At 67.3% G+C, this 57,671-nt stretch carries 45 protein-coding genes and 2 tRNA genes (1 of these 47 running past the window's edge); 9 read left to right on the top strand and 38 right to left on the bottom strand.

The features are described from left to right. The 4 genes in view from ACG00X_RS21350 to ACG00X_RS21335 are tightly spaced (at most 24 nt apart) and all read right to left on the bottom strand, a layout consistent with a single transcriptional unit that may run on beyond the window. Positions 1-2,709, bottom strand: the 5' portion of a protein-coding gene (locus tag ACG00X_RS21350; RefSeq protein WP_394491327.1) for an Eco57I restriction-modification methylase domain-containing protein. Its footprint begins 2,271 nt before the window's first position; only the first 2,709 of its 4,980 coding nucleotides appear in the window; its start codon is at positions 2,707-2,709; the stop codon falls past the left edge of the window. Between the two features lie 4 nt (positions 2,710-2,713). Continuing rightward, positions 2,714-5,563, bottom strand: coding sequence for a helicase-related protein (locus ACG00X_RS21345; protein ID WP_394491325.1), 2,850 nt, complete (start codon positions 5,561-5,563; stop codon positions 2,714-2,716). Between the two features lie 6 nt (positions 5,564-5,569). Beyond that, positions 5,570-10,903 (bottom strand): DEAD/DEAH box helicase, encoded by a 5,334-nt coding sequence (locus ACG00X_RS21340; protein WP_394491323.1) that lies wholly within the window; start codon positions 10,901-10,903, stop codon positions 5,570-5,572. Between the two features lie 24 nt (positions 10,904-10,927). After that, a complete protein-coding gene (locus ACG00X_RS21335) occupies positions 10,928-11,104 on the bottom strand; it encodes a type II toxin -antitoxin system TacA 1-like antitoxin (protein WP_288472977.1) in 177 nt (58 codons plus the stop codon). Positions 11,105-11,239: 135 nt separating this feature from the next. Here ACG00X_RS21335 and ACG00X_RS21330 point away from each other — a divergent pair, with 135 nt between their 5' ends. After that, the gene (locus tag ACG00X_RS21330) at positions 11,240-11,953 is read left to right on the top strand and encodes a hypothetical protein (protein ID WP_394491320.1); all 714 of its coding nucleotides are present in this window, start codon (positions 11,240-11,242) and stop codon (positions 11,951-11,953) included. A gap of 510 nt (positions 11,954-12,463) precedes the next feature. Here the strand turns inward: ACG00X_RS21330 and repC are convergent. The 4 genes from repC to ACG00X_RS21310 all read right to left on the bottom strand — a co-directional run bounded on the left by repC (position 12,464) and on the right by ACG00X_RS21310 (position 15,250). Beyond that, positions 12,464-13,546 carry a replication protein C, IncQ-type gene (gene repC / locus ACG00X_RS21325; RefSeq protein WP_394491318.1) on the bottom strand — a complete coding sequence of 361 codons (1,083 nt, stop codon included), beginning with the start codon at positions 13,544-13,546 and terminating at the stop codon, positions 12,464-12,466. Next, entirely contained in the window at positions 13,543-14,427 is an 885-nt protein-coding gene (locus tag ACG00X_RS21320; protein WP_394491316.1) for an AAA family ATPase, read from the bottom strand. The genes repC and ACG00X_RS21320 overlap by 4 nt, the downstream gene beginning before the upstream one ends. Continuing rightward, the gene (locus tag ACG00X_RS21315; RefSeq protein ID WP_394491314.1) at positions 14,420-14,626 is read right to left on the bottom strand and encodes a helix-turn-helix transcriptional regulator; all 207 of its coding nucleotides are present in this window, start codon (positions 14,624-14,626) and stop codon (positions 14,420-14,422) included. Before ACG00X_RS21315 ends, ACG00X_RS21320 begins: the two co-directional genes overlap by 8 nt. 174 nt (positions 14,627-14,800) lie before the next feature. Continuing rightward, positions 14,801-15,250 carry a hypothetical protein gene (locus ACG00X_RS21310; protein WP_394491312.1) on the bottom strand — a complete coding sequence of 150 codons (450 nt, stop codon included), beginning with the start codon at positions 15,248-15,250 and terminating at the stop codon, positions 14,801-14,803. 326 nt (positions 15,251-15,576) lie between these two features. Between ACG00X_RS21310 and ACG00X_RS21305 the strand changes: the two genes are divergently transcribed. Both ACG00X_RS21305 and ACG00X_RS21300 read left to right on the top strand, forming a co-directional pair. Further along, positions 15,577-16,434, top strand: coding sequence for a DNA-binding protein (locus ACG00X_RS21305; RefSeq protein ID WP_394491310.1), 858 nt, complete (start codon positions 15,577-15,579; stop codon positions 16,432-16,434). Positions 16,435-16,529: 95 nt separating this feature from the next. Then, on the top strand, positions 16,530-17,255 hold the full coding sequence (locus ACG00X_RS21300; RefSeq protein WP_394491308.1) for a single stranded DNA-binding domain-containing protein: 726 nt from the start codon (positions 16,530-16,532) through the stop codon (positions 17,253-17,255). 173 nt (positions 17,256-17,428) lie between these two features. Here ACG00X_RS21300 and ACG00X_RS21295 read toward each other — a convergent pair whose 3' ends face one another. The 8 genes from ACG00X_RS21295 to uvrC form a co-directional block, all read right to left on the bottom strand. Then, positions 17,429-19,195, bottom strand: a complete 1,767-nt coding sequence (locus ACG00X_RS21295) for a DUF6538 domain-containing protein (RefSeq protein WP_394491306.1) — start codon at positions 19,193-19,195, stop codon at positions 17,429-17,431. A 114-nt stretch (positions 19,196-19,309) separates the two neighbouring features. Continuing rightward, positions 19,310-19,385, bottom strand: a tRNA-His gene (locus ACG00X_RS21290). Between the two features lie 28 nt (positions 19,386-19,413). Further along, complete coding sequence (locus ACG00X_RS21285; RefSeq protein ID WP_394491304.1) at positions 19,414-21,330, bottom strand: peptidylprolyl isomerase; 1,917 nt, start codon at positions 21,328-21,330, stop codon at positions 19,414-19,416. A 110-nt stretch (positions 21,331-21,440) separates the two neighbouring features. Then, positions 21,441-21,516 (bottom strand) — tRNA-Val (locus tag ACG00X_RS21280). 40 nt (positions 21,517-21,556) lie between these two features. Next, positions 21,557-21,841, bottom strand: a complete 285-nt coding sequence (locus ACG00X_RS21275; protein ID WP_394491355.1) for an HU family DNA-binding protein — start codon at positions 21,839-21,841, stop codon at positions 21,557-21,559. 200 nt (positions 21,842-22,041) lie between these two features. After that, complete coding sequence (pgsA, locus tag ACG00X_RS21270) at positions 22,042-22,608, bottom strand: CDP-diacylglycerol--glycerol-3-phosphate 3-phosphatidyltransferase (RefSeq protein WP_394491302.1); 567 nt, start codon at positions 22,606-22,608, stop codon at positions 22,042-22,044. 67 nt (positions 22,609-22,675) lie between these two features. Beyond that, a complete protein-coding gene (locus ACG00X_RS21265) occupies positions 22,676-23,215 on the bottom strand; it encodes a hypothetical protein (protein ID WP_394491300.1) in 540 nt (179 codons plus the stop codon). Positions 23,216-23,237: 22 nt separating this feature from the next. Beyond that, positions 23,238-25,226, bottom strand: coding sequence for an excinuclease ABC subunit UvrC (gene uvrC / locus ACG00X_RS21260; RefSeq protein ID WP_394491297.1), 1,989 nt, complete (start codon positions 25,224-25,226; stop codon positions 23,238-23,240). 32 nt (positions 25,227-25,258) lie between these two features. On the opposite strand from uvrC, the gene earP reads away from it, so the two are divergent. Beyond that, a complete protein-coding gene (gene earP, locus ACG00X_RS21255; protein ID WP_394491295.1) occupies positions 25,259-26,290 on the top strand; it encodes an elongation factor P maturation arginine rhamnosyltransferase EarP in 1,032 nt (343 codons plus the stop codon). Between the two features lie 96 nt (positions 26,291-26,386). Continuing rightward, complete coding sequence (efp, locus tag ACG00X_RS21250; protein WP_394491292.1) at positions 26,387-26,941, top strand: elongation factor P; 555 nt, start codon at positions 26,387-26,389, stop codon at positions 26,939-26,941. An 81-nt stretch (positions 26,942-27,022) separates the two neighbouring features. Here the strand turns inward: efp and ACG00X_RS21245 are convergent, their stop codons facing one another. The 8 genes from ACG00X_RS21245 to mltG all read right to left on the bottom strand — a co-directional run bounded on the left by ACG00X_RS21245 (position 27,023) and on the right by mltG (position 33,964). Beyond that, the gene (locus ACG00X_RS21245; RefSeq protein ID WP_394491290.1) at positions 27,023-28,909 is read right to left on the bottom strand and encodes an AI-2E family transporter; all 1,887 of its coding nucleotides are present in this window, start codon (positions 28,907-28,909) and stop codon (positions 27,023-27,025) included. Between the two features lie 168 nt (positions 28,910-29,077). Further along, positions 29,078-29,311, bottom strand: coding sequence for a hypothetical protein (locus tag ACG00X_RS21240; RefSeq protein ID WP_394491288.1), 234 nt, complete (start codon positions 29,309-29,311; stop codon positions 29,078-29,080). A 123-nt stretch (positions 29,312-29,434) separates the two neighbouring features. Next, entirely contained in the window at positions 29,435-30,088 is a 654-nt protein-coding gene (locus ACG00X_RS21235; RefSeq protein WP_394491286.1) for an ankyrin repeat domain-containing protein, read from the bottom strand. Further along, on the bottom strand, positions 30,085-30,870 hold the full coding sequence (locus tag ACG00X_RS21230; RefSeq protein ID WP_394491284.1) for a TatD family hydrolase: 786 nt from the start codon (positions 30,868-30,870) through the stop codon (positions 30,085-30,087). Before ACG00X_RS21230 ends, ACG00X_RS21235 begins: the two co-directional genes overlap by 4 nt. Continuing rightward, entirely contained in the window at positions 30,870-31,298 is a 429-nt protein-coding gene (locus tag ACG00X_RS21225) for a PilZ domain-containing protein (protein ID WP_394491282.1), read from the bottom strand. Before ACG00X_RS21225 ends, ACG00X_RS21230 begins: the two co-directional genes overlap by 1 nt. A gap of 61 nt (positions 31,299-31,359) precedes the next feature. Beyond that, entirely contained in the window at positions 31,360-32,364 is a 1,005-nt protein-coding gene (locus ACG00X_RS21220; RefSeq protein WP_394491279.1) for a DNA polymerase III subunit delta', read from the bottom strand. After that, positions 32,358-32,975 (bottom strand): dTMP kinase, encoded by a 618-nt coding sequence (gene tmk, locus ACG00X_RS21215; protein WP_394491277.1) that lies wholly within the window; start codon positions 32,973-32,975, stop codon positions 32,358-32,360. The genes ACG00X_RS21220 and tmk overlap by 7 nt, the downstream gene beginning before the upstream one ends. Further along, complete coding sequence (gene mltG, locus ACG00X_RS21210; protein WP_394491275.1) at positions 32,972-33,964, bottom strand: endolytic transglycosylase MltG; 993 nt, start codon at positions 33,962-33,964, stop codon at positions 32,972-32,974. Before mltG ends, tmk begins: the two co-directional genes overlap by 4 nt. A 47-nt stretch (positions 33,965-34,011) precedes the next feature. Between mltG and ygfZ the strand changes: the two genes are divergently transcribed. Continuing rightward, complete coding sequence (gene ygfZ / locus ACG00X_RS21205) at positions 34,012-34,902, top strand: CAF17-like 4Fe-4S cluster assembly/insertion protein YgfZ (RefSeq protein WP_394491273.1); 891 nt, start codon at positions 34,012-34,014, stop codon at positions 34,900-34,902. A gap of 161 nt (positions 34,903-35,063) precedes the next feature. Then, positions 35,064-35,312 (top strand): DUF4936 family protein, encoded by a 249-nt coding sequence (locus ACG00X_RS21200; RefSeq protein WP_394491271.1) that lies wholly within the window; start codon positions 35,064-35,066, stop codon positions 35,310-35,312. A gap of 31 nt (positions 35,313-35,343) precedes the next feature. Here ACG00X_RS21200 and ACG00X_RS21195 read toward each other — a convergent pair whose 3' ends face one another. The 3 genes from ACG00X_RS21195 to ACG00X_RS21185 all read right to left on the bottom strand — a co-directional run bounded on the left by ACG00X_RS21195 (position 35,344) and on the right by ACG00X_RS21185 (position 37,708). Then, positions 35,344-35,886 carry a hypothetical protein gene (locus ACG00X_RS21195; RefSeq protein WP_394491269.1) on the bottom strand — a complete coding sequence of 181 codons (543 nt, stop codon included), beginning with the start codon at positions 35,884-35,886 and terminating at the stop codon, positions 35,344-35,346. Beyond that, entirely contained in the window at positions 35,883-36,740 is an 858-nt protein-coding gene (locus tag ACG00X_RS21190) for a YbgC/FadM family acyl-CoA thioesterase (RefSeq protein WP_394491267.1), read from the bottom strand. Before ACG00X_RS21190 ends, ACG00X_RS21195 begins: the two co-directional genes overlap by 4 nt. A 71-nt stretch (positions 36,741-36,811) precedes the next feature. Then, complete coding sequence (locus tag ACG00X_RS21185; RefSeq protein WP_419964738.1) at positions 36,812-37,708, bottom strand: alpha/beta hydrolase; 897 nt, start codon at positions 37,706-37,708, stop codon at positions 36,812-36,814. A gap of 197 nt (positions 37,709-37,905) precedes the next feature. Between ACG00X_RS21185 and ACG00X_RS21180 the strand changes: the two genes are divergently transcribed. Both ACG00X_RS21180 and ACG00X_RS21175 read left to right on the top strand, forming a co-directional pair. After that, a complete protein-coding gene (locus ACG00X_RS21180) occupies positions 37,906-39,045 on the top strand; it encodes an iron-containing alcohol dehydrogenase (protein WP_394491262.1) in 1,140 nt (379 codons plus the stop codon). 171 nt (positions 39,046-39,216) lie between these two features. Next, the gene (locus ACG00X_RS21175) at positions 39,217-40,767 is read left to right on the top strand and encodes a methyl-accepting chemotaxis protein (protein WP_394491260.1); all 1,551 of its coding nucleotides are present in this window, start codon (positions 39,217-39,219) and stop codon (positions 40,765-40,767) included. Between the two features lie 167 nt (positions 40,768-40,934). Here ACG00X_RS21175 and ACG00X_RS21170 read toward each other — a convergent pair whose 3' ends face one another. The 11 genes from ACG00X_RS21170 to ACG00X_RS21120 all read right to left on the bottom strand — a co-directional run. Continuing rightward, positions 40,935-43,112, bottom strand: coding sequence for a LamG-like jellyroll fold domain-containing protein (locus ACG00X_RS21170; RefSeq protein ID WP_394491258.1), 2,178 nt, complete (start codon positions 43,110-43,112; stop codon positions 40,935-40,937). Positions 43,113-43,255: 143 nt separating this feature from the next. Further along, a complete protein-coding gene (locus ACG00X_RS21165; RefSeq protein ID WP_394491256.1) occupies positions 43,256-44,950 on the bottom strand; it encodes a glycoside hydrolase in 1,695 nt (564 codons plus the stop codon). Positions 44,951-44,987: 37 nt separating this feature from the next. After that, positions 44,988-45,374: a hypothetical protein gene (locus ACG00X_RS21160; RefSeq protein ID WP_394491253.1), complete on the bottom strand. Its 387-nt coding sequence runs from the start codon at positions 45,372-45,374 to the stop codon at positions 44,988-44,990. 107 nt (positions 45,375-45,481) lie between these two features. After that, on the bottom strand, positions 45,482-46,195 hold the full coding sequence (locus tag ACG00X_RS21155; protein WP_394491251.1) for a CE1 family esterase: 714 nt from the start codon (positions 46,193-46,195) through the stop codon (positions 45,482-45,484). A gap of 290 nt (positions 46,196-46,485) precedes the next feature. Continuing rightward, on the bottom strand, positions 46,486-48,108 hold the full coding sequence (locus tag ACG00X_RS21150; protein ID WP_394491249.1) for a non-reducing end alpha-L-arabinofuranosidase family hydrolase: 1,623 nt from the start codon (positions 48,106-48,108) through the stop codon (positions 46,486-46,488). Then, entirely contained in the window at positions 48,039-49,346 is a 1,308-nt protein-coding gene (locus ACG00X_RS21145) for an endo-1,4-beta-xylanase (protein WP_394491247.1), read from the bottom strand. The genes ACG00X_RS21150 and ACG00X_RS21145 overlap by 70 nt, the downstream gene beginning before the upstream one ends. 18 nt (positions 49,347-49,364) lie before the next feature. After that, positions 49,365-51,488, bottom strand: a complete 2,124-nt coding sequence (locus tag ACG00X_RS21140) for a cellulose binding domain-containing protein (RefSeq protein ID WP_394491245.1) — start codon at positions 51,486-51,488, stop codon at positions 49,365-49,367. A 568-nt stretch (positions 51,489-52,056) separates the two neighbouring features. Beyond that, positions 52,057-53,709 carry a pectate lyase gene (pelA, locus tag ACG00X_RS21135; RefSeq protein ID WP_394491243.1) on the bottom strand — a complete coding sequence of 551 codons (1,653 nt, stop codon included), beginning with the start codon at positions 53,707-53,709 and terminating at the stop codon, positions 52,057-52,059. Positions 53,710-53,837: 128 nt separating this feature from the next. Beyond that, positions 53,838-55,163 (bottom strand): cellulose binding domain-containing protein, encoded by a 1,326-nt coding sequence (locus tag ACG00X_RS21130; RefSeq protein ID WP_394491241.1) that lies wholly within the window; start codon positions 55,161-55,163, stop codon positions 53,838-53,840. Positions 55,164-55,230: 67 nt separating this feature from the next. Next, positions 55,231-56,418 (bottom strand): hypothetical protein, encoded by a 1,188-nt coding sequence (locus ACG00X_RS21125; protein WP_394491239.1) that lies wholly within the window; start codon positions 56,416-56,418, stop codon positions 55,231-55,233. 537 nt (positions 56,419-56,955) lie between these two features. Continuing rightward, on the bottom strand, positions 56,956-57,671 hold a 716-nt coding region (locus ACG00X_RS21120), incomplete at its 5' end, for a DUF6055 domain-containing protein (RefSeq protein WP_394491237.1).

Raw genomic sequence — 57,671 nt, 5'->3', positions numbered from 1 at the left:
CTGCAGAAAGGTTTCCGCAAACAGAGCGTAGGTGTTGACGTCGCCCACGCCAGTGAGCGGGTAGCGTCGGCTGTCGTGCGCGTAGAGGCTGGCCGCCTCGGCACCGCGCCGCGAGGCGATGAAACTTCCATACAACGCCATCTCGGCCCGGTTGGGCGGCGTCAGTCCCTCAGCGCGCTCCAGGTCCGGATTCACGCGATGCAGCAGCACGCCCTCACGCAGCCACTCGATGCGCTGGGCGCGCTCGGCCTTGTTCTTGGCCATGGCCACCAGCGGGCTTCGCGTGGCAAAGAACTCCTCCTCCTGCAGCTTGATGCGCTCCCAGGGTGGGTTACCCAGCATCACGCTGAAGCCGCCCTTCGCCGCCACCTGCGGGAAGGCCAGCCACCAGTGGAAGACGCTGTGCTGGCGGCACAGGGCCTGGGCGGCATCCTCCACCTCGGCCTTGGGTGCCTGGCCGCTCAGCACGCCCCACAAGTAGCCCGATAGCGGGACCGTGTCGCCAGCCCCGGCCAGCTTGGGCGCCAGAAAGGCGGCCACGTACGTATCGGCGAGCCTCGCGAAGCTGCTGCGCTGCCCTTCGGCTTGCGCTGTGGTCCAAGCTTGGCGCTTGGCGGCAAGGTGCTCGGGCGTGTCGTCGTCAAGGGTCTCGACGCTGACGGCCTGTGCGGCGAGGCCGGCCTGGGTCAGCAGGTCGCCGCCGGCAATCTGGCGCCAGCTCTTCAGGTCGGCCTTGTTCTGCTTCTTCAAGGCGCTGGCCACGGCCTTGTCGTCGCCCGAGAGCGCGGTGTAGGCCTCATCAGGGATGCCGTCCTCCAGCACCTTGGGGTCCAGCACGCCCAGCAGCGCATCGCCCACGCGCAGGTGGTGGTCGACGAAGCTCAGCGGCCGGTCGGGCGAGTAGGCCTCCAGCCACAGCGCCGTCTTGGCCAGCTGGATGGCCATGGGGTTTTTGTCCACGCCGAAGATGCAGCGGCCTACCACGTCGCGCAGCGCATGGCGGTAGTCCGATGGCGTCGGGGCCCCACCTTCTCGCTCAGCAGCCGCACGGTGCAGCGCGACCTCGTCGGCCAGGCGCCGCGCAGCCGACAGCAGGAAGTGGCCGCTGCCGCAGGCGGGGTCGCACACGGTCAGTGCGAGCAGCGCCTCCACCGGACGCTGGGGGTTGGCCTTCACCGTCTGCGCGATGACGGGCTCCAGCGCGCTCTTGATGAGCTCCTGCACCAGGCTGTCGGGCGTGTAGTAGCTGCCGGTGAGCTTGCGGGTGTTGCCCTTGGTGCTGGCATCGGTCTCGTCGTCACCGACGAAGGCCAGACGAGCAGTGGTGGGCGATGCCAGGCCCTGCAGGTCGGGCACCAGCTCCAGCAGGCTCTCGTAGACGCTGCCCAGCTCCTCGGGGCCCATGTCGCGGTAGTTGACACGGGAGAGGCCGCCATCGGCTCGGAACCAGCCGAGCTGGAACACGGCGGCGAGCAGGTGGCGGTTGTCGAGCTGAGCGGCATCCAGGCGCGGGCACTGGTCGACATCGAACAGGCCACCCAGGGCGGGAAGCCCCAGAGCTGGCTGACCGTGGGCCAACGCGCCAAAGGTGATGGTCAGCGCCTGCCAAAGGTCGGCATGGCGGTCGTGCTGGCTGCGGCGCACGGCGCGGTCGCGCAACCAGGTGAGCGAGTAGCCGGCCAGGTAGCGAGCCTTGGCCTCGTCACTGGCATCGGGAACGAAGACCAGGCGCTCGCCGGTGGCCCGGTCGCGCCGGTCTTCCACGGTGGCCAGGAAGATGAAGCGGTAGACCAGGCGCAGCAGTTCCTCGAAGAAGGCTTGGCGGTCGTAGCCGTCCTGGGTGCTCTGCAGCGCGGCGCGCAAGGCGCCGTTGGCCGGGTGCGAGAGGAAGCCGGTGCCCAGGGCCCGCAGCGCCTCGGCCACCTGGTAGCGCAGCTTGCCGCGCACGGTGACACCGGCCTGCTGGCCTGCGGCGCGCCAGCGCTCCCACGGGCAGTCGGTGGGCGGCGTGTCGGCCGTACCGAAGCGCGAGGCATGAGCCAGCAACCAGAAAGCGCTGAAGTCGGCCAGCAGCTCTTCGGTGAACAGGGCTTCGAGGTCAACCTCGATGTAGGCCGGGCGCGTGAGGCTGGCGTTGTCGCGCAGGATGCGCAGGGTCAGACCGTTGCTGACGATGGCCCACAGCGAGCTGTCACTGGCGTTGAGCGCTTCCTGCGCCAGCATGAAGGGGCTTCGGCGGCGGGTCTTGCCGGTGTCGGGGTTGGTCTCGCCAAAGCGTTCGGCGGCGCCGTCCAGCGGTTGGTCGAATCCGGCAAAGACCAGCGGCACGCGGCCACCATTGCCGGCGTGGCCGATGGCGTACTGGTGACCAGCATGCTGAATGGCCGGGCAGCGTGCGGCGTCATGGAAGTGCAGCACATCGCGCAGCAGCGGCAGCAGCCATTCGCGCACGGTGACCTCATGCGCCAGCACATCCTGCCGGCGGCGCAGTGCCTGGAAGTCTTGCCAGAGGGTGAGCGCAATCTTGAAGTCGCGGGCCATTTCGTCGCGCAACTTCAGGCCCTTGGCGATGCGGTACTGCGGCTCGGTCTGCTCGCTGGCCTTCGGGTCGGCCAGGAGGGTCAAGCGCGTCAGTTCCTCAGCGGGGAGCAGGCCGCCTTCGATGCGGATGGCGCGGTAGGCGAGCTGGTGGAGAGGCTTCTTCGCCATGGCGTCAGGCTCCCATGGCGTTGGTGGCGGCTGCATCGGGCAGGAGCACGTACAGGCCCATCACGTCGACGGGCAGGCTGGCGGTGACCTGGTAGCTGCCGCGACCTTCGGCGGCCTCGCGCACGCGGCGGTGGTCGGCCAACAGCGCTTGGGCACGTGCCTTGGCCATGGCTTCCAGCTGCGGCTGCCAGCCGGGCAAGGCGTCGAGGGCCGTCTGCAGTTGGCGGTCGCGCAGCGGCGCGGGCATGTTGCGGGTGGCTTCGGCGCCCAGCAGTTGGCGGGTCATGTCGGGGGCGAGTTCGGCAAAGGGCTCGGAGCCGCTGGCGGCAACGGCGACGGCTTCCTCGCACATCAGCAAGCGCGTCTGGCTGCCATGTGTGACGGTGAGCTGATGGCGGATGCGCAGCAGCAGCACCGTGGTCTTGAGCGACACACCCCGCACGAAGGCGGCGCCGGCGCGTGCGACGGCGGCGTCATCCACGGCGGCGTTGGCGTCGTCCAATGCCTGCTCCAGAAGCGTATCGGCCAGCACCGACACCAGCGGATGCGTGCGGTGAACGAAGCTGGCGCCCTGGGCGGCGGGCTGGTGGAAGTCGATGCGCAGGGTGTAGGCAAGGCCTTCAGCTGCGAGGCGCTCGCGCACCGCAGCCGGCAGGTGCTCGGTCAGCAGCTTGAAGTGCTGCTTCACCGGTTGCAGCGGTGCACCAAGCTGAGATGCGGCACGGCTGACGAAACGTTCAACTTCCGCTTCGCCACCCAGCACGGCGGCAGACTTGCGCCACTCGGGCAGTACGTCTTCGGGCTTCAGGCGGCGCTGGGCAAAGATGCTGCGGTTCTGCTTGGCCTTCTCCTTGGCGCTCTGCCAGGCTAGGTCGATTTCCTTGGCCGGCTCGCCGAACAGGTCCAGCTGCGATTGGGCGTTGAGATGGCCTCTGCGGAGCAGCACTGCATTCATCAGCGCCTGCGTGAGCTTGCCCTCGTTGTCGGGCATGGGCACCAGCACGCCCAGCTCCTTTCGGATGCTCTCGGCCTTGCGCAGGATGACCTGCAGGACGGCGCCGTCGACAGGGTTGTCCTCACCGTACAACATGGTGCTGCGAACCTCGCGTGCCTTCTGCCCAAAACGGTCCACGCGGCCTTCGCGCTGTTCGTGTCGGGTCGGGTTCCAACTAAGGTCGTAGTGGACGACAGCGGTGAACAGGCCCTGCAGGTTGATACCCTCGGACAGGCAGTCCGTGGCGACCAGGACTCGGGATTCGCTCTCACCCAGTTGGTCGACCGCGGCCTCCCGCTCGTCGGGCGTCAGTTCGCCGGTCACGGCCTTGACGGTGGCGGACTTGAACTTCTCCTGCAGGGCCGCAGCCAGGTAGTGCGCGGTGGCGATGTAGCGGCAGAAGACGACGGGCTGGAAGCCGTCCTTCATTAGCAGCCCGACGTGCTCCTGCAGCTTGGCGAGCTTGGGGTCATTCTGCTGGCCGGCCAGCGCCGCAGCGCTGGTCATCAGCGCTTGCAGCCGCTGGCTGTCTTCGGTCTGAGCGCCGGGCTCGATGTCATCGGTGGATAGCGCATCGTCGGTACCGTCCAGCACGCGGTCGCTGGCCTGAGCCTCGAACTCCTCCAGCGACGTGGCTGCGGCGCCTTCGGCCTCACCGAGTGCGCCTTGCAGCCGGGTTCGCAGTGCGTTGACGGCCGCCGCGGGGGATGACGAGATGCAGCGCAGCAAGGCCAGCGCGGCCCACCAGTTCATGCGCTGCTCGCGCAGGCCTTGGCCTTCAGAGCGCTCGACCAGCTCGCGGGCGTAGGCGAGCACGTCGTTGAAGAGCTGACCCCAAGCACCAGTGAGCTTGTAGGTGATTTCGGCGGACTTGCGGTCCGGGAACATCGAGGTGTCTTGCCACTCAGCGATGTCGGGCCGGCGGCGCTGGACGAAGTGCCGCGAAAGGTCTTCGCGCAGGTCGCTTCGTTGGCCGGCGGGCAGGTCCTTCAGCTGGGTGAAGTCTGCCCGCAGCAGGCCCAGCAAGTTGAAGAAGGCCTCTTCGTCGCCGCTGTGCGGCGTGGCGGTGAGCATCACCAAGTGACGCGCTGGGTCGGCTGCCAGGCCCTTGAGCAGTTGGTAGCGCTGCTGACGGCCCTGGCCGGCTTGGGTGCAGGTATGGGCCTCGTCGACGATGACGAACTCGGGGCAGAAGCGCTGGAAGGCTTCACGACGGCGCTCGGACTTGATGTAGTCCAGGCTGACTACCGTGTAGGGATGGGCGTGGAACACCGAAGTGCCGGGCAGCAGGTCCCGCTCCAGGCGGTCGGCGGTGTTGGAGCGCACCACCACGGCGGGGATGTGAAAGCGCTCGGCCAACTCGCGTTGCCACTGCTCGCATAGGTGCGGCGGGCACAGCACGGTCATGCGGTGGACCTCGCCACGGTCGAGCAGCTCGCGTGCGATGAGCGCACCTTCGATGGTCTTGCCGATACCGACGTCGTCCGCAATCAGCAGGCGCACCGTCGGCTGCTTCAACGCCATCAACAGCGGCACCAGCTGGTAGGCACGTGGCTCGACGGCAATGTTGCCGAAGCTGCGGAATGGGCCAGCGCCGCTGCGCAGCTTGAGCTGCAGTGCATCCAGGAGCAACTGGCTCGCCGAGTGGTTACGCGCCTGGGCCGCCGAGGGCCAGGGGAACGTGGCCGGCTGGACCGGCTGGCGTTCCAGGGGCAAGTAGATGAGCGTCTCGTCGCGCTCACCGCCGCCCAGGGGGCGCAGGCGCAGGGTCTGCGTGTCGGACTCGGGCAGGACTATCCACTCGCGGCCACGGGCCGCAACCAGGCTGCCCGGTAGGAATTCCGGCGTCGGAGCATTCATGTCGTATCAGGCCTTGCCTGGACCAAATAGGTCGGCGTTGTTCTTAAAAATGTCGGGCCAGCGAGCCTGCTCCTTGGGGAAGCGCACCACCAGATAGCCCAGTTCGTCGAGGACTCGGTCGATGGTGGCGTCCGCAGCCCGCTGGGTGTCGGTCTCGTGATGAGGTCCGTCGATGAAGACAGCGAGATTCAGGTCGTCGTAGAAGAAGTCGGCACAGGCGTTGGCGCCGCTGACCGTGTGCTGCCCGCGGTCAGGCTTGCGGTAGCCGTGCGCATTGACGTGGTCCAGCCAGGCCTGCTCCAGCGTGCTGCCTGCGGTGCGGGCGAGCTCGGCGTCGTGCTCTTGCGGCCCGCGACCTTGCGTGCCCTGGTGAGCCCGGGCAGCCGCCAGGCGGCAGAGGATGTCGAGCAGCAGCCCGCCGGCATCCTTGTCCTTGCGGTCGATGAGCGTGTGGTCAGGCTGGTTGTAGTACGAGAGCAGGCAGCGGTAGCAGCCGGCCTCACACAAGGGCTTGCCATCGTGGTCGAGCTCTTCGGTCAAGGTCTTGCGGGCCCACGGCTGGCCGGCTGGAGGCGGCAGGAAGTGCAGCACCTCCAAGGCCTTGGCAGCCACCGCAGCCAAAGCGTCGGGCTCGGTGGCCAGACGCGTCAGCACGCCAGCGCCACCCTCGGCCGCCTCGAACAGCAGAATGGACTGGCGGTTGTCGCGCGTGGGCAAGGGCTCGGCCATCAGCTCGCTCTCTTCGAGCTGGTAGACCGCCTCGATGCCGCGTTTGAGCGCGTACTGCAGCGTGGTCAGCGTTTCAGCCGCGAGTTCGCCCAGGCGGTAGTGCGGGCGCACGATGAGGATGTTCCGGCGGTCCTCGACGTAAGGAACGATTCGCTGCGGCGGTGTTTTGTCCGGCGGGGCCTCGCCCTCGGCCTCTTTCTCGCCGTTGCCGTCGTCGACGCCACCAACCCAGTGGCCTGTGACCGGGTTCATCATGAACCCCTGGATGGCCTTCTCTTTTCGGCGGCGCCAGCCGAAGTTCATGCGCCAGACCGTTGCGGCCGGGCCGTACTGCATCTCGAGCAGCGGGCCTTCGTCATCCTCGACGACCGTCGTGACCATTTGCAGCTTGCCTTCGGCCTCGGCGAACTGCAACGTGGTCTGCATCTCGTAGCCCTGGCGTACCCGCTCTTCCTCGTTGGCGGTGATGCGCTCGGCGCGCTTGGTGGAGACGTTCTCGATGCGGTACAGGTTCTTGATTTCCTGAGCACAGGACAGTGACGCCCCGCAGGAAATGCAGCGGTCCGAGTCGCGCTGTGAGCGGAAGTGGCCGTAGCCGCACGCGGGGCACAGGCGGGCGATTTCAGTGGGCAGGCGAGCGCCTTCGCTGACCTGGTCTGACCCGGTGATGGTCAGCAAAGCCTTGGTCACGCGGTACTGGCTGCCCTCGTGATAGATGAGGCTGTAGGGGCCAAACTCACCGAGCGCCAGGAAGCGCGGCCGTGACAGGAAGCTCTCACGGCCAATGGAGCCACGCCGAGCCGGCAGGTAGGCCAGCAACGGCAGGCGCGGGAAGTTGTAGCCCGGCAGGAAGCCTTGGCTGGCGAGGTAACGGTAGGTGTAAAAGTCGCTGTTGAAGGCGCTGTCGCCTGCCAGCAGCAGGTCACGCTGCTTGCGGGCTTCGTTGTGACGCTGCTGGGCCTCACGACGCTCGCGTTCGCTGGCGGCGGGGTTGTTCTCGATTTTGAAGTTCAGCTCGATGGCCTGTGCCGTGGCGCGGTACAGGTCGCGCCAGCGCTGCAGGGCACCGTCGAACTCTTGGTACGCCCGTTGGAACACCGCTTCGGCCCACTTGTCTGTGTACCAAGGCGCGTTCGTGGGCGTCAGCTCGTTCGTCAACATGCCCAGCACCTTCAGGCCACGCTGATGCGCGCGCTTCTTCGCTTCCGGCTTGTCCAGGTCCGACGCCATCTCTTCGGTCACCGGCAGCACTTCAGGCTGATTCATGTCCAGCAGGTCGCGCACGCTGTTGCCCAAACGCTTGCCGGTCTCGGCAAGCCAGATGGCGTGCATGTGGCTCTTGACCAACTCCAGGTTGGCCAGGTCCAGCGTCGGGGCGTTCACCTGTCCGTGCACCATGCGGACAGGGTCGCGGAAGTAGTACTGGTCGTGCGGGCTCTGCGAGGCGCAGTAGGTAATGACCAACGCCGGCTGGCCAGCACGCCCCGCACGACCACTGCGTTGAGCGTAGTTGGCCGGCGTAGGTGGCACGTTGCGCATGTAGACGGTGTTCAGCGACGAGATGTCGACGCCGAGCTCCATCGTCGGGGAGCAGAACAGCACCGGCAGCCACTCGAGTTCGACGCCGTTCTTGCCGCGCCACTCGGCACGGTCCTTGTCGGTGAAACGGAAGCGAGCTTCGCGCTCCATCCGGTCTTCCTGCTCGACCTGGGCCGTGTGCTCGCGGGCTTCGAACTCGAAGAGTTGGTGCACGGGGCTGTCGAGCAGGCCGGCGATGTTCAGGTACAGGCTGCGGAAGAAGGCGTTGTCTTCGGCCTGACGCTTGCTCTCGCCAGAGCCGAGCTCCCACTGCAACGCGGTGCCGTTCAGCTGCCACCCCAGCACACCGAAATCCGTCTCCTCGTGCTTGACCATGCCGTAGGACTCGGCGGCCTGCAGCAGCGCCTGGATGACATCCGGATAGGTCTGGTCGTTGATGTGCTTGTAATAGGGGTTGCCACCGCCCCAGGTGCTGCCCTGGCGTAGCAGCTTGCCCAGGCGGGAGCGGCTGGAGCCAATGACCAGGAAGTCTTCGACCACCACCCGACGACCGCGACGGTCAGACTCTTCGCGCGGTCGCGAAGTGGCGAACCAACGGGACGGCACTGGGCGTTCGTCTTCGGTGAAGCCCCAGGGCTCGCACAGGTTGGCGTAACTCTGGGTGCGAAGCTGCTCGAGTTCTGTGCGGTCGAGGTAGCGCGTGGCGATGCACAGGCCCTGGCGCATGAAGTCGAACAGCTCGCGCAACACCTTCGCGCGCTCGGCGGGGCTGGCCGCCTGGAGCACCTGCGGGGCCTGGGCCCATTCGGCGGCGTCGGCGGCGAGGTCGTCGATGTCTTGGTAGCCGATGCGAATCAGCCCGAGCTGTTCGAGGTTGGGGTTGTTGAATCGCCAGCCACGGCGCAAGTCAAAGTAGCTGCGGTAGCCCAGGATGCCGCGCATGGCCTCCTGGACCTGCCGTCGGGTGTTGCCCTTGACCTCCGGCTGCTGCATGTACTCGGCACGCACGGCGGGGTCATCGCGGTGGAACCCGAGTGATTCGAAGACCGCGTTGGCGACCTCACGCTCGGACAGTGCCTTGCCGCCGGCCTTGCGCACCGCCGACAGCAGTGCCGACCGGGTCAGCAGCACCTGCAGGAAGTCGTTGAAGTGCCCGGCTTGCAGCGCGGCGTCCTGCCGGTTGTCGGAGAAGCCAAGCACTTTTTTGGCATCGGACGACAACTCCTGGTCCTGCTCGTACAGGTAGCGCAGGGCCGACAACGTCAGCATCGTCGTCGCCGAGCTGCGACCCTCGCCAGAAAGCGACGTCAGGCGCAGGGCGTCCTTGCCGGACGTCGTGTGCGACACGCCACAGGCCAGGCAGAAGCGGAAGGCGCCCGGAATGAACCAGCTTGGCAGGCCGCTGTCGGTGCTGACAACGCCATCAGGTCGCACCTTCAACGACTGGGGAAGGAACTTTCGTTGGCCAGACTTAATGCGCCACTCGCCATCGGCCCGTTCCTCGAGCCAGGACTCCGGATAGCGTTCCAGTGATTCGGGGTCCCAAAGGCCTCGACCATCCGGCATCAGGAAGCCGAACTTGACCTGCTCGTCGTCGTGCTGCCGTTCTTCGATGCTGCGAACGTTAAACGTCCGGCCCTCGTGGCCGTCTGTATCCCAAACCGGGATGTACTCCTGGCCGCAGTCGCGGCAGAAGTGCACGTGGTAGTAGCGGCGCTGCCGCTCGTCATCGCCCGAGACGAACTGCTGACCGTCGAGCGTGATGGCACGATGTCCCGGCGCTTCCAAGGTTGTGAAGACCTTGCCACCGCCAGCGATGAACTGGTGGAGCTTGAACGCGAACAGGCTCTTGCCGGCGGCATCGGTGACGGCGTAGGCCCGCAACATGAACTGCTGCAGGTAGGCCAGGCAAGTCTCGATAGGCTCGCCGGAGGCATCGTGCAGCAGCTTGGCGGCGTCGGCCAGGGTGCGAGGACGTGCGCGCCGTGGCTTGTCGTCTTCGTAGGTCAGGCCCAGCGTCAATTCGACCCAGACCGACATCGGGTGGGCAGCCAGGGCCTCAAAGCCAAGGTCGGCGGGAACGCCGGACCGGATGGCGGGGCCGAGGCTGCTGCGGATGGATTCGAGCGTCTGGCTTTCGGGCGTCGTGCGCCGCAGGGTCTCGGTGATGACGTTGCGGTCGGCGATGGCGGTGCCGAACAGCCGGCGAGCCACTCGTGCGACGACGGCGTTGCGTTCCATCTGGCTGCCCTCGGACGCCATGGTGGCCGAGGTGCCGATGCAGATGAGCTCGTCGGCCAGCGCTTCGCGCACGCGGCGCACCAGCAGCGCGACGTCGGCGCCCTGGCGACCACGGTAGGTATGAAGCTCGTCCAGCACCAGGAAGCGCAAGCCCTTGGCGTTGCGCATCACCGCCTTGTCGATGTCGTTCTGCCGGGTCATCAGCAGCTCGAGCATCATGAAGTTGGTCAGCAGGATGTCCGGCGGATTGGCCGCCATGGCTTGCCGCTCTTCGTCCGATTCCTGCCCGGTATAACGGCCGAAGCTCACAGCGCGGGTCGCTGGGTCAGAGCCCAGGAACTTCTTCAGCTCCTCCAGCTGGGAGTTGGCTAGCGCGTTCATCGGGTAGATGACGATGGCGCGCGTGCGCGGCGTGGGGTCGGCCTTCTTGGCCTTGAGGCAGGCGTCGACGACGGGGATGAAATAGCTGAGGGACTTGCCGGAGCCCGTGCCGGTGGTGAGGACGTAGCTCTCACCGGCCAAAGCCAAGCTGATGGCCTCGGCCTGGTGCTTGTGCAACGGCAGTGTCACCCCGGCCGAACTGGCCGACTTGCCAAGACGGAAGATGTCCGAGCACTCGGGGCTCAGCTGGCCGGCTTGGACCAGCTCATCGACCGTGCCCCCCGAACGGTAGTTCGGGTTGATTTGGATGAGCGGCTCTGGCCAGTAGCGCTGGCTGTCGTACTCGCGGTCGACGAAGGCCCGAATGTCATCGGACCGGATGCGTGTGAAGCTGCGGGTGAACTGCTCGTACTCGCCGACGAGGTGTTCTCGGAATTCAAAGACGTCCACTGTTCTCCTCCCTGTGTTGGTCGCTCAGCGGCTCTGTGGCTGCTTTAGCTGGACCTGGATGTCCTGTTCATCGCAGTGTTTGCGGACCAGCACCTCAATGAAGTTGGCCAGGGTCCGGTGTTCTCGGTCCGCCGCCAATCGAATCAGCTCCTTCAACTCCGGCGAGACCCGGAGGTTGAGGGTTTCTGTCTTTCGTTCCATGGAAGCGTCCACGCGGTTGAGTACCGCAAATGTAACGCAGATGCGCGCCATCTCGTTTCATGGACATCCTCTGTTCGTGGGGCGGCATTTCGGTCGCTACACGTCGCTCCACAGGACAACTTTTTTGGAGCGCTTATGCGACAAGGCACTGGCCATTCAGCGGCCCATCCGCAATTTCTCAACGAGCTGTACGGCAACTGCCATCGCGCTCGTCCGGCGGCCCTGCTTTCCCCCGAGGACGTGGCCCCCACGGCAGCGGAGCAGTACCCGAGCCTACGCGCCCGAGGGTGGGCGCTGCACGCGGTGTTGAGTGACGAGGACATCGAGCTGATGGCCAGCCAGAGCGGGCCGCAGCCGATGCGGTTCATGGTCATAGAGCTCGACCGTGGACTGCCGATGTGCGTGCTCGTCACGCAGATTGGTGACGTCCAGTGGCGTTGGGTCGTCCCGATGTGGGAGCTTGGCGCGATGGATTGGCTGCGCGAGGCCATCGAGCAGGACCGATTGCTCATGCTGGTCGAGTCCCCGATGTCCACCACCGGACTGACGTTCTTGGCTGGTGGTGGCCTGTTCGGTCGGCCGAAGGACCTGATGAAAAGCGCGACTCCCAAGGCTGTATCAGCCGAGGAGGCGGTGTTCGGCATGGTCCTGGGTGGAATGAAGTTGATGGCTCCGCACGCCGTCATGCCGCCCGTCGGCCAAAGACAGCCGACACACATCCGTGTGATGGTCTCGGCCAGGGGTGTGAATGCGGTGCTGCTGATGGAGACCTATCAGCGCGCCATGCATACGCGACCCGCCGGAGCGTCTTCCGCTGGCACAGAGGTCATCCACTCTCCGCTGCCGTAGCCGCGCAGCGGCGTACTTCGGGCGGGACAGCATCGGCTGTCCCGCCCATTTCTTCAGCGCATCAAACTTGGCAACGCCGGTCTTGCCGTGCGGCAAGATTTCAGTGAGAGGCGATTGCCCAGCCACTGCAAGGGCGTTTCGGGGACACCAACGTGTGTCCCTTGCACGGTTTCCAGTCGCGAAACTGGCGCTGTCACTTCAGTCCTCGGCCAGGTAGGCCATCTGAGTGCCCATGCACAAAGCCGCGCAGCGGCAGATTCGGTGAAGGGCGCAGCCATCGGGTTGCCCGCTGTCTCTGTGCATGGATGGCGGTAACCAGGGTAACGACGGTCATCCTGGCAAGGGCCATCGGTCGGCGTCTTGCCGCGCGGCAAGATGGGGGTGCCGACCATTTCCAGGGGCAGCGGGTTGGTGGTTAAGGCAGCCGCCCTCGCCAGGGCTCGAAGCACTCCGGCAAAGGCAGGGAGCGGGCCATTGGCCGCGCCCTGCCAGGGCCCACACTTCTGTCTATTACAAGGTAGTACGAGCCTCGTCATTTCGCGGCAAACCGTTGTCGGTGCTCAGCTTTTGCCAGAACGGCTGCTCGCCATATGACGAGGAATGCAGCGCGAAAAGACTGGGCCTCGTCATTTCGCGTGCGGCTGGCGTCGGTGCGCGCAGCTCCGTGGGCTCCGCGCCGGCAGTCGGCATGCCATTCGACGCGCAGGCGCTCGACTTCATCCGGGTCACCTCCGCTACGGTCGACGCCAGCTCAACCTTCCAGTTTTCCAAGCGGCCGATGGCGGCCACTGCCGACCTGACGTCGCTGAGGCGGCGGTTGCGCCTTCTCGCCGGAACCGGGGTCCCGCCTGACGGCCACAGCCTTTCCACCAAGGTCTCGTACCCGATGGACATCGACTTACCCTGACCGAGGCAAGTCGACAGAAACGCGTGCACCAGCATCGCTGTGTGCGACGGCAGGCTCAACCGCTCCGACAAGAGCACCTGTGCATACCCCGGCGACAGCAAGGCTGCGGCGAGGCGGTGGTTCAGGGCCACATGAACGCGCTGGTTGTCGCCGACCAGCCAACTGACCAAGCGGCACGAGCGCAACTTGTGCGTGACGCCGTCACGTTCCCAGACTGTGACCTCGCAGAGGCGCGTCAGGGACTCGCGACGAGCGTCGTTCGCGGAGCCGCCCACGCTCGCAGCGCCGCAACGGCGGTGCAGTTCGCTCCATGAGCACGCCAGCCTCAGCGTGGGCGGCAGGTCCTGAGCTGCCTCGGTCTCGGCCTGGACGTGCAGGGATGCCCACAGCAGAGAGCCTACTTCGCTGCGGTCGGCCTGGTCCAGACGGTGTTCCGAAGGGCGCCGCCGATGCTGCTCCTGAGCCAGCTCCAGCAGAGCCAGCAGCAGCGTTTGCTCTGGCACCCCCAGTGCTTCTCGGGCGCTGAAGCGAAGGCTCAATTCACCGTACTGATAGGTTTCGTTCAATACGGGCCGTGGCGACCCGTCCTTGGCCAGCGGTCGAAACAGCTGGCAGAGACCGAACGGGTGCGACAGTCGCACCACCCTCGGCGGCACCGAGGCATTCTTCATTGCGGCGCGGGTCATGCCGCCTCCTCGAAGAGCATCAGCACGCCATGTGGACCGCGCGTCAGCACCATGGTGTCGGTCGTGGCGACGTAGTTGGCCTTCGGGATGTCCAGGAGTACGTGGCGGTGCAGTTGCTCCTTGGCGATGCCGAACTGCTTGGCGGTTGCGCGCGTGGGCCGACTGAGGTTGAGTTGCCAACGTACGGCGTTCGGCAGCGCTGTCGAGCCTCGCGCGGCATCTGCCGAGCCCCCATAGTCCTGCAGCGCCGCAGCACGGTTGGTGTGGTGGACCAGCAGCCACGCCGCGTGCGTCGAGTAGGCATAGCTCGCGATATGACGAGCCAGACTCTTCATGGCGGTGGCATCGTTCTCGTCGGCGTTGTGGAAGTCGCGGATGGGGTCGAGGATGACCAGACGGGCGCCTTCGCACGCGCGTCGCAGCATCTCGCCGGCTGGCGTCTTCTCCCAGCAGTCACCCAGCAGGTTCACCTGGTCCCCGCCAGCCAGAGCATGGATGACCAGGTTCTGGCTCAGTAGGTCGGCCGCGTGGTGAGGGTCAATGTCGGTGGCAGCCAACTGGACGCTGGCGATGGCGTGCAGGCGGTGCCAGACCACGTGCGCCGATTCCTCGGCCAGCACCAGGACCACCCGCGCAGGCTCAGCGCTGCGGGGACCAGCGCCGCCTACAAGGCCGCCCAGCAAAGGCGTGCCGGTGGCCATGGCAATCGCCATCTGAAGGGCCAACATGGTTTTGCTGACCGCACCGGGGCCGACAACCAACCCCACCGTTTCAGCCAGCAGCCCGGGCAACACGTGGTCCAGTGGTGGCGGCGGATGGCGCAGCATGTGAGCGATGTTCAGCGGGCTGGAGAACGGATTCTTCAGAGCCTGCTCAGACATGGCGGGCTCCTTCGACACGCTGGGCCAGCCACGCGTGAACGTCCGTTGCACGCCAGCGCAGTAGCCGGGTGCCGGTGATGACCAGCCGCGGCGGGACGGCGGCGGGGTTGCGGTGAAGGTCCTTGCGGATGGTCTCCGGGCTGCGGCCAAGAAGGCTTGCGAGGTCCCTAAGGTCGAGGACGGGTTTGGTTTCGGGCATTGAATGCTCCACGCCGGTGTGCAGAGCACGTGACGACCGGCTGCGCCCGTTCGTGCCCGCTGGAGCATCGGTTCGGCCCCAGCTGGCACGTCTAGCCTCGACTTTTATTGCCTTCAGAAAGGAAAGGGGCGAGCCGCAGCCCGCCCCTCAATCACCCGGTACGTCAGGTCCGGTTCAATCCACTTCTGCCAGGTCCCTGTGACCACGTACGGCCTCCGCGCACGATTCGTCGTGAATGGTGGCTGCACGCTGTAGCCATCGAACCAACTCGGGGAGTTGGCGGGCGCCGAGCAGGTCACGGCCGGAGCACTCGAGGTACATCGCGACGAGCGACTGCTTGGCCTCCAGGCTCAGCTGCGACATGTCGGCCGGAAGCACATGCCTGGCGACCGGGTCGTCGAGCATTTGGGCCATGGCACGGTTCACAGCGTCCTCCAGCGGCTCGCGCGGGTGCACGAAGTCGCTCATGGGAATTCGGCCGGCAATCATCTTGACGACCACGGGAGGGACGCCAAGATAGCGGGCGCAGTTGACGGCGAACTCGTCACTGATTTGCCGCACCAGGCGGACGCCGCTACGGAGCTGGTTGATGTACCCGTAGGTCACCCCCAACTCGTCGGCCATCCTCTATGGTCCCGCAGCGGGGTAACGCGGGTAACACCCTGCCTGCCACGGGAAGTGCCGAGAGGCCAGCCGCCGCCTGCCCCAGTGGCACATCTCGACCTTCCACCGTCGGCAGCATCGCTCTGCCGAGGAAGCTCCGGGGCACGCTTCAACGGGGGCTGTCGGGTCAACTCTCGACCAACGAGCTCCAGACTCGCAGCTGGACCATCGCGCTGTCCCTGGCCAATCGATTCCGGGTCATCCGCACGCTCGATGTTGCCGTCGCCTGTTACCCCGAGCGGCCGTTCAAGACGGCCTTGGGGGCTGCCCAGCGCGCGGTCCGAGGGATGGTCAAGGCCAACCTGCTGAGGCGCTACAAGACGGCACGGTTCCAGACGACCTATGGCCTCACCGCCCGAGGCGCAGCCTGGCTGGCCGAGCGCGGTATCGAGGCCCAGGCTTCGGTTCGGCGGGTGAGCGACATGACAAACCCGGAGCACCTGCTCTGGGCTCAGTGTCTGGTGCTTTGCGCCGAGCAGCGTGGTCTGCAGGCGCTGACCGAGCGCGAGTTGCTCGCCAAGCTCAATGAGGGGGCCAATCCGGGCTCGCCAATGCGCGGGGGCCTGCTCGTGGCGACCGCTACCGTGCGTGGCAAAGCACGCCGGATTTCGTTGCGCCCTGATGCTGTGGTACTGGAAGCAGAGGGGCTGACCGCCATCGAGGTCGACTGCAGCGCCCGCGGCTCACAACGGGCGGCATCGCTATGCGCTGAGGTGCTCAGCATCGGTCGCACGACCACGGTCGGCGCCGTCCTGCGTCGAGTGGTCGTCTACTGCCGAACACCTCGCATCCGCAATAGGGTCAGTGCGACGCTTTCAGCACTCAAGCGCGACCAGGACGCCCTCAGCCTGGACGACGGCCGCTGTCGGCTCAAGGTCGGCGAGCAGCCCGACGAGTACGAAGTCTGGAAGGCCAAGGAGGTTCCCATGGGGCCTACGCACAAGGCGTTGCGCGAGGTACTGGTCGGGCGCGTCATTGTGCAGGACCTTCCAGTCTGGCTTCCGAAGTACCGGGCAGATGGGCGGCAGCAGCACGCTGAACTCGGCTGGCTCGACGACAACTATCTGCCTTGGCGACGGCCGGCATCCGATGGTCCTTGGGCGGCGCCAACCAGTCCGCTGTTGACCTTCGCAGTCTCTCGATAGATAGGCCCGTGCGCTCCTTGACCCGCCAGGGCCTTCGCGTAGCGCGCGACGGTCGCTACACGTGAAGCGCAATTCCGCGCACACGAGGCCAAAGAATGGATTCCCTGAAGACCCTGAGCTATCCGCCATCAAGGCATACCGGCCAGCGAGCCCGTTTGTTCCCCGCAACCATCATGTCGCCGGAAGAAGTCCAAGCGGGTATGCCGCCGGGACAGCAAGGCGTGGCTGACCAGCTCCGCGGCCACTGGATGCTGTGCGGTGATGTTGACCACCGCATGTTTAAGCTGCTGATGTCGTCAAAGGTGTATGAGGTCGGCCACCGGGCCAGTGCGTTCACCTCACCGACAGGCAGCGGCTACGCGCTGTTCACCCACCAGGTCGGCGCGCACCAGCACCGCTTCGTGCTGCCCATGTGGTCCGAGGAGGTTCGCCATTACCTCGACGCGCTGGAACATGAGCCTTACGGCTTCATGCTGGGCGACGAGGGTGAGCGCTCTGGCTGGGTCCTGCCCGGTGTGGCCACGGCCGACGAACTCGCGCCGCTGCGCGAGCTGTGCCTGAAGCAACCTGCGCTGTCAGACGAACTGCTCGCAGAGAGCCAACGGGGCGTCGACAACGAGCCGACGTGGTACACGGTGCGGGTGATGAAGGAGGACAAGCCGACGCTCGACAAAGGCGACTTCGTCAAGGTCACTGGCAAGCTCAAGACGGACTACTACCTCTCTCGAGAAGGCAAGCCGACCGGGACGCTGCTCATCATCGCGTTCGAGGCGGCCAAGATTGCCAAGCCTGCTTCAGTCGCGGCGGAGGGAACAAGCTAATCCTGGCTCAACAATGTAAGGCCACTAAGACCAACGCAGGCATCAAGCCGCTGACGTTCGAGCAATTCGAGAAGGACCACCCGGCGGGTTGGTCCTTCTTCTCTCGTCGCCTCCAAGCGTTTGGGGCCGCCTATCAGAGGGGCCGGCTGCAATCCTCAGGCATCTTCAACAGCCTACTTTCGCACGCCAGACCTGGGCGACGGCTTGCGTCCCCGACGCCCTTGACCGTTCAGAACCACGAAGCCGCGCCCCGGCTCCCAAGGACGCGCAGGGATAGCAGGAAACTTGATGCGCGCGAAATGCTTCACCAGGCGGTCGAATGGCAGGTCGGAGCCATAGCCGTCGGTCACAGTGCCATCCCCGGTGGTGTGCCCCAGCGCCCGCTGCAAGTACTTGGTCGGAACATCGGCCGCCTCGAGCAAGTCCTTCATGCAGTGGCGGAGCGAGTAGAGAACCTTGCGGCTGTCGTCGATGCCGAGCTTGCGCTTGTAGCGACCGAAGAACTTGGAGAAGGAGCCCGACAACTTGCCATGGAAGTCCTTGCGTAAGGTCGGGAAGAAGACCGTCTCCCCCTTGGACCGCAGCCAATCAACATATCGCAGGAGGCCAAGGTCAACCAGTTCCCGTGACACCGGCACCCGACGGATAGAGACCGCGTTCTTGAGTGTTCGCCGGTGCGACTCTGGCACCTCGGCATCGTCGAACAGGTCCCTGTCCTCGTCGCTCGGCCTGTCGACAATGCGCAGGTACCAGCCAAGTTTTTCATCATTGGCGAGGTCGCTCAGGGCAAGGCCCGCCACCTCCTCTGGCCGCGCGCCGGTGTAGAACATCAAGATGGGAATCCAGTAGCTGGCCTCGCCCGACTGCCCCTGCGAGCGCTTGTGTTCGGTGAAGACCTCTGAACCGAATAGCGTCGCCAGTTCGCCCGCATCAAAGGGCAGACGACGCTTTTTCCGCTTCTTGACACTGCTTTCCTTGAAGCCCAGCGTGTTCGCGGCCGGGTTAAAAGGCAACACATGCTTGCCCACGGCAATCTTGTAGATGGCCCGGAGCTTGGAAAGCCGCTCATTGATGGTCGGCACCTCAAGCCGGGACCGCATGTCCTGCGCGAAGGCGGTCATCAGTTCCGGCGTGACCTCACCGGGCTGGCGAACCCCTTGGCTCGCTGCGTAGCGGCGCAGGTCACGCCAGGGGGTCTGAGACGCAATGGTGGTCGGCTTGGGGCGATTCTCGACATAGTCCCGCCAGGTCGCGAACACCTTGTCCCATGTCGGTGCGTTTGGGTCTTCGGGTGCGCGCTCGGGAGCCACTGCCGGCAGTGGATGCAAACCCTCCGATGCCACCTTGGCGGTGTCGACCAAATCACCTCGCTGTCGAGCAAGCTGATGGTCCAGACTCTCGACCACTGCCCGCAGGAAGACGTTGGAGGCACGCCTCGCTTCGTCCCCGTCCGGATTGAAGTCGAGCCCACAGAGGTACAGGAAACCATGCAGGGCCGGAAACACGCCGAGGCTCTTGCCTTGTGCGAGCATCCTTCCGAGCTCGGCGCGTTGGGTGGCGAGCTGGTCGCCGAGGTCCTCGAACTCGACGTCCCCCAGGCCTTGTTCCCGGTAGTGCTCGTCGTTCAACAGAACCTGACGCACCCAGAACTTGGCAACGCCGCGCAACTGTTCGTCGTCAAGTTTCGAGATGCGCTTGGCAGCGAGTGACGCCCTGCCGAGGTCGAGCTCGCGCCGTCGCTGTTGGAACTCCGCATCAATCCGGGTCAGTTCGGTGCGTGCGAGCTCCTTGGCTTGTCGACGGTCGCTCGTGCCGAGGCTACGGAGGATGTGTTCCTGCCCGCGCGGGTAGGCCGCGCGAAGAGCCGCCGGGATGCGGCGGCGCACATAGAGGATGCCCTGCTTGCCGCGGGCGTAGATAGATTCAGAGACTGCTTTCATGGTCTGCTCCACATGGGTTGTGTGACAGACCGTGTGGCAACCATGTTTAGTCACCAAGCGAAAAGGCCTTGATTTCCAATGAAATCAAGGCCTTACGCGCTCAAGCAGAAATTTTGGGGTGGCTGATGGGACTCGAACCCACGACAACAGGAATCACAATCCTGGACTCTACCAACTGAGCTACAACCACCGCTGAGCCATAAAGTATAGCCTAAAAATTAAGGCGCGCTAGCTGCCGAAGCAGGAGATGCAATTTTAATTGCAGCCTTGTACTGCGACTTGAGTGCCGCGAGGTAGGCCTGGCCTTCCGCACGCGCCCAGGCGCTGGCGTATTGCTGTGTGGCACGCTTGTCATCAACGATGGCCGGGTCACGCGGTTGCAGCTGGTTGATGCGCACAACCACATAACTGCCGTCGTCTGCGGACACGCCGATCACGGTCGGCAGCTTGGCAGCATCCGCACCCAGCACAGCCTCGAGTTGAGCACGCGTGAAGTTGGCCGGCTTGGCACGCGAGATGGCGACCGCCGCATCCAGGCCTGCCGTGTCCGTCGGCGTTGCCTTCATGGCTGCCAGGCGCGCTTCGCCAGCTTTGCGGGCTTCGGCGCTGGCGAGCGTGTTGACGAGTTGCGCGCGCACCTTGTCCTTCACATCAGCCAGCGGCGGGATACGGGCCGCGTTGTATTGCGTGACATGCGCGGAAACGAGCTGGCTCGGGCCTGTTTCGACCGACTCGGTGTTGCGCTTGTTGTGCAGCGCCTCGTTGCCAAACACGGCGTCCAGCAGCTTGGTCGATGCCAGCGGGCCGGCGGCACCCGGCGCGGGCTTGCGCGTCACGGTCGCAGTCTGGATCTGCAGCTTGAGCTTGTCGGCCGCGGGCTGGAGGCTGTCGGACTGTTCGTAGACCAGATTGCCGAACTGCTCGGCCGCTTCGGAGTAGCGGCGCTGGGCGAGTTGCTTGCGCACTTCGGACTCCACTTCCGCACGCACCGCCTCGAAAGGCTTCTTCTCGCCGCCGCGAGTGCCAGTCAGTTGGATGATGTGGTAACCGAAGTCGGTCTCGACCAGATTGCTGATCTCGCCTTGCTTCATCGCGTAGACGGCCGCGTCGAATTCCTTGACCATCGCGCCGCGGCCGAAGAAGTCCAGGTCACCGCCGTTCACGGCCGAACCTTCGTCCTGCGAATTCTTCTTGGCGACCTCGGCGAACGAGGCGGGGTTCTTGCGGACCTGAGCCAGCAACTCCTCGGCCTTGGCCTTGGCCTTGGCGCGCTCGTCGGCCGGCGCGCTGCGCTCGACCTTGACGAGGATGTGGCTGGCACGACGCTCTTCAGGCACGCCGTAGCGCGAGGCGTTTTCCGCGTAGTACTTGCGCAGATCGTCTTCCGTGAAGCTGACGTCCTTCTTCAGCGCCTCGAGGTCGAGAACGACGTACTGGATCTGCGCCGTCTCGGGCAGCTGGAACTTGGCCGAATTGGCTGGATCCTTGTAGAAGGCTTCGAGATCAGCCTCGCTCGGATTGATCTTGGCAGCGAAGTCCTTGACATCGAAACGCTGCGTCTGCACTTCACGCTGCTGCAGCAGGGAATCGAACGCCAGCTTCGCAATGGCACTACCAGCCACCGCAGAAGCCTCGACGGGAGCGGTGACCTGGCGCAGCGCATAGTCCTGGCGCAGACGCTCGAGGAAGCCCGACGGCGTCATGCCCTGCGCGGCAAGCAGGCCGGCGTTGATCGTGGCGCCATCCGCGTTGCGCAGGAAGGCGAACTGCGGGTCAGCCCAGAAGCGCGCCTTGGTTTCCTCAACGGTCGGCGTGAGGTGCTGGTGTTCAGCAGCCGCCTTCAACGTGCGCTCGGTGACCAGGCTCTCGAGCGCCTGATGCTTGGCCTCGGGCGTATCCAGCAGCTTGGCGTCGATGTTGGGGTTCTGGCGGCGGATGCGGTCGTTCTGCTCGCGCTGCGCCACCTCCCATTCGCCTTGCGTGATCTTGCGGCCATCGACGCTGGCCACGCTGGCATTGGCGCCGCCCATCATGCTCGTGTAGCCCTGCATGCCGACGAAGGCGAAGGACGGCAGGATCAGCAGCAACAGGATGAACTGGAACAGGCGCGTGTGGGCGCGGACAAATTCAAACATCTCGGAAAGCCTCGAGGGGTCTTGGGCGGCCGGTCAGGGCACGCATGAAATGCAAGCCAGAACGCGACGAAGGCGAACCGAGGTTCGCCTTCGAAGGGAAACGGATTCTATGGTGGGCGCTGACGGGCTCGAACCGCCGACAATCTCCGTGTAAGGGAGGTGCTCTACCAACTGAGCTAAGCGCCCGGTAAACCGGGGTGCGCACAAGGCGCCGAAACCAGCATTATCAGTTCACGGCATCCTTCAGCGCCTTGCCGGGCTTGAACTTGGGCACCTTGGCCGATTTGATCTTGATGGCTTCATTGGTCCGCGGGTTGCGACCGGTACGGGCCGCCCGCTTCGTGATGCTGAAGGTGCCGAAGCCTACCAGCGATACGGTGCCATTCTTCTTCAGCGTCGTCTTGACGCCGCCGATCACGGCTTCGAGCGCACGGCCGGCAGCGGCCTTGGAGATGTCCGCTTGCTTGGCGATGTGCTCGATCAATTCTGATTTGTTCACTCGTGCCCCCAGGTTGGATTCAGCGGTTGGGCCCTGCCGTCGCGGACGATCGACAGGGCTGCTAGCGACTGGCCACCCGCGTACTGCCGGAAGCCCGAACTGGCCGTAGATTCGACGGCCCGGGCTCGCGCGGGGAAGCGGATTCTAGACGGGCGCCAGACGCCGGGAAGGGCAGGAAAAGTCCCGATACAACTCGGGCCGCGCTCAGCCGGTCAGCGAGCCTTGGCTCGGATCTCCGGTGCGGCCTTGCGCAGGTAATACACCATCGACCAGATGGTCAACACCACCGCCGCGTAAATGAGCCATGTCCCCCAGACCTGGGTGTCGATGACGCCAAACAGATGGCCGTGAAAGAGCAGGAAGGGAATGGCCACCATCTGCGCCGTCGTCTTGAGCTTCCCGACCATGTGCACGGCCACGCTGCGCGATGCACCAATCTGCGCCATCCATTCGCGCAGCGCCGAGATCGTGATCTCGCGGCCGATGATGACCAGCGCGACGAAGGCATCCACGCGCTGCAGCTTGAGCAGCACCAGCAGCGCTGAGCACACCATCAGCTTGTCGGCCACCGGGTCGAGGAAGGCGCCGAAAGACGAGGTTTGGTTGAGTTTGCGAGCCAGGTAGCCGTCCAGCCAGTCGGTCAGTGCGACGACGATGAACAGGCCGGTGGCAAACAGGTTCTGATGCGCTGGTGTGAGGTCCAGGTAGAACACCCCGACGATGAGCGGGATGGCCACGATGCGGGCCCAGGTCAGCAGAGTCGGCAGAGTCAGGAACATATGGGGCATTGTGCCCAAGGCGCAGCCCTCTCCAACCGCTGCGCTACCCCGGCGTGGTGCGCGGGTCTCAATTCAGCGTGAGGGGCTTGAAGCGGCGGTCTTCCTCGAACAGGAAGGTTTCGGTGAACTTCCAGGGCTCCGGCATGCGGCGCACATCGCCGAACGGCGCCGCGCGATGCACGGCGTCGATCGCCATCTGCAGCGTTTCTGGCGCATAACGCGGCTTGCGGATGACGTTGACGCGGCGCACGCTGCCATCGGCCCGGACCTCGACTTCGAGCACGATGACCGTCAGCAGATGCGTGGGCGCCGTCGTCGTGAATGTGCGATCCGGATTGGCCAGCACGAGGCGCTCGGCGGCCTGGCGGCGCAGCTCCTCCTGCGTGCGCACGGCGCGGGGCGGCGTCAGGCTGGGCGCAGCGCGCGACAGCGGCGCTGCCGACGGCGCCGCGGGCGTGGCGGCAGGCACGGCGGCCACAGCAGGCGGCGCTGCTGACGGCGCCGTCACGGGCACAGGCGCGGGTGCCCGGGGTGCGGCGGTGCAGCCGGCAAGCAGCGGGCCAAGCAACCAGCGCAACGCGCGTTTGACAGGGGCGATCACGGGCATGACGTCTCCTTGACGCTGCGGCTCAGTGCAGCGCGCGATAGATCTCTTCGGCCAGCTCGCGGGACACGCCTTTCACGCTGGCCAGTTCGTCGACACTGGCGCCGGCCACGCCACGCACGCCGCCAAAACGTTGCAGCAGCTGCGCGCGCTTCTTGGGGCCGACGCCCGGCACATCTTCCAGCCGCGAGCCGCCGGTGCGCGTGGCGGCGCGCTTGGCCCGCATGCCGGTGATCGCAAAACGGTGCGCTTCGTCACGGATCTGCGCAATCAGCATCAGCGCCGCCGAGTCCCGACCGAGGTAGACCTTCTCTCGACCATCGGCGAACACCAGCTCCTCCAGGCCGACCTTGCGTCCCTCGCCCTTCTCGACGCCGGCGATGAGGCCCAGATCCAGCCCCAGCTCCACGAACACCTCGCGCGCCATGCTGACCTGGCCCCGGCCACCGTCCACCAGCACCAAGTCCGGCAGCCGCCCGGTGCCGAGCTGGGCCGCCTCGGCCATCTTGCTGTAGCGGCGCGTCAACACCTGGCGCATGGCGGCGTAGTCGTCACCGCCCGTGATGCCCTCGATGTTGTAGCGGCGGTATTGGCTGCTCTGCATCTGGTGGCCTTCGAACACGACGCAGCTCGCCATCGTCGCCTCGCCCGCCGTGTGACTGATATCGAAGCACTCGATGCGGAAGTTGTCGATCTCCGTGACCGAGAGATCCAGCGCCTCGATCAGCGCCCGCGTACGCGCCTGCTGCGAGCCCTCCTCTGCGAGCAGGCGCGCCAGGGCCAGCTCGCCGCCCTTGACGCACATCTCCAGCCAGATGCGGCGCTGGCCGCGCGGCTGGGCCTGCACGGTCACGCGGCTGCCGCCCTGCGCGCCCAGCGCCTCGGCCAGCCCGGCATCGACCGCTTCGCTGACGACGATGAGACCTGGCACCGGCGCCGCCAGGTAGTGCTGCGCCATGAAGGCCTCCAGTACCTGGCGCTCCGGGGACAGGGCATCCTCGTCGTCCAGCCGCACGGCGGTGGCATCGTCCACATGCTTCGGAAAGAACGCGCGGTCGCCCAGGTGGCGCCCGCCGCGCACCATGGCCAGGTTCACGCAGGCCTTGCCGCCCTGCACCTTCACCGCCAGGATGTCCACATCGCGGTCGCGGCCGGTGGCGCTGCTCTCCTCCACCACCTGCTGCTGCAGCACCTTGGACAACGCCTGGATCTGGTTGCGCACCTCGGCCGCAAGCTCGTACTCGAAGCGCTCGGCGTAAGCGCCCATCTGCAGCTGCAGCGACGCCATGACCTCGTCGGTCTCGCCGCGCAGAAACGCCTCGGCACTGCGCACGTCGCGCGCGTATTCGCCCGTCTGGCCGGCCGGCACACAAGGGCCGGAGCAGCGCTTGATCTGGTGCAGCAGGCAGGGTCGGCTGCGGTTGTTGAAGACGCTGTCCTCGCAGGTGCGCAGGCGGAACACCTTCTGCATCAGCTGGATGGATTCCTTCACTGCCCAGGCGCTGGGAAACGGCCCGAAATACTGATGCCGCTTGTCCACCGCACCACGGTAGTAGGTCATGCGCGGGTAGGCGTGCGACGTGATCTTCAGATAGGGGTAGCTCTTGTCGTCGCGGAACAGGATGTTGAACCGCGGGTTCAAGGTCTTGATGAGGTTGTTCTCGAGCAGCAGCGCCTCGGCCTCGGTGCGCACGACGGTGGTCTCCATGCGGGCAATGCGCGCCACCATCATGCCGATGCGGCTGCCGCCATGGTTCTTCTGGAAGTAGCTGCTGACGCGCCGCTTCAGGTCCTTGGCCTTGCCGACGTAGAGCACGTCGTCCTTGGCATCGAAATAGCGATAGACCCCCGGCAGCGCAGGCAGTGCATTGACTTCGGCCACCAGGCGCTCGCGCTGCTCGCGGGCGGCGGCCTCCAGCTCGATGGCGCTCTGCCGCTCGGCGGCTTCGATGGCGGCGCGCTCGGCCAGGAACTGCGCGCCGGCGTCGGCGCTGGGAGGGGTCGTGCTGGACATTGCCGGGATTTTGGCCTGGGACAATGCCGGCGATGAGCTCTCCGCGCCTTTGGGAAATCTTCTGCCGCGTCATCGACAACCATGGCGACCTCGGCGTGTGCTGGCGGCTCGCGCGTGATCTGGCCCGGCGCGGTGAGCGCGCGCGGCTCTGGGTGGATGACGTCAGTGCGCTGGCATGGATGGCCCCGCAGCACCCCGCAGGCATCGAGGTGCGCCCCTGGCCCGCAGGCGATGTCGACGTGGTGCCGGGCGATGTCGTCATCGAGGCCTTCGGCTGCGACCTGCCCGACCCCTTCGTCGCCCGCATGGCCGCCCGCCGGCCCGCGCCGCAGTGGATCAACCTCGAATACCTCAGCGCCGAAGACTATGTCGAGCGCAGCCACGGCCTGGCGTCACCGCAGTTCAGCGGCCCCGGCCGGGGGCTGACCAAGCACTTCTTCTATCCGGGCTTCACGCCGCGCACCGGCGGGCTGCTGCGCGAAGTGGCGCTGGCCACGCAGCAGGCCTCGTTCGACGGCGCGGCCTGGCTGGCGCAGCACGGCTGGGCACCGCGCCCCGGCGAGCGCGTCGTGAGCCTGTTCGCCTATGCGAACCCGGCCCTGCCCGCGCTGCTGCAGGCCTTGTCGGGCCGGCCGACGCTGCTGCTGGCCTGCCCGGGGCCGCTGCAGGCGCAGGTTGCGAGCGGCCCCAACCTGCGCACGATCGCCCTGCCCTATCTGCCGCAGGACGACTACGACCGACTGCTGTGGGCCTGCGACCTGAACTTCGTGCGCGGCGAGGATTCCTTCGTGCGCGCGCAGTGGGCGGGCAAGCCGTTCGTCTGGCAGATCTATCCGCAGCACGATGACGCGCACCACGCCAAGCTCGAAGCCTTCATGGCGCGGGCCGAACTGCCGCCGGCCTGGCGCGCGCTGTGGCGCGGGTGGAACGGCCTGGCCCCGATGCCGCCGGCCCTCACGGGCCTGGACGAAGCCGCCGCGCACGCACCAGGCTGGCGCAGTCAGCTCACCGCCCAGCCCGACCTGGTGACGCAATTGCAAGGCTTCCTGGGGGCTTGCCGCTAGAATGCCCGGCTTTGCCGCGCCACACCGGACATTTCTGGGGGCTGGTGCGCCAACAGCCGAAGCCCGCCTTCGGCCCCCAACTCGAGATATCGCACCATGAAACTCGCTCAAGAAATCCGCGCCGGCAACGTGATCATGCAGGGCAAGGACCCGATGGTCGTCCTGAAGACCGAATACAGCCGTGGTGGCCGTGGCGCCGCCACCGTGCGCATCAAGATGAAGAACCTGCTCAACGGCGCCGGTGCTGAACTCGTGTTCAAGGCCGACGACAAGATGGAGCAGATCATCCTCGACAAGAAGGAGTGCACCTACAGCTACTTCGCCGACCCGATGTATGTGTTCATGGACACCGAGTACAACCAGTACGAAGTCGAAGCCGAGAACATGGGCGACGCGCTGTCCTACCTGGAAGACAGCATGGCTGCGGAAGTGACCTTCTACGACGGCAAGGCCATCTCCATCGAACTGCCCACCAGCGTCGTGCGCGAAATCGAGACGGAACCGGCCGTCAAGGGCGACACGTCGGGCAAGGTCATGAAGCCCGCCCGCCTGAAGGGCACCGGCTTCGAAATCGCCGTGCCGCTGTTCGTCGAAAACGGCGACAAGATCGAAATCGACACGCGCACGCACGAGTACCGCAAGCGCGTCTAAGCCGGTCTCGACCGCCACGGACAACGCCGCCCTCGGGCGGCGTTTTTCATGCGGCAGCCGCCTCGCCTCGGCAGCCCTGCTTCAAGACTTGAAGCCGTCGCCCTTCACCAGCGCCAAGGCTTCCTCGAACGAATAGACGGTGCGGTGCACCCGGCCGGCGTCCAGGCGGTCGACCGGCATCGTGCCGTCGAAGGCATGGATCATCAGCAGCAGATGCGCCGCACCCAGCCGGTTCAGCACCTCGGTGACCCGTTCCCACTCCTCGACCGTGGCAGGTTCGCCGGCCGTCACGAGGATCATCGTGCCCACGACATCGGCGCGCGCACCTTCCGGCGGCTCGGCCAGCTCGCCCAGCGTCACATGGCGCGCATCCACGCCATCGGCGCGCAGCGCCCGGGCCAGCAGTTCGGCAACCAGTTGCGAAGCGGCACCCGACGTACTCAGGCACAGCGTGACCGAGCCCGGCGCGACGTTCAATGCGCCCTGCCAGCGGCCGGCCGTCTGCATGCGGGCATCCCGCAGCGTCAGGCCGAGGCTGCCTCCGTCCAGCACCGATCCGCGGTGACGCCGGGCCGGCCGGCTTTCGTGCGCGAGATCCGCGAACACCTGGACGACCACCTGCTGGGCCACACGCTGCTGCTCGGCGCTGATGAGCTGACGCTCGACATCGCCGCGCGCCAACTCCAGCGCCGGCATCACGATCTTGTCGCAGTACGACGCCAGCGAACGTCGCCGCACATAGCTGCGCGCCTCGGCCAGGATCTCCACCGCGTCGCCACTGAGGCAGCGCTGGTAGAAGCGCTGCGACAAGGTCAGCGCCGGCGCATCGCCGAACAGGATGTCGAAGAAGGCCAGCGCCGGCACATGCCGCCCCGCCACCACCAGGCACAGCGTCAGCGGCGTGGACAGCAGCAGGCCCACCGGCCCCCATAGCGCACCCCAGGCCACCGCCGAGACGACGACGGAGAACGGCGACAGCCCGGTCGTGTGACCGTAGAGCTGCGGCTCCACGACGTTGGCCACCAGCAGCTCCACGACGACGAAGACCAGCAAGGCCATGTAGGCCAGATGCCAGCCCGGGTCCACCGCCGCGGCGAAACCTGCGGCACAGGCGGCCGCCGCCGGAAAGCCCACGTAGGGGATGAAGCGCAGCAGACCCGCCAGCAAGGCCCACACGGCGGCCTGCGGCAGCCCCAGCAGGGCCAGCGCGATACCGACCACCACCGCCACGCCCAGGTTCACCGCGAACTGCGAGACGAAGTAGCGCGACAGCCGCTCGCCTGCGTCGTTGATCGCATTGGTGGCGCCGCGCAGGTCTTGCCCACCGACCAGGCGGATCAGCCGGTCGCGCAGCGAGTCCTGCTCCAGCAGCACGAAGATCAGCACCAGCGCCACGACACCCAGCATGCCCAACGGCCCCCAGACTGCAGCGAGGGCCTTGGCCACCAGGCCGGCGGCGTCATCCGCCGCCGCCGCGGCAGGCGCGGCCACCGGGGCATGTGGAGCGACGGGCGCCACCGGAAGCAGGTCCTCACGAAGCGGCGCGGGCGCGGCGGCTTCACCGATCAAGCGTCCGGCCCTGTCCTTGGCCTCAGCGATTCGGTCGATCGTCAGGGCACGCACCGCGGCTGCCTTGGCCCGCACATTCGCTTCGTAGCTGGGCAGGCTGCTGGCCAGCGCGCCCACCTGGGAAAACACGGCGCAGCCGACGCCGAACACGACTGCACCGCTGAGCGACAACGCCGCCAGCGCCGCCGCCGTCTGCCCCAGGCCCAGCCGGCGGATGCGCCGCACCACCGGCGCCAGCGCGAAGCCCAACATCAACGCCAGCACCACCGGCACGAGCACATCACGGGCCACGTACAGCAAGCCCAGCACGGCCGTGCCGGCCAGGATCTTGAGCGCCAGTACGGTGGAAGGTTCGGTCGGGGCGGGAGCGGGGGCTGGTGTCGGGACTGGAGGGGTCATGGTTGTGACGACGCGGCGCCAAACGGCCGGCCGCGTATTTCAACCTACAACCCGAGCCCTGCCGACATGCATCTTGCCGCCGACCCGATTCTGGCGATCAGACGGGCCAGCGCAGAACCAGCGCCAAGCCCCCTCGACAAAGGCGCCCGCCGCAGCGGGCGTCTTGCGTCAAAGCGCGTCGTTGGAGAGGTCGGGGATGTCCAGCTCGGGCTCGGCGTCGATCTCGCTGTCGAAATCGGCCGAGGCCGAGCCGCGCAGCGGAATCCACGGCCGGTCCAGCGGGCGGTAGACGCGGCGCTGCAGCCGCGCCAGGCGGTCGGAGCACTCGATGGCGTGCATCACCTCGTCGGGCGAGATCAGCATCGCGAAGGGGTCTGCCAGATTCGGGGTGGTGGACAGCATGGTGGGCCTCGGGCGTTTGTCGATGTATCCACTGTAGGCAGTGGCCCCGCTCCCTAGAAGTCGGCCCAGCGCGGTAGGGGCTGTAAGACTTTGCCTTACACGCCCACCACGCCCCGCCCCGCTCTATGGCTGGCGGCCGGCGCTCGGGCGCTGCGCCATGGCGGCGCGCAGCTCTGCGGCCACCCGGTCGCGGCCACCACGCTGGGCGAAGTCCGCAGCCGTCAGTTCCTGCTCGTTGGCCGCACGGGGCTCCGCGCCCGCCTTCAGCAACAGCGGCACCAGGCTGCTGTTGCCATAGCGCGCCGCCATCATGAGCGGCGTCGTGCCGTTGTCGGAGCGCGCATCCAGCGCCGCGCCGGCTTCGATGAGGTAGGCCGCCACGCCGTTGTCGGGGCCGCTGCACGCATAGTGCAGCGGCGTCCAACCCTTGCGGTTGATGGCCGCGCCGCGCTTGACCAGCGCCTGCACGGCCGGCAGCGAGCCCCGCAGCGCCGCGAGCATCAACGGCGTCTCGCCGCTGGCGTTGGCGGTGTTCACGTCGAGCTGCGGCGCCAGCAGCAGGCTCTCCAATGCATGGGTCGAGCCCTCGCGCACCGCCGTGAACAGGGCCGTGCGGCCACGTGAATCCGTGACATTGGGGTCCACGCCCTTGGCCAGCAGCGCCTTGACGACGCGCGGGTCGTTCATCTCGGCGGCCATCACGAGGTCATCCACCGGCGTGGCGACGGCCGGCAGCGCGAACGCGGCCGCCATCAGCAGCGCAGCCCAGCGCCTCATGCCGGCTCCGGCAAGCGGAACAGCCGCCGTGTGTTGGCGGCGGTCAGCGCGGCCAGTTCGGGCACCGGCAGGCCAACGGCCTCGGCCACCGCCTTGGCCACATGCGGCACATAGGCGGGCGTGTTGGTCTTGCCGCGAAACGGCACCGGCGCCAGGTAGGGGCTGTCCGTCTCGATGAGCAGGCGATCCAGCGGCAGCAGCTTCAGCAGGTCGCGCAGGTCCTGGGCGTTCTTGAAACTGACGATGCCGGAAAACGAGATGTGGTAGCCGCGCTCGATGGCGGCCAGCGCCACCTCGGCCGACTCGGTGAAGCAGTGGAACACGCCGCCGGCCTGCTCGGCGCCCTCTTCGTCGAGCACGCGCAGCGTGTCGGCAGCACTCGAGCGGGTGTGGATGACCAGCGGCTTGCCCGCCTGCCGGGCGGCGCGGATGTGGGTGCGAAAGCGCTCGCGCTGCCATTCCATGTCGGCCACGCTGCGGCCGTTCAGGCGGTAGTAGTCCAGCCCCGTCTCGCCGATGGCGACCACGCGCGGCCGGGCGGCCAGCCGCACCAGTTCGTCCACATCGGGTTCACGCATGTCCTCGGTGTCCGGGTGGACGCCGACGGTCGACCACAGCTGCTCGTGGGCCATGGCCAGCGCGTGAACGTCCTCGAACTCCTCCATCTGTGTGCAGATACAGATGGCCTGCTCGACCTGCGCCTGGCGCATGTCGGCGAGGATGGATGGCAGGTTCTCCCTCAGCCCGGGGAAGCTGAGGTGGCAATGCGAGTCGACGAACATCAGAGCGTCTGCGTGGGCTTGCTGGACGACACCAGCGTGCCCAGGATCTCTTCGATGCGCACGCGGATGACCCGCGTCTTGTCGTCACCCGGGAAACGCACGCCCACGCCCTGCGTGCGGCCGCCGGACGCATTGGCCGGCGTCAGCCACGCCACCTTGCCGGCCACGGGGTAGCGCTGGGTGTCTTCGGGCAGCGCCAGCAGCAGGTAGATGTCCTCGCCCAGCCGGTAGTCCCGCGTGGTCGGCACGAACAAGCCGCCCTCGGTAAAGGCCGGGATGTAGGCCGCGTACAGGGCCGACTTCTCACGGAAGACCAGCTGAATGACGCTCGGCCGCGAGCCAGACGTCGCCCCCTGGCTGGGGGTGGCCGGCGACTGGGCGCCGCCGAATTGGCTGGGCTGGGATTGCTTGGGGGTCGCGTCGCTCATGGCGCGAGTGTAAGAGCCTGGAAACGCGCGGCGGCCACGCCCACGGCGGCCGTTTTCAGGCTCAACGAATCGACGCCGTGACCGCCGCCTGGGCTTGTGCCACCAGCGCCTCGATCCACAAGCTGGCGTTCAAGGGGTGATCGGCGTGCCGGGCCGCGCGCCGCAATTCGGCCTCCCAGGCCAGCAGCGGGGCCGCCTTCTTCGGCGACGGCAGCGACGCCGCCGCGAAAAACTGCCCCGGCTGGCCGTGGCTGCGGCGCACCAAGTCATGGCAGAGCCGCTGCAACGCGTCGATGGCCCGCGGCGGCGCGAGGTCGGCCAGCGACTGCGTCTCCCCGCGCGCGATGCGCTTGGGCAAGGCCTGCCAGGCGGCGTCCGTCAGCCCGGCCTGGAACCATTCCAGCGCCTGCTGCGGCCGCCCGCCGGTGGCCGCGAGCAAGCCCTCGGCGCCCTCGACACCACGGGCCGCCAGCCAGGCCAGTGCCGCACCGCGCTCGGGCAACGCCAGCGGCAGCGGCTGGCAGCGGCTGCGGATGGTGGGCAGCAGGCCCGCGCTGTCATGGCTGGCCAGCACGAAGCGCAGCAGCCCCGACGGCTCCTCCAGCGTCTTCAACAGCGCGTTGGCCGCGACGCCGTTCAGCGCCTCGGCCGGGAAGATGACGACGACCTTGGCCCTGCCGCGCGCCGACGTGGCCTGCGCGAAGGCCAGCAGGCTGCGCACCGCCTCGACCTTGATTTCCTTGCTGGGCTTGGCCTTGCCGGCCTTGGCGTCCGGCTCCTCGAACGGCAGCCCGAGCGACTCGCGTGCGGGCGCTTCCAGCGCCTCGGGCAGCAGCAGCTGGAAGTCGGGGTGCGTGCCGCTGGCGAACAGTTTGCAGCTGGCGCAGTGGTCGCAGGCCGGCTGGCCCGGGGCCGCGGTTTCGCACAGCCAGCTCTGCGCGAGCTTGACCGCCAGCTCCAGCTGGCCCACGCCCGCCGGCCCCTGCACCAGCAGGGCATGGGAGCGCGCTCGCGTGAGTGCGTCGGCCAGCGGCGCGCTCAGCCAGGGCAGATCGGCGTTCAGCATGCCGGGTACCGCGCTTGCAGCACGTTCAGCACGGCGGCGCCCACCTCGGCCACCGTGCCGCTGGCGTCGATGCGCACGATGCGCCCGGGCGCCTGTGCGGCGCGCGCCGCGTAGGCCGCGCGCACACGCTCGAAGAAGTCCAGGTCCAGCTGCTCGATGCGGTCCGCCTCGCGGGCGCTGGCTCGGCGGGCCGCCGCCTGTTCGGCCGGCAGGTCGAACCACAGCGTCAGCTCCGGCTCCGTGCCTTCCTGAACCCAGTCGGCCAGCGTGTCCAGCACCGCCAGCGGCAGGCCCCGGCCGCCGCCCTGGTAGGCGAAGCTGGCGTCGGTGAAACGGTCGCACAGCAGCGTCTTGCCGGCGGCCAGCGCGGGCTTGATGACGGTCTCGACGTGGTCACGCCGGCCGGCGAACATCAGCAACACCTCGGTGAGCGAGCCCATGGCCTCACGGAGCACGAGGTCGCGCAGCGCCTCCGCCAGCGGCGTGCCGCCGGGCTCGCGGCTGAGCTGCACGTCGGCACCGCGCGCGCGAAACCAGTCGGCCACCGCCTGGATGTGGGTGGACTTGCCGGCACCGTCGATGCCCTCGAAGCTGATGAATCGTCCCGTCACTTGCCGCGGATGTATTTGTTGACCGCGCGATTGTGCGCGGCGAGGTCGTCACTGAACTCGCTGCTGCCGTCGCCACGTGCAACGAAGTACAGCGCTTTCACGGGCGCCGGGTTCAGCGCTGCCTGCAGCGACGCCGCGCCCGGCATCGCGATCGGCGTGGGCGGCAGGCCGCCCCGCGTGTAGGTGTTGAACGGCGTGTCAGCCTGCAGGTCGCGCTTGCGCAGGTTGCCGTCGAAGCCGTCGCCCAGGCCATAGATCACCGTCGGGTCGGTCTGCAGCGGCATGCCCAGGCGCAGCCGGTTCACGAACACGGCCGCGACGCGGCTGCGGTCCGCCGGCGAGCCGGTCTCCTTCTCGACGATGGAGGCCAGCACGAGCGCCTCCTCGGCCGATTTCAGCGGCAGGTCCGCCGCGCGCTGACGCCAGGCGGCCGCCAGGCGCTTCTTCATCGCCTCGCGGGCGCGCTTGAGCACAGTGAGATCGCTGACGCCACGACTGTAGGCATAGGTGTCGGGGAAGAAGCGCCCTTCCGGCGCGACACCGGGCTCGCCCAGCGCCGCCATGACCTCGGCGTCGCTCATCGCCGCTATGCGTGACTTCAGCGCCGGGGCGGCCGCCAGCGCCGCGCGCATCTGGCGCCAGTTCCAGCCCTCGATGACGCGCAGCTGCTCCAGCACCTGGTCGCCGCGCACCATCTTGTCCAGCAGCTCGTAGGGCGTGATGCCCGCGTGCACCTCGTAGCTGCCGGCACGGATCTGCTTGGCCTGGCCTGACCACTTGAACCACTGGTAGAGCACCCGCGAGTCGGCCTGCACGCCCGCCGCCACCCAGGCACGGGCGACTTCGGCGGGATTCGTGCCGGGCTCGACGGACAACTCGACCGAGGGAGCCGCCAGTGTCAGCGGACGGTGCAGCCATTGCCACACGCCAGCGGCGGCCAGCGCCGCGATCAACAACAACGCGAGCACCGCTCGCCACATCCACTTCATGCCCTTGCCCGAGCCCTGCCCAAAGGGGGCTGATGATAATTGCGGCCATGTCTGAAATCGCCCAACCCCTCTCTCAACTCCGGCTCGATGACTGGGGCGTGATCCGCGCCCTCGGCGCCGATGCCGCCAGCTTCCTGCACAGTCAGCTGACCCAGGATTTCGCGCTGCTCGACCGCGAGCACGCCCGCCTGGCCGGCTTCTGCACCGCCAAGGGGCGCTTGCTGGCGACGATGGTGGGCTGGAAACAGGGGGACGACGAGATCCTGCTGGCACTGCCCGCAGACACGCTGGCAGCGACGCTCAAGCGCCTGTCGATGTTCGTGCTGCGCGCCAAGTGCAAGCTGAGCGACGCGAGCGCCGAGTTCGCCATTCACGGCCTGCTGGGCGCGCCGGCCGCGCCCGCCTGGACGCTGTCCCGCGACGGCGACGCGGTGGACATCCGCTTGCCGGGCGAGGGCCGCGCGCTGCGCGTGCAGCCGGTGGGCAACCCCGCGCCGGGCGGTGCCGCGCTGACGGCCGATGACTGGGCCGCTGCCGAAGCCCGCGCGGGCGTGGCCTGGGTGCGCGGCGCCACCGTCGAGGCCTTCGTGCCGCAGATGATCAATTTCGAGCTGCTGGGCGGCGTGAACTTCAAGAAGGGCTGCTACCCCGGCCAGGAGATCGTGGCGCGCAGCCAGTACCGCGGCACGCTCAAGCGCCGGCTGCAGGTGTTCGAGACCGATGCCGCGGCCACGGTGGGTCAGGAGATCTTTCATAGCGCCGATCCGGAGCAGCCCGCCGGCGTCGTGGCCGGCAGCGGCTTGCATGATGGCCGCACGGTGCTCACCGCCGAGATCAAGCTCGCGGCGCTGGAGGGGGGCAGCCTTCACCTGGGTCACGCCGGTGGCGCGCTGCTGCAGCCGCGCCCCCTGCCCTACGAGATTCCGCCGCAGGACTGAGAAGCTGTGAACGAACCCGGCACGCCCGCTCACCCCGTCGCAACGTCGCCACTCGGCGTTGCAAATGCTCGCCGTAGCCCGAGCTACGGCTCCGTTTTGCGCCTTGACTGGCAGCGCCGCAGCGATCTGCTCGGCCGCACCGAGTCCATTCACAGCTTCTAATGCAGCTCTACGTCTACTACCGCATCGCCGCCGACAACGTCGACGCCGCCCTCATCGCCTTCCGCAAGGCCCGCGTCGAGGCGCCTCTCGAGTTGCTGCAACGGCCCGAGGCCAACGACGACGGCAGCTGGACGTGGATGGAGATCTACCCCGAAGGCTGGGGCCACCGCGAACCGACCGTGGCGGCGGCGATGGCGCAATGGCTGGCCAGCGAGCGCAAGGTCGAGCGGTTCGAGATGCTGGGCTGAAGTCCGTCCGCCAGCACATCGGCCGACGGGATCACTGCTGACGACGGCTGCGCAAACGTGCCAGCTCTTTGCCCACTTGATTGATGGGCTTGGACGGGCCGCACATGCTGAATTCGTACGGAGGCTTACCGTCGCCGAAGATCAGCCAGGCCCCTGGCAACTTGGCATCCAGGCGCTCGTCGGTCTTGCGCCTCCTGCTCACTTCCAGCCAAACCGGTCGATTGACCGCGCTGACACCGCATTGCCCTCCACCGATGGCGGAACGGATTGACAGCTCGCTGCCAACCTTTCGACTGCCTTTGAAGACTTCCGTGACAACGAAGATGGCGTCTTCTACAAACATGTCCCCGTTGACGTAGCCACTGATGTCGCCTGGCGTCAGCCGCGTTGACTGCACGCTTGCGACCATCACCTCGCTCGCCTGCTCGAAGTGACGATCCAGATTCTGTTTGTACTCATTCTGGGCTGGCCAGACACAACTGCAGCCCATAGCCGGGCCCTGAAGGAAAGCAAGTCCAGCAAGCGCCATGCGCAGCGCCCAACCGATGCGTAAGGGGCGCCGCACCAGGCTCATAGAGCCCTCACCATCTCCACATGCCCAATGCCCGCCTCCTCGAACGGCTGGCCGCGGCGCTGGAAGCCGGCGCGCACATAGAAGTTCTCGGCGGCCAGCTGGGCATGCAGCAGCACTTCGCGGTAGCCCTGCCGGCGGGCTTCGGCCATCAGGGCTTCCAGCACCTGCCGGCCGATCTGCGTGCCACGCATGGCGCGCAGCACGGCCATGCGGCCGATCTTGGCCACGCCGGGCACATGCTCCAGCAGCCGCCCCGTCGCCAGCGCCATGCCGAAACGGTTGCGCGCCAGCGCATGCAGGCAGCTGGCGTCGGCGCTGTCCCACTCCATGTCCGCCGGGATGTGCTGCTCCTCGACAAACACCTCACGGCGAATCGCCGTGGCCTCGGCGCCCAGCTCGGCCCAGCCGCCCAGCGTGACGTCCACGACCGGCTGGCCAGCCTCGAAATCCTGGATCAGGCCGCGCAACGGTGCGGGCAGCGGCGCGGGTGACTGCGTCGACGGGTCCGCGAACACATAGACCATCTCCGCCTGCACCAGCAACTGCTCGCCATGGAAGATGCCACCGTCCACCTTCATCGAGCTGTTGCCGAACTCGCGGCAGCGGATGCCGATGTCGAGCCGATCGTCGTAGCGGGCGGAGCCGCGGTAGTCCAGCATGGCCCGGCGCACATAGAGCTCACCGCCCAGGCTCTTCATCGTCGCGGTGTAGGGGATGGCCAGCGCGCGCCAATACCCGCTGACGGCGGTGTCCAGATAGGTCAGGTAGTGGCCATTGAAGACGATGCCCTGGGCATCGATCTCGGCCCAGCGCACGCGCAGCGGCTCGGTGTGGCGAAAGTCAGTGCGTTTCATGGTGGTGGAAGTGAGCGGGAGGTCGCCTGCGGGGCTGCGTTGCGCGCGCGCGAGTGCGTCATCGTGCACCCTCAAGTCGCCAGATGTTGCTTCAGACTGTCGGCGCAGGCATTGAGGGCAGTCAAGGCTTCGGGGATATAGCGCCCCATCTTGATGAAATCATGGGTGACGCCGCGATAGAGCTCCAGCTGCACTGACACGCCAGCAGCCCGCAGGGTGTCGGCGTAGGCGATGCCTTCGTCCACCAGCGGGTCGCATTCGGCCAGCACGACGCAGGCAGGCGCCAGGCCGGCGTGGTCGTCGGCCTCCAGCGGCGCAAAGCGCCAGTCGTGACGCTGATGACGGTCCAGGTAATGGCCGAAGAACCACTCGATGCTGGCGGCGTCGAGCAGGAAGCCGTTGGCGAACAGCCGGTGCGATGGCGTGTTCGGGAGGCTGGCAGTGCCCGGCGTGATCAGCAACTGCAGCTTCAGCGGCAGACCGCGGTCACGCGCGAAGAAGGCCGAGACCGCCGCCAGCGTGCCGCCGGCGCTGTCGCCCCCCACCGCCAGCCGCGAGCCGTCCAGCCCCAGCGTATGCGCGTGCTCGTGCACCCAGGCCAGCGCCGCCCAGGCGTCGTCCACGGCGGCGGGAAAGCGATGCTCGGGCGCGAGCCGGTAATCCAGCGACAGAACGGCAGCGCCGCTGCGCAATGCGAGCTGACGGCACAGGCTGTCGTGGGTTTCCAGGCCGCCGATCGTGAAGCCGCCGCCATGCAGATACAGCAGCACGGGCAACGCCGTGGCGGCCGGGGCGTACAGCCGGGCCGGCCGGCCGGCGACCTCCAGGTCTTCCACGCGCGGCAGCGGCGCGCGCGGCAGATCCAGGATCTCGGCGCCCATGCGGTAGGCGAGCCGGGCCTCGCCCGGCGTCAAGGTATGAAAGGGCGGCCGGTTGGCCCGATGGATGCGGTCGAGCACGCCGGCCATTCGCGGCGTCAGGAGTTGGGTGGGTGGGCTCATCGGGCTCGCATTGTCTGCCGACACGGCAGTCCCTCGACAACCTGCACACCCGGCCCGCGCTCGCCGACAGGCCGCGCCAGCCCGGCGCCGCGTCACCTGCATGACTTCCCGCACCGGCGGCCGAGCCTAGGATGCCCCATCATGGCGACTGCGGAGTCCACACGATGGCCCAGATCCTCTACCTGACCCGCATCGAGCTGGCCTTCGGTGCGCGCAGCCTGTTGCCGGCGGAATGCGAGCGTGCCGGCATGCGGCGGCCGTTGATCGTCACCGATGCCGGCGTGCGCGCGGCGGGCGTGCTGGACATGGCGCTCGGCGCGTTCACGCCGGCGCCGCCGGTGTTCGACCGCACGCCCCCCAACCCCACCGAGGCGGCCGTGCGGCAGGCCGTCGAGCAACTGCGCGAGCAGGGTTGCGACGGGCTGGTGGCGGTGGGCGGTGGCTCGGCCATCGACCTGGCCAAGGGCGTCGCCATCGCAGCCACGCATGCACCGCCGCTCAAGCGCTGGGCCACCATCGAGGGCGGCGCCGGCGACATCGGCAGCCAGGTCTTGCCCATCATCGCCGTGCCGACGACGGCCGGCACCGGCAGCGAGGTGGCGCGCGGGGCCATCCTCATCGTCGACGACGGTCGCAAGCTCGGCTTTCACAACTGGGTGCTGCTGCCCAAGGCCGCGATCTGCGACCCGGAGCTGACGCTCGCCCTGCCCGCCCACCTGACCGCCGCGACCGGCATGGACGCCATCGCGCATTGCATCGAGACCTTTCTCGCGCCGGCCTTCAACCCGGCGGCAGACGGCATCGCGCTGGAGGGCTTGCGCCGCGGCTGGGCCGCCATCGAACGGGCAACCCGCGACGGCCAGGACCGCGACGCGCGGCTCGACATGATGTGTGCCAGCGTGCATGGCGCGCTCGCGTTTCAGAAAGGGCTGGGCGCCGTGCACTCGCTGAGCCACGCGCTGGGCGGGCTGAACCCGAAGCTGCACCACGGCACGCTGAACGCGGTGTTCCTGCCCGCCGTCATCCGCTTCAATGCCCAGGCGCCGAGCGTCGCGGGCGAGCAGCGCATCGCGCGGCTGGCCCAGGCCATGGGGCTGGCCGGCAGCGGTGCGCACGCGGTGGCGGATGCGCTGCAGTCGATGAACCACCGGCTGGGCCTGCCGTCGGGCCTCGCGGCCATGGGGGTCGACCCGGCGCTGAACGAGCGCATCGTCGAGCTCGCGCTGCTGGATCACTGCCACAAGACCAACCCGCGCATTGCCAGCGCCGACGACTATCACGCGTTGTTGGCGGCCTCCCGCTGACCATCTGCAGCGCGCCTGTGGGGCCGTACCGACAGCGCCCGAGGTCGGGCGTCGCGTTCACCCAGCCAGCGTGACCGAAGTCCCACCCCGGCAGGCTTGTCACACTCAACTGGGCGCTAGCATGGTGGGTTATCGCGTCGCACGAAGCGCCCCACCGCGCAGAAAGAAATGATGAACAAGCTCTCGATCGGCAAGCGGCTCATGGCCGGCTTTGGCCTGGTGCTGGCGCTCGCCGCCGGCGTCATTCTGTTTGCGTCCTGGCACCTGACCGACATGGCCCGGGAGACCCACCAGATGATGGATGAGCCGCTCGCCAAGGAGCGCCTCATTTCAGACTGGAACCGCAACATCAATTCGGGCGTGCGCCGCACGATCGCCATCGCCAAGAGCGCCGACGCATCGATGGCCGACCTGTTCAAGGATGAGCAGATCCAGTCGAGCAAGGCCTCCGGCGAGATGCAGGAGAAGCTCAAGGGCATGGTCCGCTCGCCCGAAGAACAGAAGCTGTTCGATGCCGTCGGCGAATCCCGCAAGGTCTACCTCGAATCGCGCGACCAGATCACCAAGCTCAAGAAGGACGGCCAGGCCGACGCGGCTGACAAGCTGCTCAACGAGGTCTTCGTGCCCGGCTCCAAGGTCTACCTCGCGCGCATCCAGGAGTTCCTGGACCATCAGCGCAAGCAGATCGACAACACCGCAGCCCGCATCGACACCGCCAACCAGGACGGCAAGCTGATGCTGTGGGGCTTTGGCGTGCTGATGCTGGCACTCGGCGCAGCGGCGGCGTGGAGCATCACCCGCAGCATCATCGTGCCGCTGGGCGCCGCCAACGATCTCGCGGCCCGCGTGGCTGACGGCGACCTGCGGCGATCGGGCCAGGGCCTGGCGGCCGGTGCCGACGAGATCGGCCAGTTGCAGACGACCCTGCGCCGCATGCGCGACACGCTGTCCCAGACCATCGGCAGCATCCGCGACTCGGCCGAATCCATCGACACCGCCTCCACCGAGATCGCCAGCGGCAACCAGGACCTGAGCGCCCGCACCGAGAAGGCGGCCTCCAGCCTGCAGCAGACCGCCAGCGCGATGGAAGAACTCACCGGCACGGTGCAGCACTCGGCCGCGTCGGCTGGGCACGCCAACACGCTGGCCGTCTCGGCCGCCAACGTCGCCCAGCGCGGCGGCGACGTGGTGGCGCAGGTCGTGCAGACGATGGACGAGATCAACACGAGCTCGCGCAAGATCGCCGACATCATCGGTGTCATCGACGGCATCGCGTTCCAGACCAACATCCTGGCGCTGAACGCTGCCGTGGAAGCCGCGCGCGCCGGCGAGCAAGGGCGCGGCTTCGCGGTCGTGGCGGGTGAGGTGCGCTCGCTGGCCGGCCGCTCGGCGGATGCCGCGAAGGAGATCAAGAGCCTGATCGGCAGCAGCGTCGACCGCGTGGAAGCGGGCTCACGCCTGGTTGCCGAAGCCGGCAGCACGATGGAAGAGCTGGTCAGCGCCGTGCAGCGCGTGCGGGACATCATGGGCGAGATCACGACCGCCACCTCCGAGCAGTCGGACGGCATCGCCCAGGTCAACATCGCCATCTCTCAGCTCGACCAGGTCACGCAACAAAACGCAGCGCTCGTCGAGGAATCGACCGCCGCCGCCGAAAGCCTGCGCGAGCAGGCCGCCACGCTGAATGGCGCGGTCAAGATCTTCCAGGTTTCGCGCCGCTGAACGATCAGGGCTGCGCTGGGCGAGCCGAGCAGGTGTCGACGGGGCTCAGCAAGGTGATCGTCGAACAGAGTTGATCGGCGCCCCTCGGTGAGCGGCTACCGAACGGCTTGCACGGCCGCGCCGTGCGATGCCAGGGGTCGGCCCGTGCGCTGCGCTAACGCATCCCGTCAGGCGGCGGCCAAGGCGCTCATCGCGGCGGCATCGAGCGCCCCCTGGTAAAGGCGGAAGTCGTCGATCTTGCCCTTCAGGAAGGGATCGGTCGTGTACTGCGAGCGCCCGATCCAGCCGTCCATGCCAACGCCCAGACGGTACGGGGCGAAATGCATGTCCGGGTTGCTGCCCACAGGCAGTCCATTGACGTAGAGCGTCCCCACGCTGCCCGACAGCGTCACCGCCACATGCGTCCAGGTGCCCGTGGGCAGTGCAGCGTTGCCTGTGATGCCCTCGGCAACATAGCCATGTTCCGTGTCGATCGTGAACTGAGCGACGCCCGCCGCGTTGCACGCGGTGAGGAACATGGCGCGGCGCGGGCCCGAGCCGATGTCGAAGATGCGCGCCCAGCGCGTGGCTGCATCGAGGTAGACCCATGCAGCGATGGTGAAGTCGCTCAGGTCCTTGACGATCTCGGCCGGCAGCGTGACGTGGTCGTTGACGCCGTCGAGCGCCCAGGCAGCGCCGGGCCCGCGGCCTGCCGTCCATCCGGCTGCTTTCGTGACCTGGCTGGCCGGCCAGCGCCCCGTGGCGTCTGCGACCGTGAGGCCCGCGCCTTCATCGAACTTCAGATGCAGTGACAACTGGGGAACCATGGAGACAGCCACCTCGTTGGAGGCCCCGCTTTCACCGGTGGCGTTGACGGCGGTGACGACATACCAGAGCGACCCTGCGGGCGCGGCATCCGTCCACGTGAGCAGGTCGCCAATGCCGTTGGCCACGACCGTGTAGGGCCCGCCGGCGCGCGTGGCGCGCTTGACGTTGTAGGAAACGGCGTCAGGCGTCCCCCACCACGACAACTCCACCTGGCTTGCCCGGCGCCGTGCGGTCAACCCGCTCGGGCTGCCGCCCAGCACCGCGTCGCGGGCGAACGTGAGCGAGCCGAAACCCAGCTGGTCGCCGTTACCGCCGTCAGACTCGGGGCGCATTTGCAGGGCCATCTGGCGGGTGTAGGCGGCGGCGACGCCCAGGCGACCTTCATAGTGGTGCAGCACCGACTCAAAGACAGGACGCATGCTGCCTTGGCCAGCCGCAGAAACGCCCGTGGACACGCCCTGCTTGTTGGCATACCTGAGATAGGGAAGGCTGTAGAAGGCGCCGCTCGCATCCTTCAGGTTGGACTTGGCCACGTACTCCACGCCGCTGAGGTAGCGGCGGTTGTCGTAGCTGTAGAAGTCGTCGCCCTGGTTCCAGGCCATCTCCATGAACGCACCGGCCAGGCCCACGCCCAGCGTGGCGTGCCCCTGGTCTCGCCCGCTTTCCTGTGCCTGGCCAAGATAGCCCGGGTGGACGTGGTAGACCGCCTGCAGCCCTGCCCCGTTGCCCTGACCGTGGCGGTAGTAGTGGGTGGCCTCGTCGTAGAGATCCTCGCGATCGCACAGCACGCCGACGGCCAGCACGCACGCCATCGCGCATTGGTCCCAGTTGGCCCAGTAATTCGTGATGACGGCGTCGTTGTGCTCCCGCAGGAAGCGGCTGCTCAGCGGGTAGAACACCTCGAGCATCATCTGCTGGAAGCGTTTGAAGTCGGATGCCGCCCAGCCCGGGTAGGTGCGCATGATCTCGGCGGCATTGGCGAATTGCCAGCCGTAGATGCCCGCCGCCAGGTAGCGGTCGGCGTTGCCGGTGATGCTGGTCAACGTCGACGACCAGGCGTTGAGAAAGACCACGGCTCGGTCGGCATAGCGGGTGTCGCCCGAGACCTTCCAGCGCAGTGCCAACTGGTAGCTGCGGGCAATGTCGATATAGAGCTGCGCGAAATTCGATCCATCCCCGCCTCGCACCACCGTGGCCAAGGGACGCGGCACCCCGCCCAGCTGGCTGCGGCCGCTGGATTGCAGCGCAGTCCAGCCGTCGAGCCACGGCTGGGCCTGGGCAGCCACCTTCTCCCGCATCCGCGCGAAATCGGCCTCGGTGTGCAGCAGGCCGGGATGAACAAAGGTGCGTGCCGTCGTCGGTGCAGTCGTTGGTGCAGGTGCCGGTGCCGGTGTTGCGGCTGGCTGCCCACTGTCATCGCCATCGCCCACCTGATTGCCGTCTTGGCAACCCGTGAACACGGACAGCATGGGGGCGACGCCCAGCGCCTTCAGCACGGCGCGCCGGTTGCTCGCGAGGTCAGTTTTTCTCGTTGTCATGTTGACGCGGGTGGTCGAGCATCGGCCCCCGTCCAGTGTTCACGCCCAGGCGGATCAGCCCCGCCATGTCACCCTGCCCCGCGCTTGAAGCGCATGGGCCGGTGACGCGCTGTACGTGGCCCATCGTTGTGCTCCTTGGCCGTTCAGTCCACGAGGGTGGTGATGCTCTTGGCCGGCAGGGAGATCGAGAACATGTTGCCGCTGACGCCGATGGCCGCCTGCTTCTCGAACGTCGCCGTCGCAGTCGTGCGGTACGGCGTCAGGCTCGTCAGCGTGCGGCCTGCCGGCGTGATCGACGTGGTCAGCGTGACGTCCGTCGCGTTCTCGTTCACGAGCACCACGACCGCCTTGCCGGGCGCCGAACCCGCCGGTGTGCCGTACGCCGACACGCGCACGCCCTTTTGCGGCAAGGCGGTCGTGTCGTAGCGCACATAGCCCGGGCGGATGAAGTACGAGAAGTGCTTCATGCCCAGGCCGAAGTACGTCGGCTTGCCCGCGCTGGTGATCAGCCCGGTGGGCGTCGAGTCGTTGGAGTTGACCAGCCACCAGTGCACGTAGGCGTTGTATTGCGCCACCGTCATCCCGTCGTGGATCTCCTTGGCCAGCGCGATGGCGTCGTCGATGCTGGTCTGCCACGCGGTCTTGCTGGATGACTTGTTGACGGAGTCCAGGAAGTGCTCGGTCATCCAGAGCTCCTTGCCGAGCTTGGCCGCCGAGCTGGCGTAGTCCGGCTGTGCGCCGTACAAGTGCCCGCCGATGATGCCGAGGTTGTTGGCGGCCTTGGCGTCGGCCATCAGCGCGTCGGTGGCGGTGGGCACATAGCCCAGCGATTCCGGCGCCATGAGCTTGGCCGTGGTGCCGGCGACCGCCGTCGCGCCTTGCTCGCCGATGAAGGTCTTCAGTTCGTCGGCGTTCCACAGGCAGGACTCGTAGTCCTTCGGGTCCCAGTCGGGCTCGTTCTGCACCGACACGGCGTAGAGGTTGACGTTGCGCGTGGCGGCATAGCGCACGTAGGCGTTCAGGTACTGCGCATACGCCGCGTACATCGTCGGGTTGAGCCGGCCGCTGTAGAGCGGGTTGGGCCGCTCCTTGTTGACGATCTTCATGCTGGCCGGGGGCGACCACGGCGAGGCGAACACCAGGGCGCCGCGCGCCTGGGCACCGGCGCCGTTGACGAGCTCGGCGGTCCACTGCGTGGTGTCGGCCGTCTTGGTGGCCGCGTTCCACTCGGCCGGCGCGATGCGCAGCCGCATGATGCTCAGCCCGAGGCTGTCGGGCAGGCCTGTGCCGAACAGCACGTTGAGCCGGTCATCGGCGAGCTTGTTGTAGTACCAGGCCGCCGAGCCGCCGAAGCCCTTGATCGTCTGCTTCGCGTCGCCGAAGTCGATGACCGCCGCGCTGGACAGCGGCTTGATGGTCAGCGTGGTGCTCGCCACCGAGGTGGTGTAGTGCGCCGTGTCCTTGGGCACGAAGGTGGCCATGACGACGGCGCTGCCGGGCGTGGCGGTGGTGGCCGCACTCAGGGGCTTGCCGTCTGCGGTCACGTAGGACGCCGCATCGAACGAGCCCTGCACGCCGTACAGCACGGTCGGGGCCGGCGTGATCTGCGCCGCCGTGAGCACGGAGCCTTGCAGGACTGCGGCCGGCACATCCCAACGCACGCCGGGATGGGCTTTGTTCACCGTCAACTTGCGCGTGATGGTGCTGGCCGCGTAACGGGTCTTGTCCTGCGGCGTGAACGTCACCGACAGCGTCTGCACACCGACTTCCAGCTTCGCCCCCGCGGCCGGCGAGTAGCTGAACGTGCCGGCGACATCGGTGCTGGCGTTCAGTTGCACCGTGCTCAGCGTCGTGCCCCATTCGATGGCCGCCGGATCAGGCCAGGTGATGGCCGCAGTCGGGCTTGGCGTCGGAGCTGGTGTGGGAGCTGGCGTAGGTGCCGGCGTAGGCGCTGGCGTAGGTGCCGGTGTCGGCGCTGGTGTGGGTGCCGGTGTCGGTGCCGGTGTGGGGGCTGGCGTAGGTGCCGGTGTCGGCGCTGGTGTGGGTGCTGGTGTGGGCGCTGGTGTGGGCGCCGGTGTGGGGGCTGGCGCAGGTGCCGGTGTGGGGGCTGGCGCAGGTGCCGGTGTGGGCGCCGGTGTGGGTGCCGGTGTGGGTGCCGGTGTCGGTGCGGGCGCCGGGTCGGGCGTGCCGCTCGGCGGCGAGCCTGCCGCCGCTCCGCTGCCGCCGCCGCAGGCAGTGATGGCCGTCGTCAATAGAAAACACAAAAGCAAGCTGGCTTTGCGTTGGGTGGCAGTGCGCGTCGGGTGGAGGTCCACGCTGTGTCCTGGCGTATGGTCAAAGTGCGCCCTCTCCCATGCGAGATGAGGGATTCAGAAGCGATCGAAGAAGGCCTTGATTTCCGTCGCGGCGAAGCCGGGCGGCCAATGACCACCGTTGCTATAGCCGCACCACGCAACCGGTTTGTCGGCGGCGCAACCCTGGTAGATCACGCAACCGTTGGTTCCGATCTTGGTGGCAGTCTTGCTGCAGCTGTTCTTGGCAATGAACTTGTCACGCGCCTCTTCGCCAAACTGATAGCCCACGACGGCATCTTCCTTGGCATGCAGCAAGAGGGCGGCCGTCTTGTTCGGGGAGGCCACACAGCCACTCCAGACCGACCCTGACATCGGCGCCACGGCGCGGAAGACGTCGCCCATCTGGCAACCGATCGCGTTCGACATCATTCCGCCGAAACTGAAGCCGGTGGCGAAGACATGGCTTGTGTCGATGCACAGGCTCTGTTTCAACTGGTTGACCATCGCACCGATGAAGCGGATGTCCCGGTCGTTCGGGTTGGCCCAACCCGCATCCAATCCGGCCGGCGCTACGAAGATTCCAGTCTCGCCGTAGAGCTCCTTCAAGCCGTAGAAGGGTTTGCCACTGGCCCAGCTGTTGCCGTTGTAGACATCGGTCGCGCTGCCGTCACGCCAGTGCAGCCCGACGATCAGCGGATAAGCGTTGTCGCTCCGATAGGCGGACGGCACCCGAACCCAGTAATCGCGCGTCACGCCGTCTGAGGTCAAGCTGTATTTGCCGCTCGCCAACTGAGCAGCTCGCCCACAGCCGGCACTTTTGCTCGACGGTCCGGGTGCGGGTGCAGGTGCTGGCGTGGGTGCAGGTGCAGGTGCAGGTGCAGGTGCAGGTGCAGGGGCCGGAGCAGGTGCAGGTGCAGGGGCCGGAGCCGGAGCCGGAGCCGGAGCCGGAGCCGGCGTGGGCGCTGGCGCCGGGGCAGGCGCACCGGCGGCTGGAGCGCCCGTGCCCCCACCACAGGCGCAAACCGCCAGGGCGGACACCAGGGCGCCCGCCAGGCGCGGTGAAACGAAGCGCAGGCGCCTCACTTCTGGCAGGGCGAGGTGGTCAGCGTGAGCAGGCCGAGGCGGTAGGGCAGCCGGCCGTAGTCCCCGCTGGCACCAGGCGTGAGCCCCTGGTAGAGGAAGCGCATGTCGCAGACGCTGATTTCGACGTTCTCGTCGTAGCCTGTGCGCAGAATTTCCCCGTGGCTGATGCCCTGGCTCCATTTGCCCGTGGGGAAGCTGACATTGGCATTGCCCGCGAAGGGGTTGGACTCAGTCGCGGCCAGCGGCGTCCAGGTCCCCGACAGGCTGCTCGCCGTCCAGGAGCGGAAGTACCGGCCACTGCCGCCAATCGCCTCGACGATCATCAAGTACTGCCCCGTCTCGCGCACCTTGTAGATCTGCGGCGCCTCGAAGAGGTTGTTGCTATTGGCGTCCCGCAGGGCAATCACGGTGTCGCCAAACCCATTCGGGAAGTTCGCCAACGTGGTCTGCGAGCGGTAGATCTCCCCGTTGTCACCAGCAGAGAACAAATGGCAGTTCGCCGCATCGCAAGCCACGGCGAAATCCAGCCAGCTGCCACGCCCGTTCGCGGTGTTCTGCTGCACGATCGCCGGCACGCTCTTGTAGAAATTGCGCGGCGCACTCCACCCGGCCGGGTTGCTGATGTCCGCGTTGGTCGAATAGGCGGCGTTGCCGTTCTGGAACACCAAGTACCAAAGCTTCGACGGCGTATGGAAGAAGACGAACGGCGCGGCGCGGTAGCCCGCGCCGATGGCGGTGCTGTCCAGGAAATACGGCGTCGCGGAGCCGGCATTGGACCAGTCCGAGAACGAGCGGTATTCCAGCCCCCAGCCGTCGCCCTTGGCCTGCGTGGAAAACACGTGCCAGAGGCCGTTGTGGAACACGACCGACGGGTCCTTGATCGCCACTTCCGGGAAACGTGCGGCCGGCTTGGCAACCATCAGCGGCGCGCTTGAGGTCCACTTGAAGCTCGACGGCATTTGCACCTGCCCGCCCGAGGCGCTGCCCACGGGCACGAGCGCCCAGGTCTGGTTGCGACCAGCGTAGTCGGTGTACTGGGTGATGTCGCCACCATCCGCAGTCGACGCGTTGGCGACTTCCAGCGCCTTGCCCGAATTGCGGTTGATGAAGCGCACGGCGCCGTTGTCCGCGCCAACGAGTTGCCACTGCTGGTTGGCCCCGTTGCCGTCGCTGAACTGGTTCACGGCGGCTCCGTCGGCCTTCGAGAAGTTCCAGACATCGACAACCTTGCCCGAGTGCCGGTTCTTGAGCCGGTAGTAGCCGTTGCCGGAACTGATCAGCTGGAACTGCTGGTTGGCGCCGTCATGCCGGGCCCACTGGCGGAACTCGCCGCCGTCATTGGTCACCCAGTTGTAGAGATCCAGCGCCTTGCCGCTGTTGACATTGACAACGGCATACCACGTGTTGCCGTCCACCGTGATGGCGGCCTGTGCCGGGGTTGCCGTGGCCAGCGCAGCAGCGCAGAGCACACCTGCCGCCAGCGCCGTGGGCGCGAAGCGCCGCTTCATGATGTGAGTCATGGGGTCTCCTTTCGAATCGACCTTGCGGCTCAGAGATCGCCGAAGCCGATGGCGCCGTTGCAATGCAGCCATTCGCTGCGCCCACTGCCGCCGCCACACCGGCCGCTCTGGTAGACGCCGGTGTTGTAGGTCTGGGTCTCGGCCTGGCGCGCGTTGCCATTCACGCTCAGGTAGTCGATCTGCACATCACGCCCGGTGGCGTCGTTCGTGAACTCCACCGTGCTGCCGCCGGACAGGCTGGTCGTGAAGGTGTAGTTCGTCATGGTCTTGCTGAGCGTCCACGACTGCACGGCGGTGCCGCCAATGCGCAGCGTGACGCGCTCCTGGCCCGAGGTGCCGCGGGCCCGCACGACGATGGACTTGCTGCTCGAGGTGTTGCGCACGTAGTTGGCGAGCCAGGTCAGCGCGGGCCGCTCGCTGCCGTCACGGCGCACGAGATGCGAATTGGCCACCCAGGTCTGGCCTTCGATGTAGCCCCACAGCGTGACGCCGGCAACGGCCGGGTGGGTCCACAGCAGCGGGAACTTCTGCTGGTAGCGCGACAACTGGGTGGCATCGTCACCGGTCATGTCCAGCTCGGACACGTAGATCGGCACACCGGCCTGGGCCAGCGAGTTCAGGTTCTGCGTGATCGTGGCCGGCGCCACGGTGTCCATGCTGAAGTGGTGCGACTGGATGCCCACGCCGTCGATCAGGCCGCGCGACTTCAGGATGCTGACGATGCCCTTGTAGCGGGTCACCGCATTGGCGTCGTTGATGATGCCGTACTCGTTGATGAGCAGCTTGGCGTTGGGGCAGTGCTGGCGCGCCTTCTCGAACGACCAGACGATCCAGTCCCAGCCGGTGGCGCCGGCACCGCCAAGCGCCGCGCGATAGCTGGCCGGCTGGTGCAGGGGCTCGTTGACAACGTCGATGTACTGCGTCTGCGGGTAACGCTGGCAGTACTGGCGCATGAAGTCCTCGACCTCGGCCGCCTGCTGCGGCGCGCTCAGCCCGCCGATCCAGTTGGGCTCTTGCGAACCCCACACGAAGGTGTGCTGCTTGAACGGCATCCCGTTGGCGCGCGCGTAGTTGTAGGCCGTGTCCAGCGCCCCCCAGTTCATTTGGCCGCGCACCGGTTCCACCGAGCCCCACTTGCCGGCGTTCTCCGGCGAAACCTGGTTCCAGTAGGTGTTGAAGTTGGCCGGCGGGTTGCCCGCAATGATGTTGCCGAGGAACTTGGTCTTGCCGTTGGCGATCTGCGCCTGCGCGAGCTGTGCCGTCCCCAGCAGCACGGCCGCTGCGCCGGTGCTGACGAGAAGGCGACCCAGGGTCTTGAAGCGTTGTGTGTTGTCCATCGTTGTCTCCTTTGTGGTTCAGTTCACGAGGGTGGTGATGCTCTTGGCCGGCAGGGAGATCGAGAACATGTTGCCGCTGACGCCGATGGCCGCCTGCTTCTCGAACGTCGCCGTCGCAGTCGTGCGGTACGGCGTCAGGCTCGTCAGCGTGCGGCCTGCCGGCGTGATCGACGTGGTCAGCGTGACGTCCGTCGCGTTCTCGTTCACGAGCACCACCACCGCCTTGCCGGGCGCCGAACCCGCCGGTGTGCCGTACGCCGACACGCGCACGCCCTTTTGCGGCAAGGCGGTCGTGTCGTAGCGCACATAGCCCGGGCGGATGAAGTACGAGAAGTGCTTCATGCCCAGGCCGAAGTACGTCGGCTTGCCCGCGCTGGTGATCAGCCCGGTGGGCGTCGAGTCGTTGGAGTTGACCAGCCACCAGTGCACGTAGGCGTTGTATTGCGCCACCGTCATCCCGTCGTGGATCTCCTTGGCCAGCGCGATGGCGTCGTCGATGCTGGTCTGCCACGCGGTCTTGCTGGACGACTTGTTGACGGAGTCCAGGAAGTGCTCGGTCATCCAGAGCTCCTTGCCGAGCTTGGCCGCCGAGCTGGCGTAGTCCGGCTGTGCGCCGTACAAGTGCCCGCCGATGATGCCGAGGTTGTTGGCGGCCTTGGCGTCGGCCATCAGCGCGTCGGTGGCGGTGGGCACATAGCCCAGTGATTCCGGCGCCATGAGCTTGGCCGTGGTGCCGGCGACCGCCGTCGCGCCTTGCTCGCCGATGAAGGTCTTCAGTTCGTCGGCGTTCCACAGGCAGGACTCGTAGTCCTTCGGGTCCCAGTCGGGCTCGTTCTGCACCGACACGGCGTAGAGGTTGACGTTGCGCGTGGCGGCATAGCGCACGTAGGCGTTCAGGTACTGCGCATACGCCGCGTACATCGTCGGGTTGAGCCGGCCGCTGTAGAGCGGGTTGGGCCGCTCCTTGTTGACGATCTTCATACTGGCCGGGGGCGACCACGGCGAGGCGAACACCAGGGCGCCGCGCGCCTGGGCACCGGCGCCGTTGACGAGCTCGGCGGTCCACTGCGTGGTGTCGGCCGTCTTGGTGGCCGCGTTCCACTCGGCCGGCGCGATGCGCAGCCGCATGATGCTCAGTCCGAGGCTGTCGGGCAGGCCTGTGCCGAACAGCACGTTGAGCCGGTCATCGGCGAGCTTGTTGTAGTACCAGGCCGCCGAGCCGCCGAAGCCCTTGATCGTCTGCTTCGCGTCGCCGAAGTCGATGACCGCCGCGCTGGACAGCGGCTTGATGGTCAGCGTGGTGCTCGCCACCGAGGTGGTGTAGTGCGCCGTGTCCTTGGGCACGAAGGTGGCCATGACGACGGCGCTGCCGGGCGTGGCGGTGGTGGCCGCACTCAGGGGCTTGCCGTCTGCGGTCACGTAGGACGCCGCGTCGAACGAGCCCTGCACGCCGTACAGCACGGTCGGGGCCGGCGTGATCTGCGCCGCCGTGAGCACGGAGCCTTGCAGGACTGCGGCCGGCACATCCCAGCGCACACCGGGATGGGCCTTGTTCACCGTCAACTTGCGTGTGATGGTGCTGGCCGAGTAACGGGTCTTGTCCTGCGGCGTGAACGTCACCGACAGCGTCTGCACACCGACTTCCAGCTTTGCCCCCGCGGCCGGCGAGTAGCTGAACGTGCCGGCGACATCGGAGCTGGCGTTCAGTTGCACCGTGCTCAGCGTCGTGCCCCATTCGATGGCCGCCGGATCAGGCCAGGTGATGGCCGCAGCCGGGCTTGGCGTCGGAGCTGGTGTCGGGGCTGGCGTAGGCGCTGGTGTAGGTGCCGGTATCGGTGCCGGTGTGGGGGCTGGCGTAGGTGCCGGTGTGGACGCGTCGGTGCCCATCGCACAGAAGCCGACGGACTCGATGCTGGACTTTCCTGCAACGGTCTTGTTCCAGTCCAGCCCCTTCAGCGTGAGCGTGCTGCCCGACTGCGACCACTGCGCATTCCACAGGCTGTTGACCGCACCGCGAACGGTGAGCGTGCCCGCCCAGGCCACCGCCTCGCTGTTCGGGTTGCTGACCTTCACGGTGGCGCAGTAGCCGCCGCCCCATTGGTTGTTGACCACATAGGTCAGCGTGACCGGACTCGCGGCCATCGCAGACTGGGCAAAGAGGGCCGACAGCGCAGCGCAGAGGACCAAAGGACGAAGGCGTGACATGGCGTTTTGCTCCGGGTTATTTCTTGTTAGCTGATGGCAATCGATAGGCATCGAAGCTCATCTTCAGGGCATAACGTTGAGACTCGGTGTCAAAACGTACCCCCGCGGAACCTAACCACGAGAAACGCAAGTAGCGCGCAAGCTCCAACGACCAGGCCTGTCGGCGGCGCAGCCCATTGGCTCGCTATTGCGACGCGGCCGGCACTGCCATTTCGAAAGCCAGCCGCCAACGCGAGGTTCGCAGCCATTTGCAAACAATTGCATCTTGCGAAGTGCCGCGGCAGAACGGGTCGCATGGCGCGCTTCCGGTGGTAGCGGGATGACCCCGAAGATGCGCCGCCCGGCGGCTGCCATGCACCCTCAGAGTCGATCCGGGACGGCGCCAAATGCCGGCGCTGCGAACGTGGCCCTGCGTGGAGATCTGGGCCTTAAACCATGACGGTGTCCGGCAGATCGCCCCGCGTGCGCAGCCGGTCGGCCCAACCACCGGCTTCGGGCGTCCCGGTCAGTAGCCGACCGAGTCGGCGTACTTCAGGATGGCCGTGCCGTAGCTGCCGCCCCACTGGTAGCCGTAGCGGCGCTCGGCTTCGATGTCCATGATGTTGTAGCGTTTGCCGGCGCCGGGCGGGTTGTCCGTGGCGGAGCGGCCGCTGAAGAAACCGACGTCCGCGTCCAGGTCGTAGAAGCGGTACCACATCGTGCTGCCGGCCTTGGCCACGATGGGGTTGTACTTGTCATCGGTGTTGCCGGACGGGCGGCTGACGTAAGCCGTGTTGGCGACCTGGACGGCGGTGCTGCGGTACCACGCGAGCGCCCCCTGCACAGCCGACTTGACCGCCGCCGTCTGCGGCCGGGTCATCAGGAAGGCCACCACCTGGACCGACTCCAGCCCGCTCTTGGACGGCAGCTCGAACGAGCGCGCGCCGCGCGGCTCGTAGCTGACCGGGTCGTGCTGAGCGCACCAGACGGTGCGGCGCCCCTGCTGCACGATCTGCGCATGCACGATGTAGTCCACCGCCTTCTCCAGCGCAGGCGCGATCGCATTGCGCTGCGCCTCGGTGAGCAGGTCGCCCGTGAACGGCGCCTTCTGCTTGGCCGCCTGGTCCAGCGCGATGAGGACCCGCACCATCGCGTTGTCGTTGAACGTCACGTAGTTCGAATACAGCGTGCCGGTGCGCGCCGGGTAAACCTGCGGCCAGCCGCCACTGGGGTACTGCATCTTCAGCAGGAAATCGACGGCCTTGCGGGCGGCGTCGCGGTAGGTGGCCTCACCCGTGCGGCTGTAGACATCAGCCAGGAACATCACCTCGCTGATCGTGGCGTCGTTGTCGATGGTGCCCAGCTCCACGCTGTTGGCGCCCTTCCATTCGGCCCTGGCGGCCTTGCCGTTCCAGGCGGCCTTGTAGACGGTCGTGGCGTTCTTCCACTTCCAGAAACCACCGTGCGGCATCTGCCAGGTGATCATGTTGTTGGCCAGCTGCTTGTCGGCCGCGAGCTTGGCGGCATCGGTCGAGGCGCTGCTCAACCAGCTCTTGTAGGTGTTCAGCTCGGAGTAGACAGGGTTGCCGGCTTGCTGCAGCACTGGCGCGCCAGGCGTTGGTGCGGGTGCCGGCGTCGGCGCGGGCGCCGGGGTCGGTGCGGGCGTGGGAGCCGGCGTAGGTGCCGGGGTCGGGGCGGGAGTCGGTGCAGGCTTGGGTGCGGGGGTGGGCGCCGGAGCAGGCACGGGCGCAGGGGTCGGGGCGGGCTTCGGCGCTGGTGTTGGCGCGGGGGCCGGTGTGGGGGCCGGCGTGGGGGCGGGTGCCGGCGATGGAGCCGGCGTTGGTGCCGGTGACGGCGCGGCGGAACCCGTCGCACAGAAGCCGACCGACTCGACGCTGGCCTTGCCGGCGATCGTCTTGTTCCAGTCCAGCCCCTTGAGCGTGAGCGTGCTGCCGCTCTGCGTCCACTGCGCATTCCACAGGCTGTTGACCGTGCCGCGAACGGTGAGCGCGCCGTTCCAGGTCACGGCCTCGCTGTTCGGGTTGCTGACCTTCACCGTGGCGCAGTAGCCACCGCTCCATTGGTTGTTGACGACGTAGGTCAGCGTCACCGGGCTCGCTGCTTGGGCTTGAGCCGCCAGCAGGCCGGCCAGCAACAGGCCGTGGGTCAGTTTCTTCACAGGGTGCACGGGGATCTCCATTGGGGGCGAACGATCAATCCAGGGGCGAGTCGTTTAGCAGCCCCGGTGGGCAGGCGCCAACGGCTTGCAAACCGTCACGCGCGGCACACGCCGCGCGCAGGGGGCTGTCAGGGCAGGAAGCGGCCGGGCTGCTGGCGACTCAGCTCCGTCCAGACGCGGCGCAGCATCCATCCATCCCACGGCGTGATGCGATCCGACGCACCGGCTTGCATGATGGATTTGGGCAAGCCGGTCGGCGGGAACTGCTCCGGCTCATAGAAGTCGGGCAGGTTGAAACCATGGCCGATCTCGTGCTCGATGATGTGCGCCTCGGCCTGCGGGCGGCTGGCCACGGACAGGATGTAGGCACTGGACACGCGCTGCCCCCAGTCCCCGCCCGCGCCGCCGCCGAAACCCTGCGTGCCCCACAGCGACATGTCGAAGTGCGAGGGCTCGCCACCCGGGCAGGCGCCGTAGTTGCCGTCGCGGTGCTTCATGCGCGAGCAGGTGTCGGGGCAACGAGGTGCGCCGCCTTCATCCAGGTCGCCGACGTAGACCTTCATGCTGCCATCGTCCGCCCAGTCGAGCACGCTGCGGTCCTTGACGGCCCAGCCGACGACCTTGACGTCGATGCGCGGATAGGCCCAGCCGTCGTAGTTGGCCAGCCAGGTGCTGACCCAGTTGTTGATCTGGGTGTTGATGAGTTGAGAGATCTGGTTCCGCTGGGCCAGGCTGACGCGCTCGTTCGACTCCCAACGCACGCAGTAATTGAGCTTGCCCTTGGTGGCGTAGATCTGATCAAAGATGAGATTGCGGAAGTTCAGCGCCTCGTTGCCGATGCGGTTGTTCCACACCCAGGAAATGGTTTCGGGCTTGACGTCCGCCGTGTTGGGCGGCGTGGTGCTCGGCGCCGGGGCGGGAATCGGCAGAGGCGTCGGCGCAGGAGCCGGCGCCGGCACAGGGGCCGGCGGCTTGGGCGTAGGCGCGGGCGCGGGAGCTGGTGGCTTGGGTGCGGGCGTGGGCACAGGCGCAGGCGGCTTGGGTACCGGTGCGGGAGCCGGCGGCTTGGGCACCGGCGCCGGTGTTGGCGCGGGCGTCGGTGCGGGTGTCGGTGCGGGATTGGGCGCGGGTGCAGCGTTGCTCGATGCACAGAAGCCGACGGATTCGACACTGCCCTTGCCGGCGACTGTCTTGTTCCAGTCCAGCCCCTTGAGCGTGAGCGTGCTGCCGCTCTGCGTCCACTGCGCATTCCACAAGTTGCTGACCGTGCCGCGAACGGTGAGCGCACCGCTCCAGGCCACGGCCTCGCTGTTCGGGTTGGTGACCTTCACCGTGGCGCAGTAACCGCTATTCCACTGGTTGTTGACGACATAGGTCAGCGTCACCGGGCTGGCGGCCTGCGCTTGAAAGGCGAGCAGCCCCGCGACGGACAGGCAGCAGGTCAGTTTGATCAATGGGTGCACAGGCGTGCTACTGGTGGAGGGGTCAAAGAGGGGTTGATTCGTTCGGTGGGGCAGTGGCTCAACGAGCCGGCAGCCGGCAGGCCGCCACGCGTTGCACACGCAGCGTGCTGCCGCCGGGGCTGTAGGCCCAGACCACGTCGCCCGACGGCGTGGTGGTCATGTCCTGGAAGGTGTCGATCGGCAGCGTCGTCGTGACCGGGCCCTCCAGCACTGCGCCCGTGGTGGCATCCGCCACGGCGAGCACCAACTTGCCGGAGGACTTCCAGCCCAACAGCAGCTTGCCGGTGCCGTAGGCGGCCATGTAGGGGCGAAACGGGTAGGTGCCGTCGATGCCCGTGGCGGCGGCGATGGTCGTGGCCGCCGGCCAGGCGCTTCCGCTCTCGGGCACCTTGGCCAGCTGCAATGTGAGCCGGCTGTTGACGGTCTCGACATAACTGATCCAGTGCCCGCCACTCACCGGCACCAGGCCGCCCAGCGCGCGCTGCGTAGGGTCGCTGCCGCCGAGCCACTGCAGCGAGCTCGGCGCGGCCGTGCGCGTGGACAGCCGGGCCAGCTGCATCGCATTGGGGTAGGCGTCGCCATGGCAGCCGGCGGCCCATTGCTTGCCGTTGTGCGCCAGCCGCACCGACCAGCTGTGGCTGCAACCCCAGTCCCAGCCGCCGTTCAGCAGGCTGCCGTTGGCCGCGTCGACGAACTTGAAGGTATCGCCGGCATGGATGTCCACCTCGCCGGCCGCACCCGGCCGCTGCGTGGACATGGCCGAGCGGTAATAGACCCCGATGGCCGTGCCATCGGTGGCCAGGCGTGCGGTGTGGCCGTACCACCAGATGAACTGGGCACCGACGCTGTCGGCGTTGCCCTTCTTGGTGAGCGTCGTGCGCGTGAGGGTGTTGCCGAGCGCGTCCAGCCGCACCAGATCCATCTTGCCGCACACGGCATTGCCGGGCGTGGCGCTGCCCTGGCAGTACTTGGCGCTGTAGATGTCGGGGTCGTTCGCCATCACCGCCAGCGCAGCCCCGTCGGGCATGGGCAGCATGGCGTGCACTTCCAGCCCCGCCACACCCGGCAGCGCCGCGCCCAGCGTGTCGGTCGCGGAGAGCGAGGCCATCTTGATGGAGGGCCCGGTCTTGTCCGTCCAGGCCAACCAGGCGCTGCCATCGCTTTGCGGCGCAATCACCGCAGGCGTGTACTCGTCACTGGCCGCCGCATTGCCACCCACCGCGACCGTGGTGCTGCGCAGCCGCATCTCCAGCGTGTCGCAGGCAGCTGGGGATGGTGCAGGGGTAGGTGCAGGCGTAGGCGCTGGCGTAGGCGTAGGCGTAGGCGTAGGCGTAGGCGTAGGCGTAGGCGCTGGCGTAGGCGTAGGCGTAGGCGTAGGCGCTGGCGCTGGCGCTGGCGCTGGCGTGGGCGTGGGCGCGGGCGTTGGCGTTGGCGTTGGCGTTGGCGTTGGCGTTGGCGTTGGCGTTGGCGTTGGTGTTGGCGTTGGTGTTGGTGCCGGCGTCGGCGTCGGCGTCGGCGTCGGCGTCGGCGTCGGCGTCGGCGTCGGCGTCGGGCTGGGCGTGGGCGCAGGAGCCGGCGCCGGTGCCGGGCTACCACCAGCGGCTGGCGGCGCCCCGGCGGAAGGCGCCGCGTCGCGGCCGCCGCCGCAGGCCGACAGGCTCAGGCACAGGAACAAGACGCCCAGCGGGTGCGCAGGCGAGACGCTGGGGCGAGTGGCAGTCACGTGAGGCCGCATGGCAGGCGTGTGCTGAGGGGGGCAACGACTTGACGACGCTCGTCAAGCTCAGGGGCGCCAGGTCAGCGGCGTCTTGCTGTTGACGTCCGTGGCGCGGCCGACCGTGGAGGTGGCGTCCACATAGCCGGAGCGGTTGCCGCTGCTCAGGTTCAAGCCCACGCCGCGGTACTCCACGTCACCGTACAGGTTCAGGCTGCCCGAGGCGGCCTGGCCCGATTCGAAGAAGCCCAGCGGGTAGAAGGTGGTGCGCACCTGGGCCGAGCCGCCGACGACGAAGTTGTTGTTGCCCCACGGGCTGCCCGTCACGCCCACCACGCTCAGGCCGCCGACCGTGCCGCCACTGACTGTGCCGTTGGCGATGATGGCCTGGTCTTCGATGCGCGCCGTGCCCGACACCGAGGAGCCCGGCATCACCGTCGCGTACGGGCCGACATACACGCTCGTGGCCGTGCCGCTGGGCGCGCAGCCGCCGCCGTTGCTGTGGCGAACCGTGCCGCTCGGGCAGGCGTCACGCTGGCCGTTCTGGAAGCCCTGCGGCCAGGCGTTGGCCAGCTCCACCATGTACGGGTAGCGCCAGATGGTGGCGTAGTCCTGGTCCCAGGTGACGGTCTTGAACACCGTCGGCGTGGCCGACACCACCATGAACAGCGGCTCGCCGGCGTTGACCTTGAACGTCACTTCGCCGTCCAGGCCTTTTTGCATCGCGCTGTAGCGTGCCGTCGTGAACTGCGTGTTGGTGGCCACCAGGCCCCAGCGGAAGTCGG

Source organism: Pelomonas nitida (assembly GCF_043555975.1).
Taxonomy (GTDB): Bacteria; Pseudomonadota; Gammaproteobacteria; order Burkholderiales; family Burkholderiaceae_C; genus Pelomonas; species Pelomonas nitida.
The sequence above is the reverse complement of the archived record's forward strand: the minus strand, read 5'-3'. Positions and strand labels throughout refer to the sequence as shown.

Bases quoted from the DNA above. Each gene is read 5' to 3' on its own strand.
- ACG00X_RS21345 (WP_394491325.1), bottom strand. From the start codon at position 5,563: ATGAATGCTCCGACGCCGGAATTCCTACCGGGCAGCCTGGTTGCGGCC.
- ACG00X_RS21335 (WP_288472977.1), bottom strand. From the start codon at position 11,104: ATGGAACGAAAGACAGAAACCCTCAACCTCCGGGTCTCGCCGGAGTTG.
- ACG00X_RS21330 (WP_394491320.1), top strand. From the start codon at position 11,240: ATGCGACAAGGCACTGGCCATTCAGCGGCCCATCCGCAATTTCTCAAC.
- repC (WP_394491318.1), bottom strand. From the start codon at position 13,546: ATGACCCGCGCCGCAATGAAGAATGCCTCGGTGCCGCCGAGGGTGGTG.
- ACG00X_RS21320 (WP_394491316.1), bottom strand. From the start codon at position 14,427: ATGTCTGAGCAGGCTCTGAAGAATCCGTTCTCCAGCCCGCTGAACATC.
- ACG00X_RS21315 (WP_394491314.1), bottom strand. From the start codon at position 14,626: ATGCCCGAAACCAAACCCGTCCTCGACCTTAGGGACCTCGCAAGCCTT.
- ACG00X_RS21310 (WP_394491312.1), bottom strand. From the start codon at position 15,250: ATGGCCGACGAGTTGGGGGTGACCTACGGGTACATCAACCAGCTCCGT.
- ACG00X_RS21305 (WP_394491310.1), top strand. From the start codon at position 15,577: ATGGTCAAGGCCAACCTGCTGAGGCGCTACAAGACGGCACGGTTCCAG.
- ACG00X_RS21300 (WP_394491308.1), top strand. From the start codon at position 16,530: ATGGATTCCCTGAAGACCCTGAGCTATCCGCCATCAAGGCATACCGGC.
- ACG00X_RS21295 (WP_394491306.1), bottom strand. From the start codon at position 19,195: ATGAAAGCAGTCTCTGAATCTATCTACGCCCGCGGCAAGCAGGGCATC.
- ACG00X_RS21285 (WP_394491304.1), bottom strand. From the start codon at position 21,330: ATGTTTGAATTTGTCCGCGCCCACACGCGCCTGTTCCAGTTCATCCTG.
- pgsA (WP_394491302.1), bottom strand. From the start codon at position 22,608: ATGTTCCTGACTCTGCCGACTCTGCTGACCTGGGCCCGCATCGTGGCC.
- ACG00X_RS21265 (WP_394491300.1), bottom strand. From the start codon at position 23,215: ATGCCCGTGATCGCCCCTGTCAAACGCGCGTTGCGCTGGTTGCTTGGC.
- uvrC (WP_394491297.1), bottom strand. From the start codon at position 25,226: ATGTCCAGCACGACCCCTCCCAGCGCCGACGCCGGCGCGCAGTTCCTG.
- earP (WP_394491295.1), top strand. From the start codon at position 25,259: ATGAGCTCTCCGCGCCTTTGGGAAATCTTCTGCCGCGTCATCGACAAC.
- efp (WP_394491292.1), top strand. From the start codon at position 26,387: ATGAAACTCGCTCAAGAAATCCGCGCCGGCAACGTGATCATGCAGGGC.
- ACG00X_RS21245 (WP_394491290.1), bottom strand. From the start codon at position 28,909: ATGACCCCTCCAGTCCCGACACCAGCCCCCGCTCCCGCCCCGACCGAA.
- ACG00X_RS21240 (WP_394491288.1), bottom strand. From the start codon at position 29,311: ATGCTGTCCACCACCCCGAATCTGGCAGACCCCTTCGCGATGCTGATC.
- ACG00X_RS21235 (WP_394491286.1), bottom strand. From the start codon at position 30,088: ATGAGGCGCTGGGCTGCGCTGCTGATGGCGGCCGCGTTCGCGCTGCCG.
- ACG00X_RS21230 (WP_394491284.1), bottom strand. From the start codon at position 30,870: ATGTTCGTCGACTCGCATTGCCACCTCAGCTTCCCCGGGCTGAGGGAG.
- ACG00X_RS21225 (WP_394491282.1), bottom strand. From the start codon at position 31,298: ATGAGCGACGCGACCCCCAAGCAATCCCAGCCCAGCCAATTCGGCGGC.
- ACG00X_RS21220 (WP_394491279.1), bottom strand. From the start codon at position 32,364: ATGCTGAACGCCGATCTGCCCTGGCTGAGCGCGCCGCTGGCCGACGCA.
- mltG (WP_394491275.1), bottom strand. From the start codon at position 33,964: ATGAAGTGGATGTGGCGAGCGGTGCTCGCGTTGTTGTTGATCGCGGCG.
- ygfZ (WP_394491273.1), top strand. From the start codon at position 34,012: ATGTCTGAAATCGCCCAACCCCTCTCTCAACTCCGGCTCGATGACTGG.
- ACG00X_RS21200 (WP_394491271.1), top strand. From the start codon at position 35,064: ATGCAGCTCTACGTCTACTACCGCATCGCCGCCGACAACGTCGACGCC.
- ACG00X_RS21195 (WP_394491269.1), bottom strand. From the start codon at position 35,886: ATGAGCCTGGTGCGGCGCCCCTTACGCATCGGTTGGGCGCTGCGCATG.
- ACG00X_RS21190 (WP_394491267.1), bottom strand. From the start codon at position 36,740: ATGAAACGCACTGACTTTCGCCACACCGAGCCGCTGCGCGTGCGCTGG.
- ACG00X_RS21185 (WP_419964738.1), bottom strand. From the start codon at position 37,708: ATGGCCGGCGTGCTCGACCGCATCCATCGGGCCAACCGGCCGCCCTTT.
- ACG00X_RS21180 (WP_394491262.1), top strand. From the start codon at position 37,906: ATGGCCCAGATCCTCTACCTGACCCGCATCGAGCTGGCCTTCGGTGCG.
- ACG00X_RS21175 (WP_394491260.1), top strand. From the start codon at position 39,217: ATGAACAAGCTCTCGATCGGCAAGCGGCTCATGGCCGGCTTTGGCCTG.
- ACG00X_RS21170 (WP_394491258.1), bottom strand. From the start codon at position 43,112: ATGACAACGAGAAAAACTGACCTCGCGAGCAACCGGCGCGCCGTGCTG.
- ACG00X_RS21145 (WP_394491247.1), bottom strand. From the start codon at position 49,346: ATGGACAACACACAACGCTTCAAGACCCTGGGTCGCCTTCTCGTCAGC.
- ACG00X_RS21140 (WP_394491245.1), bottom strand. From the start codon at position 51,488: ATGGCCGCGAGTCCGGTCACGCTGACCTATGTGGTCAACAACCAATGG.
- ACG00X_RS21125 (WP_394491239.1), bottom strand. From the start codon at position 56,418: ATGCGGCTGCGCAGCACCACGGTCGCGGTGGGTGGCAATGCGGCGGCC.